Here is a 57,671-nt window from a genome sequence, read left to right on the forward strand (position 1 = left end):
CGCCGTGCGCCCGTTAGGGCGCACAAAGGTCGCTCTAATTTTCAGATAGATGCGTCGATCTATCCAAAAATCGAAAACGATTTTTGGGCCGATGCGTCGGCCAGAGTCAGAATTTCATCAGATTTTGCAGTGCCCTTCGATTGAAGAAAATAAAGGGGCGTTTCTTGCGCCCCTTTCATGCATAGAGCTTTATTCGTGTGAAACGTAGCGCACGAAAAGATCGCCAAACGCCGATTGAATTTATGTTTTGTGCGTTGTTCAGCCAAAACAATTCAGAATATCTTTATTCCGTCTGAGCATGGAAGAAAGTGTTCTCGTTAGCAAAAAATTGCGCTATCGCTAGAACTTTATCTGGCGAGTTTGAGGAGGCTTTGCCTCCATCATATTGAGGAGATTTCCGGTGCTGGACTGGGAAACTGTATTTGCAACGCGCTCGAAGCGTATGCGCGCTTCGGAAATCCGTGAACTTCTGAAATTGCTGGAGCGTCCGGATATTATTTCTTTTGCTGGCGGTATTCCGGACCCGGCATTGTTTCCGCATGCTGAATTTCAGAGCGCTTATCAGGATATTTTTGGTGGCCCTGAAGCCAATGCAGCTCTACAATATTCGGTATCTGAAGGCTATAAGCCGTTGCGCTCATGGCTTGTAGGCGAACTTGCTAAAATCGGCATTCCCTGCACGGAAGATAATGTCTTCATTACGTCCGGTTCGCAGCAGGCGCTCGATTATCTCGGCAAGCTTTTCATTTCGCCTAATGATACGGCACTCGTGACAGCGCCTACCTATCTTGGTGCGTTGCAGGCATTTAATGCCTATGAGCCGACCTATGACATTCTCTCGCTCAATGGAAACCGCACACCGGCTTCCTATAAGCAGCATGCGGAAGATGCTGGCGGTCAGGTAAAGTTTGCTTATCTCTCGGCAGATTTCAGCAATCCAACTGGCGAAACCGTTGATCTCGCAGGCCGCAAGAAGCTTATGGCTGATGCGGATGAGCTCGATATTCCGATCATCGAAGACGCTGCTTATCAGTATCTGCGTTACAATGGCGAAGCCATTGCGCCGATCCTGTCGCTCGATATTGAGCGCAACGGCGGTGATATTGAAAAGACCCGCACGATCTATTGCGGCTCGTTCTCGAAGACCCTCGCACCAGGTCTGCGTGTTGGCTATGTGGTTGCGTCGCAGGCGGTTATCCGCAAGCTCGTTCTGATGAAACAGGCGGCTGATCTTCATTCTTCGACGATCAACCAGATTGTTGTTCATCGCGTAGCCTCAAAAGGTTTCGATGCACAAGTCGCAAAGCTGCATGGTGTTTATAAGCACCGCCGCGACAAGATGCTGGAAGCGTTGGCCAAGTATATGCCGGAAGGCACAGACTGGACCAAGCCTGAAGGCGGCATGTTCATCTGGGTTACGCTGCCAAAGGGCATGGATGGTGCATCACTGCTTGCAGCTTCTATCGAAAGCGAGAAGGTGGCTTTCGTACCAGGTAAGGCATTCTTTGCTGATGGTACGGGCGCGAATACGCTGCGCCTGAGCTATTCATGTGCCAATGATGAAATGATTGATGAAGGTATCATGCGACTTGGTCGCTTGATCCGCACGCATTCCAAATCGGAAGCTGCATAAATTCAGAAGCCGGGCATTGCCCGGCTTTTTTGTTTCATTGGAATGGCGAATTGCAGCCCGTGCGCGGCCCTGCCAAGGGTTGGTATGTGTTATCCGAAGTACGATAGCTGCGGTACTGGTTCGAGCACCATGAAATATGGTTGCTGCTTGGGCCGACTGTTTTCACTGCTCTGCGATCAGCTGGTCGCACCTGAAGCGGATCACCATTCTTGTAGATCGGTATGCCTTCGCGCGAGATGTAATTGCCGCTGTCCCGGCATCCCGCGCCATAGCATTTGGGCGATCCGGCCTTTGGCTGATAGGAGCGTGGCAATGCGCCAGCAACAGGCGGTGTGCTTGGGCGCAAAGACGGCACGTAAGGCGTATTCAAATCAACAGCCGCAGCGCTGCCGACGAGGCTTGCCGCAAACAGACCTGTGCAAATTGTAATGCGTCCTATCTTTCCAAGCATTTCGTTATCCTGATTAAAAATATTATATGGTGACGTTTTCGAACAAAGCCAATGTGGCTGTAAAATCCTGAAAAGAACCACTTGCTAATTATAGCGCAAGTCGCGAAATTGCGCAGGCATGTTTACAATAGCCACATTTAATGTCGAAAATCTGATGCGCCGGTTTGATTTTTCCGGTTTTCGCAATGAATTGCATCAGGACCGCTCGCTTAAGCTCTTTGAGATCAGCGATGAAAAGCAATACCGTCTGCTTGAGCAGGCGCGGGCGGTTGCCCATACCGACGATACGCGGCAGATGACGGCTTTGGCTATTGCTGAAACGCGCGCCGATGTGCTTTGCCTGCAAGAAGTCGATAATCTCGCTGCACTCAATGCCTTTGAATATGGCTATCTTTTCAAGATGGTCGGGCAGGGCTATCGCAACAAATATCTAATCGATGGTAACGATAGTCGTGGCATCGACGTTGCCGTCATGGCGCGGGATACGACGCGGGATGGTCAGCGGATTGAAGTGCTGGAAGTCACCAGCCATGCGCATGTAACCTATAAAGAACTCGACCTTTATCAGCCGGTGCTGGCTGAACTGGGATTAGAGCCGCATGACCGCATTTTCAAACGCGATTGTCTTTGTCTTGATATGCGTATCGACGGCAAGCCTTTGACATTGTTTGTCGTACATCTGAAATCGATGGGCGGTTCCCGCAACGGGATGGATGGTCGCACCGCGTCATTACCTGTCAGACACGCCGAAACGCGTGCAATTCGCCATATCATTGAAGAGAAGTTTGGCTCGGGCAATACAGCAGACAAGCGCTGGCTCATTTGCGGTGATTTCAATGATTATCGTGAGCGGATTATCATCGAGGGTGATGAGTGGAACGGTTATCAGTTCACGCCGGTTAAAGAAGCGGCCAGTGCGCTCGATACTTTGTTGAATGATGGCTTTACTATCAATCTCGTGGAACGTCGCCTAGAGATGGATCGTTGGACGCTTTATCATACGCGTGGGCCGCAGGAGCGCCATCTTTGCCAGCTTGATTACATCCTCGCGTCGCCAGCGCTGGCAGACAAAAACGGTGGTGCGATCCCGCAGATTATCCGCCGTGGTCAGCCATGGCGCACGGTTTTTCCGCCGGGACAGGAGGTGGATCGCTATCCACGCACTGGATGGGATCGCCCGAAAGCCAGCGACCATTGCCCTGTGGCCGTGACGCTGAACATCGTTTGAGATTGAGGTCGCGCATGCAGAATGTAAAAGAAAACACGATCTATGAAATTGACCGTGTTGATGTGCAGGTTTTGCCCGGCCCACTTGATTACACGCAGGCGAACAACCTAGCCATTGCCGAAAACTGGCAGGGTGAATGTCAGGCCAATCCGACATTGTTTGATGGTGAAATTTATCTGGCACCTCAAGCGAGACTTGAAGGGTGTTCATTCACCGCCGGTTTTCATCGCACAAGCTTTGCAACGCTCATGTATTGGCGCAAAGACAAGCAAACGGTGCGGCCATGGCACATCTTTGGCGTGGGCGTCATAGTTTCGGCAGAGGGACATCTGATGGCTGCGCGCATGAGTTCACACAATGCTGTGGCCGGCCGCGTTTATTTTCCCGCAGGCTCGATTGATGACAATGATGTTGTCGACGGACATGCGGATTATGAAACCAATATGGCTCGTGAAGTCTTTGAGGAAACGGGCATAAAGCTTGGTGATGCCAAGGTGGAAGCAAAGACGCATCTGGTGACAGCTGACGGGAGCGTTGCGCTTTTTCGTCGTTATTATTTTGATCTTTCAACCGCTGAATTGCTGAAGCAGATTGAGACCAATCTGGCGCAACAGGCGGAGCCGGAGCTGTCAGAAATCATTCCGGTCACACAGGCTGGGGCAATGGGACCGGCGACGCCGCCTTATGTGCGGGCGTTTGCTGACTGGCATTTTGATAATCAACAGTAACGATTGGTTCTTACAGATGACAGCGCCGATAAATTGGCTATGCTCGCAGCTCAAGGCTATTCGCCGACTGTGATCTGAGGGAGACGTGAACGATGACCGAAGCTGCCAGTGCCGGCCGGTATTATGAGGTTTTTGATGTTTTTGCCGATAAGGCATTGGCAGGAAACCCACTGGCTGTCGTTCATGACTGCGAAGGTCTGACCGATGCGCGCATGCAGGCAATAGCGCGCGAGTTTAACCTGTCTGAGACGGTCTTCATTTTCCCGCCTGAAAATCCCATGCACGAAGCGGCGGTCCGTATTTTTACACCTGATTACGAACTGCCTTTTGCAGGGCACCCGACTGTTGGTGCCGCTGTATCTCTGGCACGACATCGCAGGACAGGTGATGAGTCCGACCGGATTGTTACGCTGGAAGAAAAAGTCGGCGTTGTTCGTTGCGGGGTTATTCTCGGTGAGAACAGTGCCTTTGCCGAATTTGATCTGCCACGCTTGCCAGAAAAGATCGATATTAAAATCGAGAAAGAAGAAGCCGCTGCCGCTATCGGACTTGGTACGCATGAAATTGGTTTTGAAAATCATATTCCAGCGATATGGAGCGCTGGCACTCCCTATCTGCTCGTGCCGGTTCATAACCTGATTGCGGCTGCAAAAGTCTCTATTGATCCCGTTTATGTCAGCGAAAGCCTGCCGCATGTCGGCGACCGGCCCTTGCCGATCTATGTCTATTGCCGTGAGACAATCTTGTTCGATAGCAACTATCACGCACGTATGTTTGTGACAGGATCGAATGTCTATGAAGACCCAGCGACAGGGTCTGCTGCTGCTGCTTTTGCGGGCATGATCCTTGCCAAAGACAAGCCCATGGATGGCAGTTCGCAATGGTGGATTGAGCAGGGCATGGAGATGGGCCGCCCTTCGCGTATTCGTCTTGAGCTTGATGTTTCTAAACAAGTGCTGACCGGCGCGCGTATTGGTGGGACGGCTGTGAAGATTGCAGAAGGGCGCTTGTTCGTTTGATTTTCATGTTTTGATTGCAGTCAAAGCGCAATCGCTGCTCCATAGTAATCTATCGATAGGTTCGATGAATAAGGGACGCTGGATATGCTGATCAAAGAAATGTCTGAAATTGATGTCCGCGATATGATCCAGCATACCGAGATTGGTCGGCTGGGTTATGTGCTTGATAATCGGCCCTATGTCGTACCGCTTGGGTTTAAGTTCAGCGGCGGCGCGCTCTATTCTTTCACTACAGACGGTCAGAAAACTGAGGCCATGCGAAAGAACAGTGCTGTCTGTATTTTATTCGATCAGATTGTCTCAAAAACGCAATGGCGCAGCGTTGTCGTGAATGGTCATTATCGCGAAATTACGCGGGATCAGGAAAAGGCCGCCATCGTGAATATGCTCTCAAATGAGCCAACGTGGTGGGAACCAGCTTACACCAAGACGATTACCAGTGGCGGCACACAACGCAAACTGGATCCAGTTTTCTTCCGCGTTGATATTGAAAGCGCCACTGGGCATCAGACGGCCTAATTGTCTCTTTTGCGCATTATCCCGCACAAAACTGCTTCGCACTTTTGTTGGGAATGCTTTAGCGGACTACCAGCACCGGAACCTTGCTGTGCGTCACGACTTCATAAGTCTGACTGCCAAGCAACATGCCTTTGAGGCCACGGCGACCATGTGACGCCATAACAATCAGGTCGTTGCGTAGTTCTTTGGCGGTTTCGATAATCGATGTCGCAGGATGCTGTGCCACGACATGCAATGTATGAATTTCAACACCTGCTTCATTTGCTAGTTCATGGGCGCGTGCGAGAGCCGCGTCAGCAAAGTCGTTCCACTCTTCTTCATAACGTTCGATGAAGGTAGGGCTGTCGGTAAATCCACCCGGGAGGCCGGAAAGCGAATAGGGTGCAGTCACAGTGAGGACAGTCACTTTGCTGCCCATGGCTTTTGCCGTGTCAAATCCATGAACAAGACCGCGTTCCGCAAACTCTGAACCATCGGTAGTGACCAGTATATTCTTATACATCGTGCCCTCGCTTTGACTTTATGCAACTTTAAAGTAGTTACTCAGACGATCATAACAAACCGTATATGTCGTTGATATAAAATAGAATAGGGCTTCGATAATCCATGCCACTTGATTGCGATACATTTCATGCGAGCTGGGTTGCGACTGTTCTTAATCTGGATTGGCCATCGAGAGCTTCTACACAGATTGAAAATGATTCCGAACGCGTGAAGCGCCAGAAGCAAGAGCTGGTGCGCATGTTTGATGAGGCAACCGAACATGGCATCAATGCTGTTATTTTTCAGGTTTCGCCTGCTGCGGACGCCTTTTATAAATCAGATTATCTGCCGTGGTCGTCTTATCTGACAGGCACGCTTGGAAAAGATCCGGGCTTTGACCCGTTGCGCTTTGCGATTTCGGAAGCACATAAGCGCGGTATTGAGCTTCATGCATGGCTTAATCCCTACCGGGTTTCGATGGATGTGCGGCCTGCGACACGCAAAGAGCTGAAGGGCTCTTCCAATGATTCCCCGCCGAGCGTCTATAAGACCAATCCGGAATGGGTGGGTATTTCAGCGGATCGTTATGTCCTTGATCCAGGCATTCCGGCTGTGCGCCAATGGGTGAGTAATATCACTGCCGAAGTGGTTCAGAAATACGATGTCGATGGTATCCAGTTCGACGATTATTTCTATTATGAAACCCAAGGCTCGCCGCTCAAGGATGACAAAACCTATAAGCGTTTTGGGACAAAGTTCTCCAGTAAGTATGACTGGCGACGCTACAATACTTATACGCTGGTGCAGGAAATTTCAGACCGGATCAAGGCGATCAAACCGCATGTTCAGTTTGGCATTAGCCCGGGCGGTGTCTGGCGCAATCAGGCGGATGATCCGCGTGGCTCTGCGACGCGTGCGGGCAAAACTAATTATGATGGCGACTTCGCTGATACGCGCGCTTGGGTGAAGGATGGTCTCATCGACTATATAGCGCCGCAGGTTTACTGGTCGTCCGGGCGCAAAGATGTGCCCTATGGTCCGATTGTCAGATGGTGGGCGGATACTGTGCGCGGTTCGAAGACCGATCTCTATATCGGTATGGCGCTATATCGGGCTGGTAGTTCTTCGAAGTCTGAACCCGAGTGGCTTGAGGGAAATGGCGTCGATGAAATTAAGCGCCAGCTTGATCTCAACAACGCAATACCAGAGGTAAAAGGCAGCATTCTTTTCCGCCAAGGATTTCTGTCTGATCCCAAACTTAAAAGCGTTTCTGCATATTTGAAAAAAAGATGGGGCAAGTGCAGCCCGCAAAAATAGCGGGTGAGATCGCATATATTTATTATCTAATTGATTTAAATCAAAGAAAGCATCTGCCTGCTGGTGCTAGTGATTGATCGTTGTCAGGTTCCACCAGAACTGACGGCCCGGGATGTCGAGGCCCAACCTAAAGCGACATCCCGGCTAAGAATTTCTCATTCAAGGATCTGTCGAGCGCACCAGCGCGATCTTTTTTTGCAGTGTTGCCCTGATCGACAGTCAGCGGGTGCTGTCAACATTGCCCTCCATCTCTCTCAATCAGCACCCGCGAAAACTCCTTTTCAAAATACCTTGTGCTTCAATAGCTTCTGAATGTTTGCTGCCAATGTGATTCAGAGGGGCATTATGTTGCAGTTGATAATCTGCGATCCGCTTGCTATCGCTCGCCCTAGGATACGGTTCTGCCCGCAAGGGTGGATGAAAAGGGAACACGGTGAGGCTTATTTGAAGAGCTGAGACCGAGACTGCCCCCGCAACTGTGACCGGAGAGTCGTCCTCCCATGATCGTTATCGCGATCATAGCCACTGAACATTCGCGTTCGGGAAGGCGGAGGATTGATGAAGACCCGGAAGTCAGGAGACCTGCCGCATCCAGTCACCCATGGCTGACACGAGGGGTGTCCAGTCGCGGCCGTCCGTAGCGGTGACATTGTGAAATGTTGCCGTGGGACAAAGACGGGGCGTTTACGCCCTGATTTCTGACACCTGCGGTGAAGCAACGCTTGCGCGCAGGAAGTAGACTAATGCATATTCTCCGACTATCGGCCTATCTCGCATCCACTATTTTGGTGGTTATGCCGCTTGATGCCTTTTCCCAGACGAACACTAACGCTCAGGATGGCCTTGTGCTCGATACGATTGTCGTCACGCCGCTTCGTCGCGCGACGTCGTTGCAGCGCTCCACATCGTCCGTCACGGTGATTGACAGCCAAGAGATAGGTCGTTCAGCAGCGCCTGATCTGCAATCACTGCTTCAATATTACCCCGGTATCTCGATCACCACCAATGGCGGGCAGGGGTCCTCTTCCAATCTCCATATTCGCGGTATGTCGTCGAAACAGACCGTTGTTTTAGTCAATGGCGTACGAACTGCATCAGCGACGACTGGCGCAACATCGCTTGCCAATATTCCACTCAGTTCAATTGATCGTATTGAAATCGCCAAAGGTGCACATTCCTCGCAATATGGTGCGGATGCGATGGGCGGTGTGATCAATATCATCACCAAGCAGGGCGGTGCCTGCGGTGAGCGTTCTTTCTGTGGCAGCGTTACAACGGGCGTCACGCATCCATGGGGTGGCTATGCGTCTGCGTCTCTGCAAGGCCAGAGCAAAGACGGCATTGATTATGCGTTTGGTGCGGCGGTAACAGGTACGCAAGGTTATAATTTCAAACAGCCGGGAACATTCGGTTATGAACCGGATCGTGATGGATTTCTGCAAGGCTCGTTCAATTTCTCCCTTGCAAAGGATTTCGACTGGGGCCGCATTTATACGGATGGTCTGTTGAGCCGCGGGCGCAACCAATATGACGCAACAGCACCGTCTTTTAACGAAGCTTACACGACCGCTTTCAATGGAAAAATTGGCACGCGTATTGATCATACGGACGACTGGTCTTCGACGATTGAACTCAGTTCAGGGCTGGATCACAGTCGGAACTTCCGTAAGAACGTTAGTGGTTCTGATCTGTTTGAAACCAAGCGCTACGGACTCTTTGCTTCGACTGAAAAGCAATTTGAAACAGGCAGCGTCTCTCATGTGGTGACGGGTGGGGTTGAGGCCTATCGTGAGGAGGTGAATGCCACGACGGTCTATGCGGAAACCAGTCGCGATTTGGCGGCAGTGTTCGGACAATATTCGCTGGAATATGATGCGCTGCGCTTTGATGGCGGCGTGCGTTATGATCACAACGAGCAGTTTGGCGACGTTGTGACTTATAATGCCGGAGCGAGCTATGAGATATTGCCTGATTTGGTGCTGCGCTCGTCATTTGGCACAGGCTTTCGTGCGCCGACCTTCAATGAGCTTTATTATCCCGGTTATGCAAATCCTGATCTGCAACCAGAAAAATCCCGTTCTTATGAAGTGGGTCTTAACTGGCAGGCAACAGATAAAACCAGCCTCGATATGGCTTTTTACCAGACGTGGTTGCGCGATGCGATCATGAGCACAGCGCCTTCTTATCTGCCCTATAATGTTGCGCGAGCAAAGATCACCGGCTTTGAAGCCACGCTGTCTCATCGCTTTAACGAGAGGTGGGGTGTGAAAGGCTCTATTGATCTGAAGCGTCCGATTGATGAAGACAGTGATAATGATCTGGCTTATCGCGAACGGGTCAAAGCAACGGCAGAAGTTAGCTACAAGCCGGTCGACAAACTCGATCTGACTGCGCGGCTGCTTTATGGCGGTTCACGTTTCACAAATGCTGCCAACACCAATAAGCTTGATCCCTATGTAACGGCAGATTTCATTGCGCTTTATGACATCGATGCGCAGTCTCAACTTAAGCTGTCGGTCGAGAATATTTTCAACAAGGATTATCAGACAACGTCTGGCTATATTGCGCCCGGGCGCACCATAAATATTGGGCTAACGCGGAATTTCTGATTGCAGATGATGTGGGCGCGTAGACAGACAGTTATGAAGAATCTGAGGCTTTGTCTTCTGGCAGGCCTGTTTCTCGCTGGCTTTCATTCTGCATTCGCAGAAGAACGCCCTCAACGTGTCGTGTCGATGAATGTCTGCACGGATCAGCTTGCAATATTGCTGTCTGATCCCGCGCAATTGCAATCGGTGTCCTATCTCTCGCGTGATCCTCTTTTGTCAGTGATGAGTGAGAAGGCAAAGGGATTGCCCGTTAATCATGGGCAGGCGGAGGAAGTTTTTCTCATGAAGCCCGATCTGGTGTTGGCAGGTACATTCTCTTCGCGTGCAACAGTTGGGCTTTTGCGTGATTTGGGCGTGCGGGTTGAGGAGTTCGCGCCTGCACGATCATTTCAGGATATCAAAACGCATATGAAGCGGCTGGGGGAATTGTTGGGACGCCAAGAAGAAGCTGCACGTCAGATTGCTGCAATGGATGCGGATTTATTGTCGATCAGAAGGCCTGATCGCAAGCCAACTGTGGCGCTTTATTATGCCAATAGCTATACGGCGGGGCGCGGGACGTTGATTGATGAAGCGATCCGTCTGGCGGGGCTTGATAATATCGCCGACAAGGCAGGCGTTCGTGGTTCCGCGATGTTGCCATTGGAAATGCTGGTCATGGAGAAGCCTGATATTCTGGTTCGAGGGTCACGCGGGCGACCGCCGGCACTGGCTTTTGAGAATTTCGAGCATCCGGCATTGCGTGCTCTTGAAGGCCATACGCGGACGGTGGCACTCAACGATAATCTGACAGTATGTGGTGGGCCATTCAGTGTTGAGGCTGTTGCAAAGCTCGCGGAGGCCGCGCGTGACTGAAACCGGGCGTTTTTATCTCCTGCTTGTTGCTCTGGGTTTGCTGGTTCTCGCGCTCTTTGCACTTTCTCTGCTGGTTGGTCCTGCATCGATCAGTGTGGGTGAGAGTATTCGGGCACTTTTTACCGGGCAGGGCGATGTGATTGTGTTGGTCATGCGTGAGATACGTCTTCCACGTGCAATCCTTGCCTTGTTGATCGGTGCGTCGCTTGGGCTTTCAGGCGCGGCCCTTCAGGGCTATTTGCGCAATCCTTTGGCTGAACCGGGACTTCTTGGGGTGAGCTCCTCCGCATCCCTTGGTGCAGTGATCGCAATCTATACCGGGCTTTCGCAGGTTTTCCCGCTGGCTCTGCCATTGCTGGCGCTGGTCGGTGCGTTTTTGTCAGTCTTTCTGGTAAAGGCTCTCGCAGGGCGTCACGCCGGAACGCTGACGGTTATCCTCGCAGGTGTTGCCGTCACCAGTCTTGCAGGGGCCATGACGGCACTTGCGCTTAATCTGTCGCCCAATCCATTTGCGGCGATGGAAATCGTGTTCTGGATGCTGGGTTCTCTGGCTGATCGCTCAATGACGCATGTGTGGCTTGCAGCGCCATTTATCTTGATTGGCTGGGTGATGTTGTTTTCGCTCGGACGCGCGCTCGATAGTCTCACACTGGGGTCGGATGCTGCCGCCAGTATGGGCGTTAATCTTTCCCGCGTTCAGGTTTTGGCAGTTCTTGGCACTGCGGCCAGTGTCGGGGCCTCGACCGCAGTAGCTGGTGCAATCGGTTTCGTCGGCCTTGTGGTGCCGCATTTGTTGCGTCCGCTGGTTGGTGCAAGACCATCGCGGCTGCTCGTTTCCAGTGCCTTTGGTGGGGCGGCACTATTGCTGGCTGCCGATGTTCTGGTGAGAGTGATCATGCCTGGGCGCGAATTGAAGCTTGGTGTGCTGACCGCAATCATCGGCGCTCCGTTCTTCTTGTGGCTTGTGTTTAAATATCGGAGGCGGCTGGTATGACTATGCTCTCCGTTAAAAACCTTGATGTGTCGCTCGGTCACAAAGCCGTTCTTGAAACTGTCAGCTTTGAAGTGGGTGAAGGCGAATTTATCGGCCTGATCGGGCCGAACGGTGCCGGTAAGACAACGCTTTTGCGCGCAATACTTGGGCTTACGCCTTCAAATGGCAATCTTTTACTCAATCGTTCGGACTTGCGACGCATGCACGTCGCCGACCGTGCCAAGGCGATCTCTTATCTGCCGCAGGAACGCGATGTTGCATGGCCCGTCACGGTTCGTATGCTTGTGTCGCTCGGGCGTTCAGCGTTGAAGCCGGTTTTTGCCGGTTTGGACAGCGGCGATGAAGCCGCCATTGAAACAGCAATGCAGCGTATGAGTGTGGCTGAGTTTGCGTTGCGTCCTGCCAATGAATTATCGGGCGGTGAAAGAGCGCGCGCTTTGATTGCGCGTGTTTTGGCGCAGGATACACCTATCATCATGGCAGACGAACCAGTGGCCGGACTGGACCCTGCGCATCAGCTTGAACTGATGGAAGTGTTTACTGCGCTTGCAGCAGAGAAAAAGACGGTGATCGCCTCGCTGCATGATCTTGGCTTGGCTGCAAAATACTGCACGCGGCTGATTGTTCTTGATCAGGGCAAACTCGTTGCCGATGGCATGTCGGAAGAGGTTCTTACTCCTCATTTGCTCAACGAGGTTTATGGAATCGATGGGCATTTGTTAAAAATCGATGATGATTTCGTCCTGCACACGCGCAAACGACTACGGTAGATTTTTGCAGTTTCCATTGAATAAATTTGCAAAATTGCGAGCATTTTTCCACCGGATGGTCAAAAATCCCAAATTTCGGCCAATCCTGCTTGCTCTTACAATTTCTTGTGATTAACCAATCATCTATCAGATACCGTTGAAATTGCGCTGAAAGGATGAGAAATCGTGGAGCAGGCAACGAGCGGAAAACGCAAAGGCGGACGCAAGGCGCTTTGGGCAGCAGTAGCAGTCATCGCCATCGCCGCTGCAGGTGCAGTCGGATACAAGATTACACTCGAAAAGACGATCAATGCTCAGCTTGAACGGCGCGGCGGTAAAGCTGCCTCCGTTTCAGCTGACTTCCTTGGTCATATCAAGCTGACCGATGTGGTCCTGCCTCTTAAAGACGGCACGGACATTACGATTGGTTCGATTGAAGGTCGTCCAAAAATCCTGTTCCTGAATGGCATGCTGGACGCCAAGGACATCAAAACAGAAGTTGCGCAGTTCAAAATTGCGCTGCCAAGTGTTCTTATTGACGACGCCAATTTCGACATTGGCATGTTGCGCGACACTTTTGGGAATGGTGAGCTGAGCCTTGCCGAGCGCGTTGGTCGTTTTTCTGCAAAGAGCATGTCTATTCCAGAAATCAATGTCGTTCAGATGCTGAACGATAAGGAACAAAAGACGTCCTACAAGGATGTTACACTTGAAGATATCGTGCATGGTCACGTGGCGCGCTATACTTCTTCTGGAGCGACCTTTGATCTCGATCTGACATTGCCAAATGAGTCAGGCACGATTGAAGAAGAACGCATGGCCGGCACGATCGGCGTATCAGAAGGTAAAGACATTGACGGTGTTTTCATCGCGCGTCTTTACACCGAAGCTGCGGGTCCAAATGACACCGAAGCCAAGCCAGTTTATGGGCCATTCTCTGCAAAAGACATCGTGATTAAAAGCACGAAATCGAATTTCAGCTATGCTGAAATCCGCAGCAATGGTTTCACCATGCGCCTGCCAGCGGAGCCAATTACGGAAACCTTGCAAAAGCTGGAAGCAGCTCAGGATATTGATGCGCTTCCGCCGGAAGAGCGTAAAGAGTTCTTTGTTCGTCTGATCGGTCTTTTTGATACGATTGGTAAGGGCGACGTTGAACTGCTTGGCATGAAGATTCAGCCAGGCGATGCTGAAAAGGGCGAAGGCAGCATCGAGAAAATGTCGATGGCGTTCGACAATAAGAAGCTTGATATGTCGCTCAATGGCTTCAATGCTGGCAATGGCAAGGATTACGTTAAGCTGGATGAGTTCTCGCTTAAAGGCTTCAATTGGGCACCTTCAGCGGAAGCGATAACAAAGTTTGCCGCTTTGAATGAAGAGGAAATGGAAAATTTCCCATTCACGACGATGCTGCCAGAGTTTGGGACAATTGTTGTCAAAGGCATCGAAGCCGATGTTCCTTATGATAACAACGTCAATGATGATATTGATATTGAGGATGAAGACGGCAATCCAGCTCCAAAGCCGGACGGTCTGCCACATCGCATGAAAATTGGCGTTAAAAGCTATGAAGTCGCGCTGAATAAGCCTGTAAACGGCATTCCGTCTGATATTCGTATTACGTATGAAGATATGTCTTTGCCAGTGCCTGCGGATAGCGGCGAAGAGATGTATCAGCAGCTTCGTAAGCTTGGTTATGACCGCGTCACGATTTCTTCAAACGTCGAAGCAAACTGGGATGAGCCAACACAGAACCTTATCATTAAGGACATTTCTGTGAGCGGCAAGGATATGGGCAAGATTTCAATGTCCGGCTTGATGGGCGGCTTTTCCAAGGAGTTTTTCTCTGGCGATAAGGTTCTTGCTCAGGTTGCACTTCTCGGGCTTAAGGCGCGTGAAGTGAAGCTGAAGGTTGAGAATGAAGGTCTCGCTGAAAAGGGACTGAAGCTCTATGCAGACGAAAACGACATGTCTGTTGAAGAAGCACGCAGCACACTTACACTTATCGCGAGTGCAGTTCTGCAGGAACTTGCTGCCGATCAGCCACAGCTTGAGGGCGTAATCTCGGCGTTCAATACGTTTTTGGCTAAGCCGAAGACCTTTGAAGTGACTGCGAAATCGAAGTCTGAACGCGGTATCGGTGCATTGGAAATGATTGCTGTTTCGCAAGATCCGATGTCGATCCTCGACAAGATCAATATTGAAGCAACTGCCGACTAATACGAGCATTCTTTAATGGATGAACAAAAGCGCCGGCTCATGTAGCCGGCGTTTGCTTTTTCAGCCGAATTTCAGATAGGGTGCGCAAATTAAAATTCACCATTCGGAACTCATCAATGCTCAAAAATATAAACCCACTGCTGACTGGTTCTCTTCTCGAAGTGCTTGCGGATATGGGCCATGGCGACGATCTGGTTATCGTTGACGCCAATTATCCTGCACAGGCTTCTGGCGTTCAGGTTATCGATTTGCCGGGCATCAGCGCAACTGACGTTGCAGAGGCTGTTCTGTCGCTTTTGCCGCTTGATGACTTTGTCGATCTGCCTGCGGCTGTCATGGAAGCGCCGAATGATACGCCAGCGATTTTTGGTGAGTTTGAAGCGATCATCGAAAAGGCTGAAGGCCGCAAGATCGCAGTTGAGCCAATTGAACGTTTTGCTTTTTATGATCGTGCAAGCGCTGCTTATGCTGTCATCCGTTCGGGTGAAAAGCGCCTTTATGGTAATATCATTTTCAAGAAGGGCGTTATTCGCTCGTAATTGAAACGGAAAAAGCCCCGCGATGCGGGGCTTTTTTTATTGATGCAGTTTTACTGCTGAGGCTTTGGGTGATGATGTTCCATCTTGCCCTTGCCGCCATGATGCGGACCCTTTGGACCGTGGTGGAGTTTCTTGGCCGCGCGCAGTTCATGACGATCAAGCTGGCCGTCTTCGTTGCGATCAAGCGCTGCGAATTCCTTCTGGCGCTGCTTCTCAATCGCTTCGAGCGTGATTTTGCCATCGCCCTTAACGTCAAGGCGGCGTTCTAAGCGATCTGCTGCACGGCTTACCATGCGCTTAAGGGCAAGCGCTTCGATTTCATCGCGAGACAGAACACCGTCACCATTGGTATCTGCGGCTTTTAGTTCTTCCATGCGGGAGAACTTTTCCAGATCAATTGGTCCGCGCTTGCCTTTGGTTCCATCAGTTTGTGTAATGGAAGTATCCGTCGCCGATTTTCCTGTATTTTCGGTTGCTTTTTCCTGCGCAAAGGCAGCGGTAGAAAGCAATGCTGACGCGATAACTGCAACATACAAGGTCTTCGATTTCATGGTTCTATGACTCCATCACTCTATACAAGGGCGCCATTGATTGGCGTGTGAGTAATGTCGGTCATTTTAGGTGAACCTGATATGAACAAGCCAATTAATAATTGGTAATGTTATGATGCTCGTTTTGCGCGCAATCTTTCTCTGAACATTGAGAAGAGGCCAGCTGCCACAACAATGCTTGCGCCTGTCAGAACGTTCCAGGTTAGCTGTTCGTGGAAGACCAATACGGCAATCAAAGCGCCTACGACCAACTGTAGATATGTCAGCGGCTGCACTTCAACGGCTTCAAGAATGTCGTAAGCGCGAATGAGGCAATAGTGGCTGGCGATGCCTGTTACGCAGAGCGCTGCCATCCATGGCCAATCGTGCAGAGCGATAGACTCGACATGGAATAGGCCGATCATGGTGAGAACAACTGCGCCGCCAATGCCAGTATAGAAAAAGCTGGTCATTGAGGTGTCAGTTTTGCTGACTGCGCGTGTGGCAATCGCATAAAATGCAAAAATGACTGTGGCGGTAATCGGAAACATGAGCGCCCAGTCAAACTGCACATGTGTCGGGTCGATAATCAGTAGGACGCCAAATAAGCCCACGAAAATCGCGACCCAGCGACGCCAGCCGACCTTTTCGCCAAGGAGCGGCACTGAGAGCATTGTGATTAGCAGCGGGGCTGCCTGAAAGATTGACTGCGTCATGGCCATACCGACGCGGCTGAGGCCGTAAACGAGTATAACGATTTCGGCTGCGAGCAGTATTCCGCGAAGAATCTGCAAGACTGGGCGCTTTGTCGAAGCCGCGCGTGCGATTCCCCCTGAACGCGTAGCAACAAGAATCACGAAGGCTGCAAAAACCCAATAACGCACCATCGTAATAAAGATGGGCGAATAGTGTGAGCCGAGATACTTCGAAATACCGTCTTGTGTTGCGAAGATGGTGACGGCGAGAAGTGTGAAGGTGTAGCCAAGGCTTTTGGGGGTCATGTGGCACTCATAGTACCACTGTGCCAGTTTCGCCATTTCTATTTGTAAGGAATCGTTCTTTTCAGCGAACTAAAAGTTAGGCGATAGCGGTTTGGAATTTTTCGAAAGAGTTTTCCCGTTGCCCTTGCCCGGGCATTCGGTAATCAGCGGTAACTCTTTGTAAGAAAGGAGAAAATGGTGGGTGATGTAGGGATCGAACCTACGACCCGCTGATTAAGAGTCAGCTGCTCTACCAACTGAGCTAATCACCCACTCGCTACTCCGAGGCAGCGGCCCCGGTGCAGTGAGCGGTTCTATAAAGGCCACTTTTCTTTGTGTCTAGCCTCCAATTGAAAAAAAACGAAAAAAAGTGGAATGAATTTTAAAAGTCCCGGAAATACTGGGTTTTTCTAAGTTACCAATTGCGCGCATATCGTGCACATCTCTGGTATGCGTCTTTTGATTGCTGATGTGTGGTCGAATTTATGGAATCAAATCATTCATGATTCTGTTTTTGAAACATTTTTTCAGTGTGTGGTTGCAACGAAGCGCCTGAATTTCCATATGCATGAAGCTCAAATCACATGCTTTTGTGTATTGTGATAATGATTGCTTCCGGCTTTTTATGAGCGCGCCGCAAATGTCGCAGTCATGTCATCAATTTTTGATGCTTGTCTGAGATGCTTCGGCATATAAAAGACTTGATAGGCGAATATGATTTTTGCCATTGAGAAGATGCTGCAAGCGTTTGTTACGCGCAGGCAGGCGAGGGGTTCACGCACCGGATTGTCCTCGTTTAAGAAAACCCGAAGCCGCACCCAAGGTTGGGACGCGTTTTCATAATCCGGTTCGCGGCATTTTGAGGACGGAATGGAAAGCATAATCAGCGACCTCGGACAGTTCATCTCCGATCATCGGGCATGGGCCGCTCCTATCGTGGGCGTCATCGCCTTCGGCGAGTCACTCGCTATTATTGGAATGCTTATTCCCGCTACGCCGATCATGCTCGCGATTGGTGGTCTCGTCGGTGCTGGTATCGTTGAGCCATGGCCTATTATCATTGGTGCGGTCATTGGTGCCGTAATCGGTGATATCGTTTCCTATTTGCTTGGCTGGTGGCTTGGTCGCAGCATTATTCACAAATGGCCGCTCAATAAGCATCGTACTGGTATAGCGCGCGCGCGCTTGCTTTTTCGCCGTTATGGTTTTTCCGCGGTATTCCTCGGTCGCTTCTTTGGTCCGGTGCGCTGCACGGTGCCGATGGTTGCAGGCATGATGTCGATGGATCAGAAGCGGTTCCAGACGGCAAACGTTCTTTCTGCTATGGTCTGGGCACCTGTCATGTTCTTGCCGGGCTGGCTCGCGGGTCGTGGAATCGGTATTTTTGCGAAGATGGATGGCGATCACATGTTCTGGGCCGTTGTCGGGGTCACGCTCGTGACGATCGTTGCAACCTTGTTTGGTATGCGCTTTTTCAAGGGCCGTCCGCGTCGTGAGCGTAAGCGCGGCGTTCATGTTTCTCCAGCAGAATAGCATATGGTCTTGCGCGTGAGCCGCGCGTCTGCATAATGCAGCAATCTTATGCTTATTTAACAACATGGCATTTGAGGGTGAGCAAGCAGCTCCTTTCATGTCTTTTTAAAAGGTTCATCGCGCTTTATGCCCGACGACAGTTCTGACGACCCGTCTTCACGAAGTCCCGCTCCCTTTCAGGGAGCGTCGGACTTAAAAGGCTTTGAGCTTACTCACGCCGTTTGCAGTTTCTTCTCGCCGATCCGTTTTTCTACGGTTCGGGAAGAAAACGCATGCGGCGTTTTTTCTGTTTCCCCTTCTTTTTGATTTTATAGGAGCCGACACATCATGGATTGGTCCATGGACTGGATTGCCGACCCCAATGCCTGGATAGGTCTGGTAACATTGGTGGTGCTGGAGATTGTTCTCGGCATCGACAATCTCGTTTTTATCGCAATTCTCGCCGATAAACTTCCGCCGCATCAGCGTAATCGTGCGCGTATAATTGGTCTCACATTGGCCTTGGTCATGCGCCTTGCGCTTCTGGCATCGATCTCGTGGATCGTGACGCTGCGCGAACCGCTGATTACCGTGATGGAGCTTTCATTCTCCGGTCGCGACCTTATCATGCTGGTCGGTGGTCTCTTCTTGCTCGCCAAGGGTACAATGGAGTTGCATGAGCGCCTTGAAGGTGCCCATGGGCCAAAGAACTCGCGTGTCGTTCATGCAGTTTTCTGGCAGGTCATTGTTCAGATCGTTGTGCTCGATGCGGTGTTCTCGCTCGATAGCGTGATTACAGCTGTCGGCATGGTGCAGCATCTTCCTGTGATGATGATAGCGGTCGTTATCGCTGTGGGCGTTATGATGCTCGCAGCGCGTCCGCTCATGGATTTTGTGAATAAACATCCGACGGTTGTTATTCTCTGCCTTGGCTTCCTGATGATGATCGGCTTCAGTCTGGTCGTTGAAGGCTTTGGCTTCCATATTCCAAAGGGCTATCTCTATGCCGCTATCGGCTTCTCGGTATTGATTGAGGCAGCCAACCAGATGGCGCGTAAGAATCGTGAGAAGCTGGTGACAACCAACGATCTGCGCGAGCGCACCGCGGGAGCCGTCTTGCGGCTCCTCGGTGGTCAGCGCGATGACAATCCGCTCTCCGATACAGTTGATGTGATTGCGCAGCAAACGGCATCCAACGACATCTTCCTGCCGGAAGAAAAAGAGATGATCCGCGGCGTTCTCGATCTTGCAGATCGCCCTGTACGCACCATCATGTCGCCGCGTAATGAGATCGAATGGCTTGATCTGGATGAAGACGAAGCGGAATTGCATCAGGCAATTCGCGAGCTTTCGCATTCGCGGGTCGTCGTGGCCCGCCGTCAGGTCGATGAATTTGTCGGTGTGGCGCTGGTCAAAGACTTGTTGCTCGATATGAGCGACAAGAAGCCGATTGACTGGAATAATGTCGTTAAGCAGCCGCTCGTGGTTCATGAAAATGCGAATGTTTTGCGCGTTATGGAGCAGTTGCGTGTTTCACCGGTACAGCTTGCTGTAGTGATTGATGAGCACGGCTCGTTTGAAGGTGTGGTTACACCGACCGACGTGCTTGAGGCCATCGCGGGCGAATTCCCGGATGAAGACGAAGAGGCATCTGTTGCAGAATCGGATGGGCAGGGTGGTTATCTGGTCGATGGCTTCACCGACATTCGTCGTATGAGCAGCATTCTTCAACGCGATCTTGTGGATGACAGTGATCGTTACACGACACTGGCCGGTTATGTCATTTGGCACCTTGGGCATTTGCCGCTGGGTGGTGAGAGCTTCGTTTCCGACGGGTTCGAGTTTACGATCCATTCGATGAATGGTCGACATGTCGAAAAGGTTCGTATTCGGCCGGTTGACGATTACGAGGTGTAAAACGGAATAATTTTGCGAGCAGCTGCGCGGTTGCTCGCAAAATATTTCATCCTGTTAATTCCTATAGAATAAGTAGGATATTGACTTTCTCGTAGAAGCCTTCAAAATTAACACATCGTTCAATGTTGTGGCGAAAACGCGGCTTTGAAGTGTTGATGCTAACGGGAGGCTGTTATGAACCGCAAATTTTTATTGCTGATTAAAAGCCTGAAAAGTGGCGCACTGGCAGTCATGGCATCTCTGGAACAGCCGTGGCGCGGCATGAAGCTGAATGCTGATGAAATTGCCCGGCGACGCCGTAATCGCGTTGAACGCGGCGAGCAAAATTTTCTCTGGTGCTGGCAGCATCGCGGGTTCTGGTAAGCTCTAACAAGCGGATTAAGTTTCGAAAGCCGGAAGCAAAAGCTTCCGGCTTTCTGGTTTTTATTGCGTGCTTTAAAGGCTATTTAGAAAATTATTCTCCACCGGATTTTGCTGCTAGGTACGGTTTCCAATAATGGTTATGATAGTAGTTTATATATTTAAATCAATGATTTAGATTGATTCTTGTCTATCTCTCTGTAGATTTGTTTCCCAATGAAAGTCGATTTATGGGCGCTTTGCGCAAGCAAAGTGAGAAGGGTGCGATCTATGAAGAAAATTATTCTATATGCGGCGGTGGCTCTTGGTTTGGGTGCCGTCCCTGTGCAGGCTCAGCAGCCGACAGAAATCCTTAACGTTTCCTACGATATTGCGCGTGAGCTTTACGAGCAGGTCAACAAGGCATTCGTCGCTGATTGGAAAGCCAAGAACGGCGAAGATCTTACCGTTAATCAGTCTCACGCCGGTTCTTCCAAGCAGGCTCGTTCCATTCTCGAGGGCTTAGAAGCTGATGTTGTTACCTTCAATCAGGTGACTGACGTTCAGGTTCTGCATGACAAGGGCGATCTGATCCCGGCTGATTGGCAGAAGCGTCTGCCGAACAATTCATCCCCTTATTATTCGTTCCCGGCATTCCTGGTGCGTGAAGGCAATCCAAAGGGTATCAAGAACTGGGACGATCTGGCGCGTGAAGATGTAAAGGTTGTCTTCCCGAACCCTAAGACTTCCGGCAATGCGCGCTATACCTATCTTGCTGCAACTGCCTATGCGAATGAAGCCTTCAAGGGCGATCAGGACAAGGTTCACGAATTCATCGGCAAGATTTTCAAGAACGTCCCTGTGTTTGATACTGGCGGCCGTGGTGCGACAACAACTTTTGCTGAGCGCGGCATCGGCGATGTTCTTGTAACGTTTGAGGCCGAAACCCGTGGAACTGAAAAGGTTCTTGGTGCTGACAAATACGACGTCGTTGTTCCTGAAGTGAGCCTGCTTGCAGAATTCCCGGTGACGGTGGTTGATAAGGTTGTCGACAAGCGTGGATCGCGCAAGATTGCTGAAGCTTATCTCGATTATCTCTATTCCCCTGAAGGTCAGGAAATTCTCGCCCAGAATTTCAACCGCGTCCACGATAAGGATGTCATTGCCAAGCACAAAGACATTTATCCTGACGTACGTCTTGTGACTGTTGAAGATGCTTTTGGCGGCTGGGACAAGGTGCAGAAAGATCACTTCGCCGAAGGTGGCGTGCTTGATAAGCTCTTTACTGCCAAGTAAACAAAACTACCCGGCGGGGGCATTCGATCCCCGCCTTTCTTTTGGAAGAATCCAAAGCGCATTCCGAAAAGTGTGAAACGGTTTTCGGATTAAGATGCGTGTAAAACCAGATAGAGCATTTCAAATGCCTCAAACTATATTGGAAATGCTCTCGTGTCGCTTTTGAGCATGAAACGCAATTCGGTGCTGCCGGGGTTCGGGCTGACCCTCGGCTGCACTTTGCTTTATCTGGCGGTGATTGTTGCCTTGCCGCTTTTGGCGATGATCCTGAAAACTGCAAGCCTCGGCTGGAGCGATTTCTGGAGGATCGTCACTTCAGAACGCGCTTTGGCGACATTTCGCATTACAATCAGTGCGGCAGCGGTGGCCACCGTCTTCAATGGGTTGTTTGGCTTGCTGCTTGCTTGGGTTTTGTCGCGTTATCAGTTTCCGGGCAAGCGATTGATCGATGCGGCTGTTGATCTGCCATTTGCACTGCCGACAGCAATTGCGGGTCTGGCATTGGTCACGCTGTTTGCGCCCAATGGCTGGTTTGGAAGATACCTTGAGCCGATTGGCATCAAGGTTGCCTATGCGCCGATGGGCATCATGGTTGCGATGTTTTTCACGAGTATTCCCTTTGTCATCCGCACCGTGCAACCGGTGCTGGAAGACATGAGTGCTGATGTTGAAGAGGCCGCACGGAGCCTTGGTGCAAAGCCGTGGCAGATTTTTTCGCATATTATCTGGCCGACTATCTTTCCGGCCTTTCTTGCAGGTGCCTCGCTATCTTTTGCACGTAGCCTTGGCGAGTTTGGATCCATTGTTTTCATTTCCGGCAATCTGCCTTTTGAAACAGAAGTGACCTCGCTTTTGGTCTTCATCAGGCTCGATGAATATGATTATCCGGCCGCTGCTGCTTTGGCGTTCGTCATGCTGTTGATGGCTTTCTTCATGCTTCTTGTGACCAATCTTATTCAGGCAAGGCAGCTTCGCTATGCAGAGCGCTAGTGTTCAGGCGCGCAATGCGCCCGGTCCGGTCCGTAACCTGCTGATTGGCCTTGCAGCTGTTCTTTCTGCGATCTGCATTGGCGCGCCGCTGGCAATTATCTTTTCCTATGCCTTCAGCAAGGGTGTCGGTGTTTTTTTCAGTGAAATCCTGAAGCCTGATACCTTGCATGCGGTCTGGCTAACCATCCTGACGGCGATTGTCGTTGTGCCAATCAATATGGCCTTTGGCGTTTGCGTTGCATGGCTTGTCACGAAGTTTCGGTTTCCAGGGCGGAGGCTGCTGATTACCTTTGTCGAAATCCCGTTTTCCGTGTCGCCGATTGTAGCGGGTGTTACCTATCTCTTCTTATATGGCTCACAGGGACTGCTCGGCCCGTTGCTCGAGAGCTACGATATCAAGATCATGTTCACGGTTCCCGCGATCTTCCTCGTGAGCCTGTTTGTGACATCGCCCTTTGTCGCGCGTGAGCTTATTCCGCTGATGGAAGTTCAGGGCAGTGATGAAGAAGAGGCCGCTCTGACGCTTGGAGCCAACGCCTGCCAGACATTTTTCTATGTCACACTGCCCAACATCAAATGGGCGCTGCTTTACGGTGCTGTGCTTTGTAATGCGCGTGTGATGGGTGAGTTCGGAGCTGTATCTGTTGTATCGGGCGCTATTCGCGGTAAAACCAATACACTGCCTTTGCAGGTCGAACTGCTGTTTAATGATTATAACGTAGCAGGGGCATTTGCTGCCGCTTCAACATTGGCGTTGATAGCGCTTGTGACGCTGGTTTTCAAAATCTGGCTTGAGCGCAAACAACATAGCTAGAGCGCATCCCGAAAAATGTTGAGCGGTTTTCGGCGAAGATGCGCTTATGAAAAAATGGAACCGCCCGGCTTATTGAAGCGGGCGGTTCGCGGTCACGCTGCTTGGGAGAGCGTGTGTGTTATTGGTTCTCTTTGAAGAGACGACGCGAGAATTGGGCCTTCTGGCCAATGCGTGAAGCCACTGGCCACATTGATATGTCCTGCATGGCCGACATCGACGAAGCCTGAACCCCAGACATTGGCGATAGCTTCGGCTTTAGCGAAACTCATATATTCGTCATCGCGGCTGGCAACGACAATCGACGGGAATGCCAGTTCATGACGCGGTAAAGGTGCGAAGCTCGCAAAGCGGCTGTCTCGGCGCGACATGGTTTCAACGTCTGCCGGGGCGACGAGAAGTGCACCCGCAACATGTGCCGCAGCCGGGCGGCTTGCGAGATGAGAAACAAGAATACAACCAAGACTATGGGCAACCAGAACTGCGCCGGGATTTTCGGCGAGTTTGGCTTCAAGCGCGTGCATCCAGTCGGATAGCACCGGATAGTGCCAGTCGTCTTGTTCGACGAGCACTGCTGACGGATCGTCATGCAACCATTGGCGCTGCCAGTGGCCTGCTTCCGATCCCTTATAACCGGGGATGATCAATGTCGCAGGCATGCGTTAGTTCCTCTTGGAAAATGCCTTGGGAGGCTGTTTTTGCTCTGCATTGGGAGGTTATGCGAAGCAATTTCCAAGATAAGGGCTATTTCATATCATTTTAAGGAAAATAAATTCAATTAGAGGCGGGAGTGTAAAAAATAATCCCGCCTCTGCAATGCTATTTCTTTTGTTTATCGTTCCAGCGAAGCACGAATTGCGATTTCTCGAAAACGAGAACAACAATGAGCGACATTGCAAATGGAATGAGAAGATAGAGCAGACGGAACACGATCAGAGCAGCTAGAACGTCAGCGGGGTTCATATCTGGTAAGCCAGTGAGGAACACCAGTTCAAGCACACCAAGGCCGCCCGGAGCGTGTGAAATGAGCGCTGCTGAGAATGATACCAGAAAGATGCCAAGGATGATCAGGAAACCAGGATTTCCAGCTTCCGGCAGTGCGAAATAGATGATGCCAGCTGCACCAATAAGCTCCAGCGGAGCGACGATAAGCTGCTGTGTGACCACAGGCAGACGCGGATATTCCAGGCGAAACTTGCCGATCTGCAAAGGGCGAAGCTGGAGCCAGCTTCCGAAAATATAAAGCAGAACAAACGCCAGCATCACCAATGCGATAATGACGGAGATTGTCGGGGTCAGTTCCTCATTGAAGCGCATCAGAATATGCGGCTCCAGTAGCAGAACGACACTCGAAGTGATGATCACTCCGAGAATGAATGTGAAGGAGCAGAAGGCAATCAGGACAGCAATTTCACTACCCGGCATGCCTTGCGAAGAATAGGCGCGGTAACGAACCACAGCACCCGATACGACCGATGCGCCGATATTGTGCGAAAGAGCGTAGGTTGTGAACGAGCAAAGGGCGATGAAGAGCCAGGAAATTTTGCGACGCAGGTGAAGAAGCGCGATGCGATCATATCCGGCAAGCGAGCTATAGGCGAGAAGTGCAGCTGCGGCAGATAGAAGCCAGTGATGCGCGCGAATTGCGTAAAGACTATCCAGAACGTCATCGAGAGAAATACTACGCAGCTCCCGATATAGAAGCCAAACAGATATAGCGACTGCACAAAGGCCAATGATCGGCCAGATATAATCCTTGAACTTCATTAACTGGCCACCGCACGTTCAATTCGCATTAAATTCCCCTTTGTCATCCGCCCCGGACTTTGCGTGTATCGTGGAAACGCTCGTAATCCGTTCTTCCTTATTCATCGCCTTTTCCATTGCTGCGGCGATTTCTGCTTCGCCGAGAATGACAGAGTCTGCACCAAGATCGTGCAGATATTGAGCTTCGGCTTGCGAACAGGCACGCACAACAATGCGCACATCTGGATTCGCCTGCCTTGCAAGACTTGTGATGCGTCCTGCCTCAAAAGCATTCGGAATTGCAATCACAACATTTTGGGCAAAAGATGGATTCGCCGTATCCCATATTTCAGCATCCGAGCCATTGCCCGCAATAGCTTCAATGCCGATTTCTTTCAATCTGAAATAAATCTTTGGCGAATCTTCGACAACGAGGAAAGGAATATGATTTTCCTGAAGATTTGCCGCCACGCGACGGCCAATCTGACCATATCCGACAATCACCGTATGATCCCTGAGCTTGCTCTGAGGAAGTCGTGCAGGTTCAGAAATACTGATGTCAGCGTCCGCGCTACCGATATCGGACGGTTGAACGCCGAGGCGCGTTTCGATCCATGGTCGCAGACGCTCTGCGACAATGAACATCACTGGATTGAGAAAGATCGACAGGATAGCGCCTGCAAGGATTAGGTCGCGCCCCTCTGGTGGCAGAAGATTAAGCCCAACGCCGAGCCCTGCAAGAATGAACGAAAATTCGCCGATCTGCGCTAAGCTTGCGGAAATAGTGAGCGCTGTCCCAACAGGACGTTTGAATGCGCGAACGATAAAGAATGCGGCAACCGACTTGCCCACGAGAATAATGGCAAGCGTTGCAATGAGGGGCAGGGGATCACGGATGAGGCTCATCGGATCAAACAACATGCCCACGGAAATGAAGAAGAGGACTGCGAAAGCATCACGTAGCGGCAGAGATTCTTCAGCTGCGCGATGGCTGAGTTCCGATTCACTCATCACCATGCCAGCGAAGAACGCACCGAGCGCGAAGGAGACGCCAAACAAATGCGCCGCACCAAAGGCTACCCCAAGCGCAATTGCTAAAACGCCTAAGCGGAACAATTCGCGCGAGCCGGTTTGAACGATGACGTTCAAAAGCCATGGGATCACTTTGCGTCCCACAACCAGCATGAGCGCTATGAAGACAACGACTTTGGCAATCGTCAGTAGAATGATGCCGCCAATGCCAAGGCCCAGCCATTGAGCGATGGGGTCGCTTGTCGCGGCATGGCCAGCTTCGCTGCCAATGCTGGCAAGGGCTGGAAGAAGTACCAGCGCCATGACCATGGCGAGATCTTCCACAATCAGCCAGCCGATCGCAATACGACCGCGCTCCGTATCAATGAGGCGCATATCCTGCATTGCACGCAGGAGTACGACGGTACTTGCCGTTGAAAGAGCGAGACCGAAAACCAAACCGGCTTTTACATCCCAGCCGAGCGCTAAGCCAAGCGCTGTGCCGAGTGCTGCAGCTGTCGCAATCTGCGCCAGTGCGCCGGGAACGGCGATAGCTTTAACGGAGAGAAGGTCTTTGAGAGAGAAGTGCAGGCCGACGCCGAACATCAGCAGAATAACGCCGATTTCGGCTAGCTGAAGGATCAAGTCCTGATCGGCAACGAAGCCCGGTGTGTGCGGGCCAGCAATGACACCTGCGAGAAGATAGCCAACGAGGGGAGAGATTTTTAGTCGGGTGGCGATAGTGCCGAAGATGAATGCAAGACACAGACCAATGACGATTGTCGCAATCAGAGGCGTGTCATGGGGCATAGCGGGGCCTTCCCGATTTCAGTCATGCGAACATTTATGGAAGAAGCCGGGCATGGCGAAAACCATGCCCGGCAATGAGCTTACTTCTGTGTTGTCGTACCGTTTTCAAGAACAGCCTGATGCGCTTCCTGACGGTGTTGCCACCAGTTTCCAAGCAGAAGCAGGATCGGTGCTGCAATGAAGATCGACGAGGTTGTTGCGATAAAGATACCGAACAGCATTGGCACGGCAAAGTTATGAACCGCACTTCCGCCCCAGATTGCCATTGGCAGCAAGCAGAGGAACGTCGTCACAGAGGTATAGATACAGCGGATGAGCACCTGATTGATACTCATGTCCACGATCTCACGCAGCGGCTTTGATTTATAAAGGCGCATGTTTTCACGCATGCGATCATAAACCACGACCTTATCGTTTACCGAGTAACCGATAGCGGTCAGAAGCGCTGCAATGGCCGTCAGGTTGAAGTCGAGCTGTAGCAGCGCGAAGAAGCCAACCATCTTGGTTGTATCGAGAATGAGCGTGATGATCGCGCCAACCGCGAAGAACCACTCAAATCGCCACCAAAGATAGATGAGCATTCCGAGCGCTGAAAGCACGACCGCAATGAAGCCAGAGCGAGCGAGTTCGCCAGAGACTTTTGGTCCTACAACTTCAACGCGTTCGATCTTTGCGCCAGCGTCGATTGCGGCAATCGTTTCACGCATCTTGTTGACGGCAACCGTCTGCGCTTCTTCGCCGCCATCCTGACGCTGAATGCGGATCAGAACATCGTTCGGGCTACCAGCTGATTGAAGGGCAACTTCACCAAGACCAAGTTCGCTGAGCTTTTCACGCAATTGCGCGAGATCGGCTGGTTTTGATGTGCTGATTTCAGCCTGAATACCGCCCTTGAAGTCGATGCCGTAATTGAGGCCCGGCTTGAAGAACAGACCAATCGAAGCAAGCGACAACACGATGGACACGGCAATACCGACAAAGCGTGCATTCATGAAGCGGAAAGTTGGATTTTCCGGAGCAATCTTCATCAGTGGCTTGATATCAAGCACCTTGAGCTTGCGCTTGCGAACATACCAGGCCATCGCCATACGCACGAGCGTAACGTCAGTAAACATCGAAATGACGATACCGAGCATCATTGCAACAGCAAAGCCGCGTACCGGGCCTGTGCCGAACATGAACAGCAGCAAGGTCGAGATTAGCGAGGTGACGTTCGAGTCAACAATCGTTGCAAAGGCTGCATGGAAGCCCTTATCGAGCGCAGCCATAGCGCCGAGGCCTTTGCGCGTTTCTTCTCGAATACGTTCGTTGATCAGAATATTCGCGTCAACCGCGATACCGATACCCAGAATAATACCCGCAATACCCGGCAATGTCAGCGTTGCGCCAATAAGGCTCAATGCTGCGAAGGTGAGCAGCGTGTGAAGCAAAAGCGCGACGTTGGCGATCAGACCCCAGACGCCGTAAAGCAGCTGAATGAATACCGCGACAAGAATAAAGCCCGCGATACCCGTAACCAGACCCATCTTGATGGCATCGCCACCAAGGTCAGGACCGACGGTGCGTTCTTCGATTACGGTCAGCGGAGCAGGCAATGCGCCGGCGCGAAGCAGTGCAGAAAGAACAACACTGTCCTGAACCGTGAAGCTGCCGGTGATCTGACCGGAGCCGCCCGTGATCGGTTCATTGATACGTGGAGCGGTCAGAACTTTGCCGTCGAGGACGATGGCGAAGGGACGGCCAGTATTTTTGGTTGTAATATCTGCGAACTGACGCGCGCCAAGGCTATCGAAGCGGAACGAAACGATTGGCTCATTGGTGCGCTGATCAAATCCCGCACGGGCATCGGTCAGGCGTTCGCCTGAAAGAGCGATCTGATCTTCAACCGGATATTTGATGTTTGGATCTTTAGAATCCGGCAAGATGCTGATGCCCGGAGGTGGTGCGTCATTTGGATTGGCATCAGCTACCATGTGGAAGCTCATCTTCGCGGTACTGCCAAGAAGCTGGCGAAGATGTGCTGGGTCTTGAAGACCTGGAAGCTGAACAACAATGCGGTCAGAGCCAACACGCTGGATTGATGGTTCGGCAACACCGACCTGATCTACACGCTGACGGATGATTTCAAGGCTCTGCTGGAGAGCTGCATCGAGGCGGTATGTAAAGCCAGCCTGTGTCAGTGTCAGACGAATCTGATTGTCGCTGCTGGTTACATCAATGTCGTTGATCGCGGTGCCGAAGCCAGTCGTGTTAACCTGAGAGATCAGAGTCTTAAGCGCTGTATCGGCTTTCGCGCGCTGATCGGCATCCGGGATCGTCACGATGACGGAATCGCCAACTGCACGGATCGACTGTGGCTGAATGCGTTCAGCACGCAGCTTCCCACGCGCATCATCAAGCAGTGCGCGCATGCGGTCACTTTTGAGGCTTGCTGCATCCACCTCGAGAACGAGGTAGGAGCCGCCACTCAGATCAAGACCGAGTGTAACCTGTCGTTTTGGGAACCACGACGGCATCGCCTCGAGGTGCTGCTTTGTAAAGAAATTGGGCAAGGCAATAATGACACCGATCAAAACGATCAGTCCATAAAGCACAGCGACCCATTTAGAAGTACGCATGAGTTGAAATTCCGGATATTGAGTGCTTATAAGTTTGCAATAAAAACAAAGGCTTATGGCACATTTTTTCGTAATTGATTCAAGGTTAGCCGAAGCCACCTTCAAAAGAAGGATTTACACCATCGCTGGTGGTGCGCGAGCAGAAGCATAGCTGCTTTGCGAAAGCCTCAAAAAATGAGGGCTTGTCGCTGCTTCGACAGGTTGCCCGTCATAAAGGACAATGTCGCTGGAGAATGTTGCGATTCCGTCGCCATTTCCGTGAGGATAAGCTGCCTTGATTTTTGCTGCTATCGCATCTGTCAGGACAGCACGCATCGGCTGGGTTGCCGGTGTGGATTGCTGGCGTGGGGGAAGTGCAGGTGCGCTATCTATCTGCTGCGCAGCCATTTTTCCGGGAAGTGCACGGCTCGTTTCGCCGCCAAGAGCAGAAAGGTCTATTGCGAACAGAAAGGCGGCAAACGACAGAACGCACGTCACAACCAGCATGAAACCATGCTGATAATAACGATCAGTGCGCTGATCTGCGTTGTTCATGCCTTTAATCAAAACGCCCGAACTTTCTTCGACAGTCTTTCCGTAGAAATAAGCCAGTTTAAGAATGATTTTGCTTGTCGCTAAACCGTTCTGTTTATTCGATTTTATGCATTGCCCGATTCAAAAACATCGTATTCTTACCGAGGCTTAGCGATGACACCTACAGCATCGATTCAAAAAAGGGAATCGTTTTCTGTATGGGGTACTGGTGATGTCTTGAAATCACTGAATAAAATCAAAAGCCCATTTTGGTATCGAGCTTGCCATAGTATTGCTTCTGTTATCATGCGCTTTATGTTCAAAAGCAGATCGAGAAACCGGCAGAGTTGAAATTGACATATTTATCGACGTTCCGCGCAGTTGCATTCGCAATGACAACTTTGGCTTTTTCGCTGTGCGCGATTGGGCAATCAAATGCGCAAGATCCCAAGGCGTCGAAGCCGCAGGCTCCTGTAGCCGCTGAACAGTCGGTGCCGGAAGAAAAAGCTGTTGTTGAAAATAGCGCACCCGTCTCCGGCGTCGTGCAACAGCAGAAGCCGGTTATCAACGATCTTAAGCAGCAGACGAAAACGATCAGTGACCAGTTACAGAAATCTGTCACGAACGACGAATCTCTGGCGAATTTCAAGTTGCAGCTCGATGGTCTTTCCAAAAAGCTACTCGATGCTGGTGTCGCCTTTCGTCCGCGACTGACGGAAATCAATACGCGGCTCGAACAGTTGGGCGCAGCGCCTTCTGGTGATCAGGCAGCGGAACCGACAATCGTTGCCGAAGAGCGTGCGAGGTTAGTCGCTGAGAAAGCCGAGATTAATGCGGTTATCGGTGAAACTGAAGACGCTTCACTTGCTGTCAATCAGATGTCGGCAAAAATCGGCAATATGCGCCGTGATCTGTTCGCACAGACATTGTCGCAACGTGTGAACCTTGATCTCACGCTTGGTTCAGAAGTAACAGCCGCCGCTGGAAATCAGATGGTTTCCCTGTGGAGCATCGTGAAATCATGGTGGCGCTTTGTTTCTACCTTTAAGCTCAACTCATTTCTGGCTGCGGCTTTCTTTGCCGTTATTGCTGCTTTGGTTATTCAGCTTGGTGCACGACGGGTTCTGGGATCGCTTTACGAGCGTGATATAACGAACGAAGCGCCTTCTTATCTCAGCCGCTTGTCGGTCGCCTTCTGGTCAACGGCGATTCCTTCGGGTGCTGTTGCTGTTTTCTTGGCTACAACTTACTTCTGTCTCGATTACTTCAATGTGCTCAGACCCGACATTGGGACGCTGCTGCAATCGCTGTTTATCGTTCTCGGCATTGTCTTCTTTATCAGCCGGTTAGCATTTGCTTGTATCAGCCCTTACACTCCCGCTTGGCGGTTGGTGCCTATAGCACCGCGTCCGGGCAGGGCATTGGTTTGGCTCATAACTGGTATGGCACTGATTAACGGGCTGGATTCGTTTTTCAGCAAGGTTAATCAGGTTTTGTCGTCGCCATTGTCTTTGACGATGGCCAAAAGCTTGTTGTCGACGGTTGTAATCGGCGTGCTCATCCTCATCATAGCGCTGGTAAAACCAATCGAGAGAAACGTTGGAGAAGCTATTCGCCCTTGGCCAAAAGCGTTCCGTGTATTTCTGATTCTGCTTGGCCTTATTCCGATTGTTACAGCCTGCTTCGGCTTTATTGGTCTTGCGCGCTTTATGGCGCAGCAGATCGTTGTCACTGGCGCATTTCTCGTGACGATGTATCTCGGCTTTTTGACGGGACGTGCGATTTCTGAAGAACAGGCCTTTGCGTCCAGCCCAATTGGGCGGGTAATGCGTGACCGCTTCCATTTCGATGAAGCGAAACTGGACCAGCTGGGACTTGTTGTCGGCATTCTTATCAATCTTGCGGTTGCCCTGGTCGGCATACCGCTGGTGTTGATGCAGTTCGGCTTCCAATGGGTCGAACTCAAAAACACGTTCTATCATTTGATGACAGGCTTCCAGGTTGGCAGCATTTCCATATCGCTGATGGGAATTCTGACCGGCGTGGGCCTGTTTATCATCGTCTATCTGATGACGCATTGGTTCCAAAACTGGCTTGATAGCAAGGTTCTTGCGCGCGGTCGCGTCGATTCAGGTGTTCGCAATTCTATCCGCACTGTTATCGGCTATGTTGGGCTGGTGCTTGCCGGGCTGGTTGCGGTATCCGCCGCTGGCTTCAATCTATCCAGTCTGGCGCTGATCGCTGGTGGCCTGTCGCTTGGTATCGGTTTTGGTCTTCAGAATATCGTTCAGAACTTTGTTTCTGGTCTTATTTTGCTGGCAGAACGCCCGTTCAAAGTCGGTGACTGGGTGGAAGCTGGAACGGTCAGCGGCATTGTTAAAAAGATCAGTGTTCGCGCGACTGAGGTTGAAACTTTCCAAAAACAATCGATTGTCGTTCCGAACTCGACGCTGATTAACGGCAATGTCGGTAACTGGACGTTGCGGAATAAGCTGGGCCGTATCGATATCAATGTGCAGGCCGCTTATACGGATGAGCCGCGCCGTGTTCACGGCCTGCTGTTAGAAATCATTCGTGGTCATCCATCGATTTTGAAAAATCCTGAGCCATTCGTGGCACTACAAAGCATGACGGATTCATTACTGGTTTTCGATGCCTATGCGCATGTCGCAGATATTACATCGACGGGTGGTATCAAGAATGAGCTGCGCTTCCAGATTGTTGAACGGTTCCATGCTGAAGGGATCCAATTGGCCTCGTCTTCGACGGATTTGGTGCTTGGCGTGCCTGAAATCGAAAAGCTGTCAGACTTGATGAATAGGGAAGTTCCACGCGCTGCAAAGCCGCGTAAGGAAAAGCCTGTGGAAGCTGACAAACCAGAACATGATGACAAGGTATGAACGGCCTGTTCAGTTGCGGTTCAGTTTTGAAGTCTTATAAGTAATAAAGAATGAGAGCAGGGGACTGCTTAAACGAGTGGGGCCGGTTTTCGGCTTGTAGCGGGAGCGGCGGAAACGCCGAAAAAGATATGAATAAAGTTCAGGTCCATTTTGCTGGCAAAGTCGTACTCGGCGCAGTGCTTGCACTCTCTTTTTCTGTGCCAAGCCTCTATGCTGCCAGTGTTTCCAATAACGATGCAGCTGAACAGACAATCGTTGTGACCGAAGGCGCATCAAAACGCGAGATGCTGATTGCTGCGGGTGAGACCGTCGAATTCTGTGATGGTGGTTGCTTCGTGACGTTTCCGAATGGTGATCGTGAAGCGCTGAAAGGCGATGAAAAGATTGTCATTTCCGGCGGCAAGGCATCTTTTCAATAGTCACAGATTTTAAATGAAGAAAGCCGGGGTTATGCCCCGGCTTTCTTTTTGCACATATCGTTATCGGAAAACCGGTTCCCACTTTTCCGCGACATGCTTCAGCTCCGTGGTTTAAGATTTTCCGGGTCGTAAAGTGGTTTATAGCCAATGGATACGACTTCGACCGGATAGGTCTCGCCAAAGTATTCCACATTCAGCTTGCGGCCCTCCTGACAATAAGACCATGGCAGATAGGCAAGTGCGATATTCTTGCCGATGGTTGGACCATAGGCAATGGACGACGTGAATGATCTGCGTCCGAGTTCATCAACGAGTGTTTCGCCTGTTTCTGGATCGAGCACCGGCAAAATGCCGACCGGATAGCGAGCAACACCTTTTGAATCGATATTTTCGCTCATGACCAGAGTGCAAAGCATTGCTGGCTGATGGTCACGGGCTTTATATTCGAGGTGCTTTGCCTTACCGCAGAAGTCAGCTTCTTTCACCTTCGGGCGAGCGAGATCAGCTTCCAGCAGGTTATATTCGGTGAGCAGATCAGCATTTTGAAGGCGCAGACTCTTTTCCATGCGGCGTGTATTGGCGTAGGTTTCGACGCCAACGGCAATAGCACCCGTTGAGCGCAGCGCATCCCAGACGGCAAGCCCGTCTTCATATTTCATGTGCAATTCCCAGCCCTGTTCGCCGACATAGGAAATACGGAAGGCGGTTACGTCTTTGCCTGCAACGCGGATTGGCTTGATCGCTGCAAAAGCGAAGTTTTCGGCATCAAGACCATCCGGGTCTTCGACAACCTTTTTGAGATTGGCGCGGGCATTCGGTCCCCAAATGCCGATGGTTACATATTTCTCCGTCACATCGGTGATGGTAACGTCAAAGCCTTTATCTTCGGCCACACGGCGCATGTAATGGAAATCACGCGGACCGGCATCTGCACCGTTGATCATAAGAATGCGGTCGGCCATGCGGATTGCTGTGAAATCTGCACGTACCATGCCTTCATTGTCGAGAAAGTGCGTGTAAATGCCTTTGCCTATATTCGCATCGCCGCCGATTTTGGCGGCACAAAGCCACTCCATTAGCGCGACATGATCCGGGCCTTCAATGTCATACATGGCGAAATGCGAGAGATTGATAATGCCGCAATCTTCGCTCAATGCGAGATGCTCGGCATTGGAAACGCGCCAGAAATGGCGGTTATCCCATTCGTTCTCGCGGACCGGAATGCGGTCGCCATATTTTTCCAGCAGATGCTCATTGGCCGCATAGCCATGCGCACGCTCCCAGCCGCCCAGCTCCATGAAGTAGCCGCCGAGTTCTTTTTCACGCTCATAGAAAGGCGAGCGGCGAATATTGCGGCCTTTGGAGAATGGCTCACGCGGATGCACTGCTGGATTATAGACCTTCATGGCCGTTTCGGTGCAGCGATCCCAGATGAACTGCTCCGTCATCTGATGCGGATAGAAGCGCGAATAGTCGATAGCGTGATGATCAATTGATGTCCGCCCATCGGTCATCCAGTCCGCAATGAGCTTACCCATGCCGGGGCCGTCCTTGACCCATATTGCAACCGCATACCAGAGGCCGCGCACCTTTTGGCTTTCGCCCATCGAAGGGCCGCCATCGGTTGTCACCTGCAGAAAGCCGTTGAAGGAATGGCTTTCATTATAGCCAAGTTCACCCAAGATAGGGGTCAATTCAATGGCGCGTTCGAGCGGTTCGAGCACCTGTTCCATATCGAGATCGCGCTGCGAGGGCGACAGGCGTGCTTCATGCTTTTCAAGCAGATCGCGAGGGTGGCACAGGCGCGGATTGGTTTCCTCGTAATAGCCCCATTCGATCTGGCCGCCTTCGGCAGTCTTCGGGTCGCCTGTATCACGCATATAGGCAGAGTTGCCCTGATCGCGCAGAAGTGGCCAGCCGATTTCTTTGCCGGTGCCAGCAAATTCATTATAGGGACCGAAGAAGGTAAGCGGATGGTCGATCGGCATCACGGGCAGGTCTTCGCCAACCATTTCTGCAATCAGACGTCCCCAAAGTCCGGCACAAATAACAACATAATCGGCTTCAATTGTACCGCGATGGGTGACAACACCCTTGATGCGGCCGTTCTCGATAACAAGCGACTGAGCGGGTGTATTCGCAAAGCTTTGCAGCTTGCCAGCGGCTTCGGCTTGGTCGATCAGCTTGCCTGCGACGGTTTGCGAACGTGGAATAACGAGACCAGCATCCGGATCCCAAAGACCACCCTGAACAAGGCTTTCTTCAATAAGTGGGAACTTCTCTTTGACTTCGGAAGGCTCCATTAGGCGGGCACGTGTGCCGAAAGCTTTGCCGGATGCAACCTTGCGCTTTAGTTCTTCCATACGGGAATCGTCGTCGACGCGGGCAACTTCGATGCCGCCAACGCGCGCGTAATGCCCCATCTTTTCATAGAAATCGATGGAGTAAAGCGTGGTCCAACACGATAGGAAATCGTGACTGGTCGCATAGCAGAAATCGGAAGCGTGGGCTGTGGAGCCAATATCGGTCGGGATGCCGGACTTATCAATGCCGACAATGTCGTCCCAACCGCGCTCAATCAGGTGGTGGACGACCGATGCACCGACGATGCCGCCAAGTCCGACAATGACGACTTTTGCCTTCTTAGGAAACTCTGCCATTTTATGCGATCCCATTTATAATTTGATGGAATCATAGTGATTGGTGTGAGCCAACAATAGTCATTCTACGACATAATCAGAGCGTCCGGCGACCGAAGTTAAATGTGTATTTGATTGAGCCGAAATGTTGATTTTCATATGCGTGCGATATTGAGATTTTGATTCATGGTGCGTGGCTATCACACTGATTTAAAATAAGAAGCCACGCTTTGTAGCATGGCTTTTGATGTAATCAGGCTGCTATCAGCATTTTGCGATCTGCTCGTTCCTGTTGGGGTGAACGACCATAAAGTTCGCGATAACACTTGGAAAAATGCGACGCGGAAACAAAGCCACATGCAACGGCGACTTCCACCACCGGCATAGAGGATTGCAACAGAAGATGTCGCGCCCGATCAAGGCGGATTTCAAGATAATATCTCGCTGGTGAGCGGCCCATTTCCTGCCGGAAGAGCCGTTCGACCTGACGGCGCGACAGGCCAATGCTATGTGCGACATCAATGAGAGTTTCTGGCTCGGAAAGATTGGCTTCCATCATTTCGATTATGGTCAGAATTTTTGAGTTCTGAATGCCAAGCCGCGCCCGCAGTGGCAGGCGCTGACGATCATGCGGATTGCGAACGCGGTCGGTTAGTGCTTGTTCGCAGATACGGTTGACCAGATTGTCATCGAAGTCATCACCAATCAGTTTCAGCATCATATCGAGCGCTGCTGTACCGCCAGCGCAGGTGTAAATATTGCCGTCCACCTCAAAGAGATCAGCATAGACTTCCGCTTTTGGAAAAGCTTCGGAAAACCCCGGCAAGTTTTCCCAGTGGATTGCGCAGCGTTTGCCGGAGAGAAGTCCGGCGGCTGCTAGAATATGCGCGCCGGTGCAGAGGCCACCTACTGCCACCCCACGGTTATATTCCTCACGCAGCCAGGCAAAGACAGACTTGTTGCGGAACTCTTCGACATAAACGCCAGAGCAAACGAACACCATGGATGGACGTTGCTCGCGTTGAAGGAAACGACGTTCGTCTTCCAGCGAAGCATTGACGGCGCATTCCACGCCGTTCGATGCTTTGACTGGCTTGCCATCGGTCGAGGTGAGCCGCCAGCGATAGGCTTCATAGCCCAGCATTCGATTGGCAATGCGCAACGGTTCAATCGCTGTCGCAAATGCGATCATCGAAAAGTCCGGCACCAGAAAAAAAACAATAGATCGCTTAATCGATGAAGCTTCAATCATAGCCTGACCGTTCCCATTCTCAAAAGCCTTGTTGCGGTTCCCGACGCAATTCAGACCTTGTGCCTCCGTCATGACACCGGAATTTTCACCGGTCTTGTCATCCGGTCGTTTTTTGACCGGTCATCCTGTTGCTACAGCCTTGTTTTATAGGGGGTGGCTATGGCGCAAACAGGACAGGCATATTGAGACATAGAACGCTCAGATTGAATAGTGCGGCTAAATGCCTGCCGTAAATTGGTTTCTCCGTGTCGCTAAATTGAAGGCATGGAATATCCTGCCCTCAATTTGCAATATTACTTAAGTGTTCCGGTTTTTCAGGGTTTGAGCGGGTAGTCGATCATCGACGCATGGCCAGCCGATATCGTGCAGAATGTGCTCGGGCAAGGCCTCCAATGCCCTACGACTTTTTTTGATGCGTCGCTGGTATTTCCAGTTGGAATAAAATCCGCTGAATGTTGCTACGTTCGCCTTGAGCCAGCTTGGGATCAAAGACGAGCGTGACCCACATTCGTTTTGCAGTGCTTCACATTGAATGCTCATTTTCGTTCTCCAGACAAAATTGAGATCATGTGTTTGGGAGTGGCTTGATCTCTATGCCCAAAGCTTGCGACCATCTTGACGTTCAATCAAACGAAATATACAAAGCCATAAGATCAGAAAAATTGAACTAGCGAAAGCTATGGAGTTCATCATGACAGCGCCGGTTCAGCATCCAATGCCAATGCTCGATATTGATGTATTGCGCACATTCGCGGCTATCGCAGACACTGGCAGTTTTTCTGCCGCGGCCAATGTCGTGTTTCGCACGCCCTCTGCCGTCTCAATGCAAATTAAGAAGCTTGAAGAGCAAATAGGCGTTGTGGTGTTTGATCGTGACGCGCGGTCGGTGACATTGACGAGCGATGGTGAGATGCTTCTCGGCTATGCGCGGCGGTTGCTTGCCCTTAACCGCGAAGCTGTTGCGAAGTTTCTGGCGCCCACTATCACTGGCGTTGTTCGTTTGGGGTCGCCCGACGATATTGGCGAATGTGTTCTGCCGCTGGTGTTGAAGCGATTTGCCGAGACACATCCCGGCGTTACAGTCGATGTGGTGATAGATCAAAGTTCCAATCTTCGTAAGCGTTTAGACGAGCGGCGTCTGGACGTTACGCTCGTTAACCTTTCCCATACCGTACCGAGCAAGGGCGACATCGAAGTTCTGCTTGATGAGGAACTCGTTTGGGCGGGTGCGAAATGTGGAACGGCTTATCGGCGTGACCCGCTGCCACTCTCAATATGGGAAGAAGGCTGTGCATGGCGCGGCAATGCGCTGGAAGCACTCGAGAGTTCGGGGCGGCAGTATCGCATCGCCTATATGAGTTCGCACTCAACAGGTCAGCGTGCAGCAATCCAAGCGGATCTCGCGATTGCACCTTTTGGTAAGACCTTGCTTGGTGAAGGCATTGTCGCACTTGGTCCTGAGCATGGACTACCGGAATTGGGACGCTATCAGCTCGGAATGATTATTCGGCCCGATGCGCGGCAACATATTCAGGTTGTGGCGGATCATCTGCGCAATGTCTTTGAATCCTATCGCCGCAGTGGTCGCTTTGAAACGCTGCGTTCGGGTTGGGGTAGCGTTGCAGTTGCGTGCGGTTGATCTGCGCTCTTGTCGAGAATAAATCCTGCACTAAATGGCTAAAATGACAGCTGTAAGAACAGCTTCACCACCAGGATTCCGGGCAGGGCGGGCCGGTCGTTCGGGAGGTTTATTTGTTAGACTGTGACCTCAGTGGAGAGACCCTATGAAGCTATCTCGTATCGTTCCTGTTGCTATTGTCCTTTGCGCTTTCACGTTAGCTTCCTGTGCCAACACGGTTCGCGGTGTGGGGCGCGACGTAAAAGGCACTGCGCATGCTGTTCAAGAAACGGTTGAGTGAATCAAAAAGGTCCGGGTTTTCCCGGACCTTTTTTTATTTCTGCAAAAAATAGCTGACTGTCAGATGTTTGTCTGGGCGTGTTCGATAAACGACAGTTGTCGTGTTTACGCCGTTCTCTGGTATTGTGATTTTTGCTTGATTCATGAGGTTCGTTACGCGCTCATTTGGTGATGCACCCCCGAACCACATTATAAGCGCAGGCCTTTCAGCATTAAACGCTCCATTTGGTGTTTCCGGATGGATCACTTGAATGGACGGTTCAAAAATTCTGAAATTTCCGGCGATTTGCGCATTGTCGGTCAGGATTGTTTTGAAATCTCCGTCTTGACGCATTTCCTGATAAAGACTCTGGTAATCCAGCTGACCATATGGCGGATTGCCCGACCCATAGATGAGATAATACGCAAGTACCGGCGGTACGATCAGTGCGAAGACAATACTAACGGCTGAAAATTGTAATAGTGCGCGTGAGTGGCGACGGTATTCTGAAAATAGGCAGGCTATCACTGCTGGTGTGAGAAAAAGTACGGGTTGCAGCCAGCGATCTTTGATGTTGCTGACACCGGCTACTATCACTCCAAACAATACGATAATAATTCCCACAACGAGAATACGCCGCATGAATGTCTCACCCGCCGTAATCGGTTGGTTTGGTGACGTGCGTTTGGCAGAATGAATAAGTGATATGATGAAAGCTATACCGATCACCAGAACGGAAAAAAGAAATGTAGCTTCAATGAAGCTACCGACGCCGTGCAGTCGATCAAAAAATAAGTTACCGGTTGCACCAATCTGAAGCTTTTCTGAACGTGCAACAACACTTGCTTTATGCGCGATCATCCAATTAGCGGTTGGAGCAAAGCAGATAGCAAATGCACCCACCGTCAAAAAAGTTATCTTTGATAGTAGTACTTTTCTGTATTCTGCTACTGAAAGCCCGGTAACAATCAGCATTATTATAAATATAGATGCGTTAAATTTACCCAGTACAGCGGCAGCCATTGCAATGCCGAGGGCAACTGCGGCTAACATGCTTTTATCTCGCATGTACCAGGCGAAGGTGAGAAAAGCCCAGCCGCATCCTGCTGTCCCGGCAATAGAATGTGTTAGTGCTCTCTGAGATTCCCAGCCTATTTGCGGAACGAGAAATAGTCCCAGCATTGATGCCGAAGCGACAATTCGCGAGAAGCCTAAAAGTCGCATTGCGCCAAATACGCTTAAAAATAAGCTGGCGAGCATACTAAACTTGACGATTTGAAGCGTCAGCATTGATGTGCCCAGAACGGACGCGGCAATATTCGTTATCCAGGTATAGAGAGGCGGCTGTGAGCCGCCATACCCCCAATCGAGATAGCCTATATTTGCGAGTTGCTCTGCATCGTCCAAGCCTGCGCCGTTAGAGACGAATGTCACAAGGATAGCCTGAAAGGCAAAATAGCAAAGTACGAAGACAACCGCCATTGGGAAGCCAAAGAAGGATTTATCTGCGCTTTCCGCAGTTGTCGCTTTCAGGGTGGTCAAATTACTATTCCAAGATTTGATCGTACTCAAAAAAATACGATGCTTAATTCGCTTTTAACTGGCGCGTTCGTTTATTTCGCTCGGCGAAACGCTGCTCCAATAAAATATCTGTCACAGGATTATGGCTTGATTTCAATCTTATAACTAAAAACTGAAAGTATCATCACGGATAATTTATAAGCGGGAAAAAATAGCAAAAAACCGCGCTGCCTCGTCAGGTGCACGGTCTTGCCAAATACGCATGGCGCTTCCACCAAACAATACACAGGTGGAAGAGACTGAAGCTCCGGTACGCAGTACCAAATCCGGAGCCAGAGAAGAACTCAATCGTCTCTGGCCCCTTTTTAGCGCAACATCGTTACCGGACAGTTATCAGATACTTAAGCAAATCTAAACAACGGCAGTTTTTTGCTTTTTATAGAAGAATTTATCGAGTTTAGGCTTTTGCTGAACGTAAAAAATTGATGATGCCGGAAAAATCGTCTCCGCCGTGCCCTTCATTGTCAAAGCGCTTGTAAAGTTCTTCCGCATGAGCGCCCAGGGGGGTGGCCGCGCCTGCGCTTTTTGCAGCTTCTTGTGAAAGCTTGAGGTCTTTGAGCATGAGTGCTGCTGCAAATCCTGGCGTATAATCACGGTTTGCCGGGGATGTTGGCACTGGGCCGGGCACCGGGCAATAGGTGGTCAGCGACCAGCACTGACCTGATGAAGTTGAGGCCACATCAAATAGAGCCTGATGTGATAGGCCGAGTTTTTCTGCCAGCACAAAAGCTTCGCTGACGCCAATCATCGAAATGCCGAGAATCATATTGTTGCAGATTTTCGCAGCCTGTCCTGCACCATCGCCACCGCAATGCACAATCTTACCAGCCATTGGCTGAAGCAGCGGTTCAGCCTTGGCGAAAGCATTGTCGCTGCCACCTGCCATGAAAGTGAGGGTGCCAGCTGTTGCACCACCTGTGCCGCCTGAGACTGGCGCATCGACGGAGAGTTGCCCATGACTGGCTGCGATCTCGTGAGCTTTGCGTGCAGAATCCACATCAATGGTTGAGCTATCAATGAAAAGTGAGTCTTTACGAGCCTTAGGAGCGATGTCTTCATAAACAGAAAGAACATGTTTGCCCGCAGGCAACATGGTAATGATCGCATCGACATTGCTTGCTGCCTCTGCAGCGCTTGCCGCGATCTCAAGCCCATTGGCTTTAGCTTCTTCCAAATGAGCGGGCAGCAAATCAAAGCCTATGACTTTGTGCCCGGCCTTTACCAGATTGGCGGCCATCGGTCCGCCCATATTGCCGAGGCCGATAAAAGCGATAGTGGCCATGGTTTCCTCCTATTCAATAAATGTATCAGCGTCCGATCATCTGGCGCGCGATGATGACGCGCATGATCTCGTTGGTGCCTTCAAGAATCTGATGAACGCGCAGATCGCGGACCAGTTTCTCGATGCCGTAATCATGGAGATAGCCATAGCCACCCAGAAGCTGTAGCGCGTCATTGGCGACGTTAAAGCCTGTGTCGGTTACAAAGCGTTTGGCCATGGCAGACCATTTGCCGGCATCATGTGTTTTGCGGTCAAGCTTGCTCGCAGCAGTGTAAAGAAGCTGTCGTGATGCGGAGAGGTCTGTTTCCATATCGGCAAGGCGGAACTGCAAAGCCTGAAACTGATCGATTGTCTTGCCGAAAGCTTTGCGTTGTCCCGTGTAATCTATAGCTTTATTGAGTGCAGATTGTGCGCCACCGAGCGAGCAGGCGGCAATATTCAGTCGGCCACCGTCAAGACCTGCCATAGCTATTTTGAAGCCTGTGCCTTCTTCACCCAAACGATTAGCAACTGGCACGCGGCAATTGTCGAAAATTACCGTTCGTGTGGGCTGCATATTCCAGCCCATCTTGTGTTCGTTGGCGCCGAAAGATAGACCGGGCGCATCTTTTGGCACAATAAGCGTAGAAATTCCCTTGGGGCCGTCCTCGCCGGTACGTACCATTGTTACGTAAAGATCGGTCGCACCTGCACCGGAAATAAACTGCTTTGTTCCGTTGAGAATGTAATGATCGCCATCTCGCTCTGCACGCGTCCGTAGTGCAGCCGCATCCGAGCCTGAGCCAGGTTCGGTCAAGCAATAGCTTGCAAGCCAATCCATCGATGTGAGTTTGGGCAAAAATGTCTGGCGATGGTTCTCGTCGCCAAACGTATCGATCATCCATGCTGCCATATTGTGAATGGATATAAAGGCTGAAAAGGCAGGGCAAGCCTCGGCCAGTGCCTCAAATATCAGGACGGCATCAGAACGCTTAAGTGCTGATCCACCGACGTCGTCGTGAACATAAATTCCGCCCATACCAAGCGGTCCGGTTTGTTTAATCACCTCTATGGGGAAATGCTTGTCGCGATCCCATTGCAGCGCATGGGGCGCAACAAAATCAGTTGCAAAACCGCGTGCCATGTCCTGAATGGCTAATTGATCTTCATTGAGTTCAAACTGGCTCTGGTTGGCAGTATCCATGGTTTCCTCCCTATGAGCACCGCGCCTCCTGATGGGACTAGATCACAATGGCTCGTGGCTGCCAACGCTCCATTGGAATAATCTTGCTCACTTTTGTAATAAACTGATGCGCATTTTTGCATATAAGGTCGCTGGAACTGCTGGCGATTGCCAGTCGCATAAACTTGGGATAGGCAAGCGCGCATGACACGCGCAATCATGTTTCAGGGAACGGGTTCGGATGTCGGCAAAAGTGTTCTTGTTGCCGGTCTATGCCGCGTTGCCCGCAATCGCGGACTGATAGTTCGGCCATTCAAGCCGCAAAACATGTCTAATAATGCGGCCGTCAGCGATGACGGTGGCGAGATTGGACGGGCGCAATGGCTTCAAGCTCTGGCGTGTGGCGTTTCGTCATCGGTGCACATGAATCCGGTTTTGCTGAAACCACAGACCGATATGGGCAGTCAGGTCGTTGTTCAGGGAAAAGTGCGTGGTGAGGCGCGTGGCCGATATTATCAGCAGTTAAAACCGCAATTGATGGCGGCAGTTATGGAATCTTACGCCATCATTAGCGAAGGCGCTGATTTGGTGCTCATCGAAGGTGCGGGATCGCCTGCCGAAATCAATCTGCGCGCTGGCGATATTGCTAATATGGGCTTTGCTACACAGGCCAACGTGCCGGTGGTTCTGGTGGGCGATATTGACCGCGGTGGGGTAATTGCCTCGCTGGTCGGTACGCACACAATCCTGTCCGACGAGGACCGTGCAATGGTGCACGGCTTTTTGATCAATAAGTTTCGCGGCGATATTACGCTGTTTGATGACGGTCTGGAGGCGATAACGCGTTTTACCGGTTGGCGCTCCTTCGGTGTTGTGCCTTGGCTGAAAGCCGTGTCGCGCTTGCCTGCCGAAGATTCGGTTGTCTTGGAACGTGCTACGCGCGGCGATGCCAAAGCATTGAAAGTAGCGGTTCCGATGCTACCACGCATCGCAAATTTTGATGATCTCGATCCATTGAAGGCCGAAGATCAGGTGGAGGTTGTTATGGTTCCCCCTGGACAGCCTCTGCCGAACGATGCCGGTCTTGTAGTTATACCGGGAACCAAATCCACAATTGCTGACTTGATTGCCTTTCGTGAAAATGGTTGGGAGCGCGATTTGCACGCGCATGTGCGACGTGGGGGGCATGTGCTTGGGATATGCGGCGGGTTTCAGATGCTTGGAAACCGCATTAGTGATCCTCATGGCATTGAAGGGTCGGTGCGCGAGATTGATGGCTTGGGCTTACTTGATGTTGAGACAATCATGGAGCCAGAAAAAGTTGTTCGCAATGTTCAGGCTCAATCAATGCTTTATGATGTAGCCCTCGAGGGCTACGAAATACATATCGGTCGCACGCATGGCGCTGATGCGATACGCCCATTTTCAAAAATTGATGGTCATGACGACGGAGCCGTATCAATAAACGGCCGTGTCATGGGGACGTATCTGCATGGCGTTTTTTGTGCTGATGAGTTTAGGCGAAATGTCCTTTTTGCTCTCGGAGTGCGTAGCTCAGTTGAGCATTACAGAGAAAGTATAGAGGGCGCGCTGGATCAGCTCGCGAAAGGGTTGGAAGATTCTCTCGATATTGATGCAATTTTTTCAATTTGATAATTTATAATATTAAAGAATAATAAAATACAATTACTTTAAATAGATAGTAATATATAATTAAATACTTAATTATTTAAAAATGCATGAACAATATTTTGACTATATTAAATTCTAAAATTTTTTTTATTTATTTTTAGAGGTTGATCGTGCGTATTGCGTCTTATTTTGGCGCTGACTATGAACGTTATTCTCTCCGCTTGGAGAAGAATTTTTTATATTTTTTTATTCTGGTCAGCGGTTTTTTTATTGTGTTTCCTCAGGTGGATATTGATGTGTCTCGATATTTTTATCGTGCTGGCGATTTCGTTATCTCTCAACATCCCTATTGGGTCGCTTTGAGAGATTATCACAGGCTCAGTCAGTTCTATATTATTGGTCTGCTGCTGATGTTGCTTGTAGTCTATGCAATATCGCAACGCCCCTTAAACGCTATATCTCCACATAAAATTGTCTATGCTGTTTTAACTTTTGCCTTTGGTCCTGGCGTGTTGGTGCAGACACTGAAGTTTATTATTGGTCGTGCACGTCCAAGACATCTGATGGAATTTGGTGGAACGGCCGATTTTACCCCAGCTTGGCAGTTTGCGAACGCTTGTCGTCACAGTTGTTCGTTTCCATCAGGTGAGTCGGCAGCGGCAGCTGCAATGCTTTCATTGCTCATTCTCGTGCCACGGCCTTATCGTGTTTGGGCAGCAGGGGTTCTCGTCCCTTTACTTGTTTCCATTTCGCTCAACCGTGTTTTTATGGGGGCACACTTTTTGTCTGATGTCGTTATTGCATGGGTTTTGATAATTGGATTGATGATATGGCTGTGGCCTCGAGTTGCTCGCAACGCCGATACCATTGACGATTGGGTTCGACAAAAAGGCTCAGGGCTGCGTAAGCGCCTTTATAAGTAGATTGATTGACGCCGCATTGGTGAAAGCCTAGTGTCGATCTACACAACAGGTTTTGCCGGGACGAATCCCGGCGATACCAAAAGGGAATGCGACGGACGGACCCAATCCGGGCGTCTTTATCGCAGCCGACCCCGCGACTGTAGAGCGGAGAGGGATGAGGCAAGCCGGTTAACCGGCAGCCACTGGAAACACAACGTTTCTGGGAAGGCGCTCCAAACCCTACGACCCGTGAGCCAGGAGACCTGCCTGTAGTGTGAAGGGCATTTTGTCCGCACCCCATGGGAGGTTTTCCCTGCTGCCTACACGGAGGTTGTCATGGCTGCGCGTACCCAAAATTCTATTCCCAATACTATAGCTATGCCGCTTGCAACGCGTCTTGCGACAGCTGTCGTTTCGCTGCTTCTTGGCGCGTTTCTGATATACGGCGTGGGTCTCGCCCATTCGGATACGCTGCACGATTCAGCGCACGATACGCGTCATTCATACGGGTTTCCCTGCCACTAAGCCGATTAGCTTTTTGAAACAGGAAATGAGCAACGCTTGATGGTGGACGGCCATCGGCGAATAATTGCTGTTGAGGGAATAAAATGTTGATCCGTTATCTTTTGGCCACGCTTGTTGCTGGTCTTCTTGCCGGGCTCCTCGTGACGCCTGCTATGTATTTGAAAACCGTTCCGCTGATTATTCAGGCGGAAACCTATGAAGACGCTGGCGGCGGTCATAGCCATGGCGAAGCCGAAGCGTCTGCACCGCACGACCATGCCGCAGCTGCGGCGAGTGAAGGCGAAGAAGAGGAGGGCGCTGAACTTCCGTTTGGTCGCCTTGGCAACACATTGCTTGCCAACCTCGTAGCCGGTGCAGGCTTTGCTTTGCTTTTGGGTGGTATTGCTTTGCTGCTTGGTCGTCGGATCACACCGCAGAACGGTATCCTTTGGGGGATGGCAGGTTTCTTTGCGGTCGCCTTCCTGCCCGCTCTGGGACTTTCGCCGGAACTGCCTGCCATGCCTGCGGCCGACCTCGCACAGCGTCAGCTTTGGTGGATTTCGACCGTCGTCTTGAGTGGCGTCGGCATTTATCTACTGGTTTTGCGTGGCGAGATTATTTCCAAAATCCTGGGACTTGTGCTGATTATCGCACCGCATCTCTATGGCGCGCCGCACCCTGAAGATATTGCATCGCCAATCCCGTCACTGCTTGCTTCGCAATATGCCGTCGCATCGCTTGCAACAAACCTGTTCATGTGGGCTGTCATTGGGCTTGCGCTGGGCTGGTTCATTCAGGCTTATGCGAAGTCAGATATTGAAGGCTGATAGATATGGCTCTGCTCCGAAATGAAAATGCAAAAACCACGTTCGTTCTTGGCGGAGCCCGGTCTGGTAAGTCGTCTTATGCGGAAAAACTGGTTGAAGGGACAGGCCTTCAACCAGTCTATCTCGCGACGGGACGTGCATTCGACACGGAAATGGAGAGCCGCATCTCCATTCATCGCAACAGTCGCGGGGACGAATGGCAGACGGTTGAAGAACCGCTCGACCTTGTGGGGGCACTTCAAAAACACGCGGGACATGACCGTTTCGTGCTTGTCGATTGTCTGACGCTCTGGATCACCAATCTGATGATGGCAGAGCGGGATATTGCTGCTGAAACCGAGACGCTGGTTACAGCATTGCCTCAGCTTTCAGGTCAGGTTGTTTTTGTTTCCAACGAGGTCGGCTTGAGTATTGTGCCGGAAAATCGCATGGCGCGTGAATTTCGCGATCATGCCGGTTTTCTGCATCAGGCCGTGGCGTCGGTGGCGGATGAAGTTTATTTCATAGCGGCAGGATTGCCGCTCAAAATGAAGGGTTAATTTGATGCAGGGACAAAAGATTCCAGCGACCGTGATCACCGGATTTCTTGGTTCGGGTAAAACAACGCTTATTCGCAATCTGCTGGAAAACGCCAATGGCAAGCGCATTGCGCTCATTATCAATGAGTTTGGCGATCTCGGTGTCGATGGCGGAATTCTTAAAGGTTGCGGTATCGAAAGCTGCCGTGAAGAAGATATTATTGAACTGAACAATGGCTGCATCTGCTGCACCGTTGCTGATGATTTCATTCCGACCATGACCAAGCTTCTTGATCGTGCGGATCGTCCTGATCACATCGTGATTGAGACTTCGGGTCTGGCGCTGCCGCAGCCGCTGGTTGCTGCTTTCAACTGGCCCGAAATCAAAACGCAGGTGACGGTCGACGGCGTGGTGACTGTGATCGATGCTGCCGCTGTTGCTGAAGGCCGTTTTGCGGACGATCACGACAAGGTGGATGCACAGCGCGCAGCGGACGATTCTCTTGATCATGAAAGCCCTTTAGAGGAACTTTTTGAGGATCAGATACATGCGGCTGACCTCATTGTTCTCAACAAGGCCGACCTCATTGATCCGTCGAAACTTGATAGCGTGAAGGCCGATGTGGCGGAACGTTCAACACGTCGCGTCAACATGGTGCCAGCAAGCTTCGGCAAGATTGGTGCGGACGTACTGCTCGGCCTCGGCGTTGGTACGGAAGACGATATCGCCAACCGCAAATCGCATCATGAAATCCATCATGCTGATGGTCATGAGCATGATCACGACGAGTTTGAAAGCTTTGTGGTTGAAGCAGGTTCGGTTGTTGATCCAAAGGCATTTACCGAAAAGCTCAAGGGCATAATTGCGGAACATGATGTTCTGCGTCTCAAAGGCTTTGTCGATGTGCCGGGCAAGCCGATGCGTCTGGTTGTGCAGGCTGTTGGTCCGCGTATTGAGCACTATTTCGATCGCCCGTGGGGCAAGGATGAACTGCGCAATACGCGTCTTGTCGTCATTGGCCTGCATGAGATCGATGAACAGGCTATCACCAAAGCCGTGAAAGACGCTGTTACTTCGTGAGGAACAATTGTGAAGTGACTAAACATCGCGCTTGCGTCGCTTTTCTGAGCATAATCTGTTCCGAAAACCGGTTCCCACTTTTCGGGATTATGCTCTGATGCACTTATTACTTGCCCAGAAAGGAACGATCAGCGATGGCAATGAGGCTGTCGACCTCGGCCAGACGCCGGGCGATATATTGTTCCTTTCCGCTGCCGATACGGAGCTGGCAAGCCTTGCTCAAGCACATAAGCTTGGGCAAAGCGGGCCAAGTCTCCGGCTCGCTAATTTTCTAAGCCTCACACATCCCATGTCAGTCGACGCTTATATCGAGCGCACGGCACAACATTCGAAACTTATTGTTGTGCGGATTATTGGTGGCGAGACCTATTGGCCTTATGGGCTTGAGGCGCTTCATGCCTGTGCGGTTTCGCACGGCATCAAGATCGCCGTGCTGCCGGGTGATGATAAGCCAGATTACGGACTTGAACGGTTCTCAACCGTTTCATCGCAGGAGCGGGATGCTCTCTGGCAATATCTGATTGAGGGCGGGGCCGCCAATACGTCCCGATTTCTCGATTATTGTTGCGCACTGATTGATGAAAGCGAAAAGCCGGAGGAGGCTGCACCGCTTCTGAAAGCTGGGCTGTGGTGGCCAGATATGGCCACGCCTTCGCTCGATCTCATCCGCCGACAATGGAAAGACGCCGAAGCGCCTGCTGCGGCAATCATTTTTTATCGTGCGCTGGTTCAAAGCGGACAGACACAGCCGGTCGAAGCACTGATCAATGCGTTGCTGGCCAAGGGCCTCAACCCTGTTCCGATCTTTGTTTCCAGCCTTAAGGACCGGCTTTCTGCTGCAGTTGTCGATGGCCTGTTTGAAGATTGTCAGCCGGATATTGTGCTCAATGCAACCGGCTTTGCAATTTCTTCGCCGGGTGCTGAGCGTAAGCCGACCGTGCTGGATAAGCGCGGCAATATGGTTCTGCAGGTGATCTTTTCCGGTACGCCAAAAGCAACATGGCAAGCATCTCAGCAGGGTTTGCTGGCGCGTGATCTTGCAATGAATGTGGCGCTGCCGGAAATTGATGGGCGTGTGCTGTCGCGTGCGGTGTCGTTTAAATCGGCAAAGCAATTTGATAGCACTGTTGAAGCTAATATTGTCACCCATGAGCCGGATGCCGGACGTGTGGCTTTTGTCGCGCGATTGGCGGCAAATTGGGTGTGGCTCAAGCGAAAAAAGCCGGAAGAGCGACGCGTTGCGCTGATCCTTGCCAATTATCCGAATCGCGATGGCAGGCTGGGCAATGGCGTTGGGCTTGATACGCCTGCGGGAACGGTGGAAGTGCTGCGCGCTATGGCGAGCGAGGGCTATCAGGTGGGTGATGTGCCGGCCAATAGTGATGCCTTTATGCAGCTTTTAATGGCTGGTCCGACCAATGCTGCACGTGATGGACGAGTCATCCGCGAGGTCATTTCTCTGAGTCAATACAGGGCTTTCTTTGCAAAGCTTCCGAATGTGATTCAGAATGAAATTGAGACCCGCTGGGGTGGCCCAGAGAATGATCCATTCTATGATAGCGAGCTTGAAGGTTTTGCGCTGCCGCTGATGAAACTTGGCGAAACCATTGCCGGTATTCAGCCTGCACGTGGTTATAATATCGATCCAAAAGAGACCTATCACTCCCCTGATCTTGTGCCGCCGCATGGCTATATCGCGTTCTACGCTTATTTGCGCGACGTGGCGAAGATCGATGCCATCGTGCATGTGGGCAAGCATGGCAATCTGGAATGGCTGCCCGGTAAGGCGCTGGCTTTGTCGGAAAACTGTTATCCTGAAGCGGTCTTTGGCCCCACGCCGCATGTCTATCCGTTCATTGTCAATGATCCGGGTGAAGGCACGCAAGCCAAACGTCGCGCGGGTGCCGTGATCATCGATCATCTGACCCCACCGTTAACGCGCGCCGAAAGCTATGGTCCGCTTAAAGATCTGGAAGCGCTGGTTGATGAATATTACGAGGCATCGGGCGTTGATCCGCGCCGTCTGTTGCGACTGAAGGCGCAGATTCTTGATCTGGTACGCGACATTGGTCTCGACCGCGATGCGGGTATTCATGACCATGACGATGAAGATATGGCGCTGCAAAAGCTTGATGCCTATCTCTGCGATCTCAAGGAAATGCAGATCCGCGATGGGCTGCATATTTTTGGTCTCGCCCCTGAAGGGCGTTTATTGACCGATTTGCTGGTTGCTCTGGCGCGCGTGCCGCGCGGCATTCCTGTTTCGCTGGGTGGCTTGCTGGGCGAACAGAGCTTGCAGCGGGCTATCGCAAAAGACGCAGGTCTTGGCGAAGAATTTGATCCGCTCGATTGTGCTATGGCTGATCCGTGGACCGGGCCGAAGCCTGAGTTGTTGGCGGCGGCAAGTCCTGCAAGCTGGCGTATTAAAGGTGATACGGTTGAACGTATCGAATTGCTTGCCGCGCAGTTTGTGGATGGTGAAGTTGACTGCCCGGCAAATTGGGCACAGACCAATGCCGTGCTGCAGTCGATCAATGAACATTTGCGCCCGATGGTGACATCGTGTGGGCCATCAGAGATTGAAGGCTTTCTCTCCGCTATTTCAGGACGGTTCGTGCCGCCGGGACCCTCCGGTGCGCCAACGCGCGGGCGACCAGATGTTTTGCCGACCGGACGCAACTTCTATTCCACCGATAGCCGTGCCGTGCCGACGCCAGCGGCATGGGAGCTTGGTCGCAAATCAGCTGAACTGTTGATTACGCGTTATACGCAGGATCATGGCGAGTGGCCGACTTCGTTTGGTTTGACCGCATGGGGAACCTCCAACATGCGCACGGGTGGCGATGATATTGCGCAGGCCTTGGCGTTAATTGGCGTGAAGCCGGTCTGGGATATGGCGTCGCGGCGTGTCACTGGCTACGAGATCGTGCCGATTGCCAAGCTTGGTCGCCCGCGCGTTGATGTGACTTTGCGCATTTCGGGCTTTTTCCGTGATGCATTTCCTGAACAGATAGCGCTGTTTGATAAAGCAGTACGCGCTGTAGGCGCACTTGATGAAGAGGCGGAGGACAATCCGATCGCTAGCCGCATCAAGGCTGAACAAGCGCGGCTTATCGAAACGGGTGTAGATGCGAAGACTGCCGAACGCCGCGCGGGCTATCGTGTGTTTGGATCAAAGCCGGGTTCGTATGGTGCTGGCTTGCAGGCGCTGATTGATGAAAATGGCTGGGCTGATCGCAAAGATCTCGCCGAAGCCTGGCTCGTCTGGGGTGGCTATGCCTATGGCGCTGGTGAAGAGGGGCAGGCGGAACGCGGTCTTCTCGAAGAACGGCTCCGCTCTGTGCAGGCGGTTGTGCAAAATCAGGATAACCGCGAGCATGATCTGCTCGACAGTGATGATTATTATCAGTTTGAAGGTGGCATGGCCGCGACGGTTGAAAATCTGACTGGTGCGATGCCGACTGTTTACCACAATGATCATTCAAAGCCTGAGAAGCCGGTGATCCGCACGCTCGAAGAAGAACTTGCGCGCGTCGTGCGTGGACGTGCGGCGAACCCTAAGTGGATCGCGGGCGTGATGCGCCACGGCTATAAGGGTGCTGCGGAAATTGCAGCCACTGTCGATTATCTTTTCGCTTTCGCGGCTACGACCGGCAAAGTTGGCAACCATCACTTCGAGGCTGTTTATCAGGCTTATATCGCTGACAGAGCCGTGCATGATTTCATGCTTGATAAGAACCCGGCTGCTCTGAGTGAGACCGCTTCAAAGCTCAATGACGCAATAGAGCGTGGCTTCTGGGTGCCGCGTTCTAACTCAGCACGGTTTGAGCTGGAAAATCTTATGGAGTATCGCACGAAAACGGCGATGTGACGTGCCACTCTTTGTTTGCAAGCAAAGTCTGATGTGGAAGATCTGCCATCTTCACCTGACCTTGCTAAACTTAAAAAAATGATTCCGGAAAGGGCATTAAATGGCTGAGAAATCTGCGAAACTTCTTTCGATGACGGAAGAGGAATTGAATGCCCGTCATGCGGATAAGATGCGCAAGAAGAAAGCAGCGCGCGACAAAATTCAGGCGACCAAGACTGATGAAAAAGGTCTTGTGATTGTCCACACCGGCAAGGGCAAGGGTAAGTCGAGCGCAGGCTTCGGCATGGTTTTTCGCGCGCTTGGCCATGGCATGAAAATTGGTGTTGTGCAGTTTGTTAAAGGCTCGTGGGATACTGGCGAGCGCTGGGTTCTGGAGAAATTTCCGGAGCAGGTGACAATCTCCGCACTTGGCGAAGGCTTTACATGGGAAACGCAGGATCGTGCCCGCGATATCGCCATGGCACGCGATGCGTGGGAGCAGGCGAAGGCGCTTATTCTTGATGAGAGCTATGACATGGTTCTATGCGATGAACTCAACATCGTGCTGCGCTATGATTATCTGCCGGTTGAGGAAATCATCGAAGTGCTTGCAGCCAAGCCCGAGATGAAGCACGTCATCATCACTGGCCGCAATGCCAAGGATGAGCTGATTGAGTTTGCTGATCTTGTCACCGAGATGGAAATGATCAAGCATCCGTTCCGTTCTGGCGTAAAAGCACAAAAAGGTATTGAATTTTAATGGCGGATAGCTGGCAATTCTGGGCGTTGATGTCGGCGATTTTCGCAGCGCTGACCGCGGTATTCGCCAAGGTCGGAATTCAGGGCATCAATTCAGATTTTGCTACGCTGGTTCGTACGCTGGTGATTATAGGTGCTTTGTGTCTGTTTTTGACTGTAACAGGCCAATGGCAAAAGCCGGGCGAGATTTCAGGCAAGTCGTGGGTGTTTCTCGTGCTTTCCGGCCTTGCAACCGGCGCGTCATGGCTTGCCTATTTTCGGGCGCTGCAAATTGGTGACGCGTCACGCGTCGCCCCTGTCGATAAATTGTCGGTCGTATTGGTTGCGCTGTTTGGTGCAGCATTTCTTGGCGAACGCATGTCGACGATCAACTGGCTAGGCATTGCTTTGATCGGTTGCGGTGTCGTGTTGGTAGCGCTTCGGGTTTAAAATCCGAGCATCTGGCGGATAGGATTGCTCGGCTCCATGAGAAGACGCATGGCAAGTGCAAGGCTCACGACGATCAGCAATGGCTTGATGATGCGTGAGCCAACCTTCATCGCAAGGCTTGCGCCAATCTGAGCGCCGATAAACTGTGCAATACCCATGCAGATGCCGATTTTCCAGTTGATCACACCGATAAGAGCAAAGGTGGCAAAGCCACCGACGTTCGATGCGCAATTGAGCAGCTTGGTATGGGCAGTGGCTTTGAGTACGCCAAAGCCTGCAAGCGCCACGAATGCGATCATGAAAAATGATCCTGTGCCGGGTCCAAACAAGCCGTCATAAAAGCCGATCAGTGGAATAATCGTCATTCCGAAGAGGAATGGTCCAATACGACGCGTACGATCCAGATCGCCGAGGCTGGGTTTGAGCGCAAAGTAAACGGCGATTGCAATCAGCAAAATTGGAAGTGCTGCCCGCATGATGTCGACAGGAAGAACGGTTGCGAGAAATGCACCGAGAACCGACCCAACAAGTGACGCAATTGCTTCTGGCCATTGTTCACGGATGTTCACATGACCTTTGCGTGCATAGGCGATGGTTGCGGAGGATGAGCCAAACAGTCCCTGTAGCTTGTTGGTGCCCAATGCTTCGACAGGCGGAATTCCGGCTAGGAGTAGCGCGGGAATCGTGATCATGCCGCCGCCGCCCGCGATAGAATCGATAATGCCCGCAATAAAAGCGGCCATGGTTAGCAGAAGCGTCAACGTATCGAAGAATTCAAGCATGGGTGGGTCCGGAAAAAGTTGATGCAACATAGAGCAGACAATCTCGTTGCGCCAGACAAGTTATGTGCGGAACCAACTGGTACTTGCGTTGTTTTTTTGTTCAGGCATCATTACTGATAAACGTCAGGTTGGTCACAGGAGAAAGTCCCCCATGAGCGAAAGCATTTTCGAACGCATTACTGCGTTTCTCAGCAAAAAGAGTGCTGTGCAGCGCGTTGCCGAAGATCCGGCGCTCGCTTCGGAACTGCTTCTTCTGCTTCATGTCGTTTTTGCCGATGGTGATCGTCATCCGGCAGAAATCGCAGCTTTCAGACAGATCGTTTCCGAGAATTTTGGAATTTCGGCTGAAGAGTTGCCGGAAGTGACCGAATATCTCAAAGACTTCGGCTATGAAACGACAACGAAACAGGCAGCTTCCATGCTGGCTGAAATGGCGCCGGAACGCCGTGCGTCGTTGTTGCGTGATCTTGTTCGTGTTGCGCGTGCCGATAATCATGTCGATCAGTCGGAAACTGCGATGATCAAGCGTATTGCAGATATTCTTGGTGTTACATCGGAAGACATCAGAGAAGCGCAGCAACCGGCTCCACGTGCCGTCTAACGGAAATCTTATTGCTCTTGGAATGGGCTGCTCCTCAGTCGTAGGTTTTGAGGAGCTTGTTTCATTGGCAAATAGAGTTTTGCGCGGTGCCGGATTGAAGCGGCCGGATATGATCGCAACAATTGCCACTAAGCAAAGTGATCCTGTATGGGCAAAACTCGCACAACATTATGGCTGTGCGCTACGCTTCTTTGATGCTGCTCGTCTTGAGCAGGAAACACCGCGGCTTAAAAACCCATCAGAATTGGTTTTTGCGTCTGTTGGTTGCCATGGCGTTGCAGAATCTGCTGCACTTGCAGCGGCTGGAGAAAATGCTGTTTTGCTGGTCGAAAAGACTTCAGTTGAGCGTGCCACCGCAGCAATTGCGGTGGCACATTTTGATTAAAGCACCTTGCGGCGCTGCACGATGTAGGTCGCAGCAGTAGCAGTGATGAGCAACGCAGCTGTTGCGACGATCACTGCGACATAGGCATTCTCAAACGCTTGAGATGCAAGTGCGGTGAGGCTCGCTGCATCTGCTGCTTGCATTGATTGTGCAGCAAGAAGAGCTTCATCAAGGCTATCACGGACAATCGGCGGAATGCTTGAGCCTGCTGGCAGAACAAGGCTTGCAGTATAGAACGCTGACAGGATGCTACCGAAGATCGTAACACCCAGCGCGTTGCCGAGTTCAAATGATACTTCTTCGACGGATGCCGCCATGCCGGCTTTTTCAACGGGTGCATTGCCCATGATGGATGACGATGCACCAGTCATCGCGCAGCCGACGCCGAAGCCAAGAACGGCTAACCCTGCCAGATAGAAGTGCGTCGAGAGCTTGTAGGTCAGGATATAAATCACGATCCCAAGCGCTGTGATGCCGAGCGATCCCCAAAGCACTTTGCCTGCTCCAAGGCGCGGCAACATCATCCCAGCCAGTGGCCCTGCTACGAAAGCCGCAAGCGGAATAGGCAAGATCATCAGGCCAGCCTGCAATGGCGACATACCTTCGATAAGCTGCATGCGCTGGCTGAATACCAGTTCCATGCCGGTCATCGACCCTGATGCGACCAGAGCTGCAAACACGCCGGTTGAGAACAGTCTGTTGTTAAACAGCGAGAAGTCGATGAGTGGCTCCTTGCTCGCAAATTGTCTGCGCACAAAGATGGTCGTGGCGATCAGGCCGATGAGCAGTGCGCCCGCAAAGACAGTCATCGATGCATCGCGTTTGGCAAGTTCCTTGACGGCATAGGTCAACGCTATCAGGCCGATCATGATCTGGATCGAGCCGACGAGATCCCATTTGCGCTTCGAGCCAAGCGGGCGGTTTTCAAGGTTAAAGGCTGAAAGTGCCAGCGCTACGATAACGACAGGCACATTGATCAGGAATACCGATCCCCACCAGAAATATTCGAGCAATACACCACCCGCAACGGGGCCGATGGCAGCGCCACCCGAGGCAATGGCCGCCCAGATGCCAATAGCAAGCGAGCGCTCTTTTTCATCGGTGAAGGTTAGTCGAATGATCGACAGCGTGGCAGGCATCATCATCGCTGCACCGCAGGCGAGAAATGCGCGGGATGCTATCAGAACTTCCGGGTTTGGCGAATAGGCAGCACATAGCGAAGCAAGACCAAACACCACCAGGCCATTCATGAACATGCGCTTATGGCCGAGCTTGTCGCCCAGTGTGCCAAGACCCGGTAACAGACCTGCCACCACCAGCGGGTAAATGTTCATGATCCAGAGCTTCTCGGAAGCACTTGCCGCCAGATCATGGGTGAGGCGTGGCAGTGCTGTGTAAAGCACTGTCATATCCACAACGATCAGAAACAACGCGCTGGAAACAATTGCGAGAACGAGCCAGCGATTTTGCGGCAACATCGGATTATACCTTTTCAATACGGCCGTATTCAAACTTGTCAGGGTGGCTGACATAATATAAATCCGTCCGTATGGAAAGTAAGAAATTGCAAAAAACTGGCCGCCCGCGCTCAATCGATCGTGACCATGTGCTCGACATGGCTGAGAAGCTCGTTGCTGAAGGTGGTATCGTTGCGCTGACCATGGATGCAGTGGCGCAAGCCTCCGGCGTGACCAAAGGCGGTGTGCAATATTGCTTTGGGAATAAAGATGGATTGATGAAAGCCATGATCGAGCGGTGGGGCGACCGCTTCGACGATCTTGTGACGGCACGCAAGCAGCATAGGCAAGATACAATTTCGCATATCGCAGCACACATAGCTGTAACCCGTGA

At 51.3% G+C, this 57,671-nt stretch carries 51 protein-coding genes, 1 tRNA gene and 2 riboswitches (1 of these 54 running past the window's edge); of the genes, 34 read left to right on the top strand and 18 right to left on the bottom strand.

Annotation, left to right across the window (positions count from 1 at the left end; all coding sequences use genetic code 11):
* Positions 1 to 400: 400 nt before the first annotated feature.
* Positions 401 to 1,633: an aminotransferase-like domain-containing protein gene (locus WH356_RS19165; protein WP_339513668.1), complete on the top strand. Its 1,233-nt coding sequence runs from the start codon at positions 401 to 403 to the stop codon at positions 1,631 to 1,633.
* A gap of 34 nt (positions 1,634 to 1,667) precedes the next feature.
* Here WH356_RS19165 and WH356_RS19170 read toward each other — a convergent pair whose 3' ends face one another.
* Positions 1,668 to 2,084, bottom strand: a complete 417-nt coding sequence (locus WH356_RS19170; RefSeq protein ID WP_339513670.1) for a BA14K family protein — start codon at positions 2,082 to 2,084, stop codon at positions 1,668 to 1,670.
* Between the two features lie 118 nt (positions 2,085 to 2,202).
* On the opposite strand from WH356_RS19170, the gene WH356_RS19175 reads away from it, so the two are divergent.
* The 4 genes from WH356_RS19175 (at position 2,203) to WH356_RS19190 (ending at position 5,578) form a co-directional block, all read left to right on the top strand.
* On the top strand, positions 2,203 to 3,312 hold the full coding sequence (locus tag WH356_RS19175) for an endonuclease/exonuclease/phosphatase family protein (RefSeq protein WP_339513672.1): 1,110 nt from the start codon (positions 2,203 to 2,205) through the stop codon (positions 3,310 to 3,312).
* Between the two features lie 14 nt (positions 3,313 to 3,326).
* On the top strand, positions 3,327 to 4,040 hold the full coding sequence (locus tag WH356_RS19180) for an NUDIX domain-containing protein (RefSeq protein ID WP_339513674.1): 714 nt from the start codon (positions 3,327 to 3,329) through the stop codon (positions 4,038 to 4,040).
* Positions 4,041 to 4,132: 92 nt separating this feature from the next.
* A complete protein-coding gene (locus WH356_RS19185; protein ID WP_339513675.1) occupies positions 4,133 to 5,059 on the top strand; it encodes a PhzF family phenazine biosynthesis protein in 927 nt (308 codons plus the stop codon).
* Between the two features lie 84 nt (positions 5,060 to 5,143).
* Entirely contained in the window at positions 5,144 to 5,578 is a 435-nt protein-coding gene (locus WH356_RS19190; RefSeq protein WP_339513677.1) for a pyridoxamine 5'-phosphate oxidase family protein, read from the top strand.
* 58 nt (positions 5,579 to 5,636) lie between these two features.
* On the opposite strand, the gene WH356_RS19195 is transcribed toward WH356_RS19190, so the two are convergent.
* Positions 5,637 to 6,080, bottom strand: coding sequence for a universal stress protein (locus WH356_RS19195; RefSeq protein ID WP_339513679.1), 444 nt, complete (start codon positions 6,078 to 6,080; stop codon positions 5,637 to 5,639).
* Positions 6,081 to 6,184: 104 nt separating this feature from the next.
* Between WH356_RS19195 and WH356_RS19200 the strand changes: the two genes are divergently transcribed.
* The 7 genes from WH356_RS19200 (at position 6,185) to WH356_RS19230 (ending at position 15,344) form a co-directional block, all read left to right on the top strand.
* Entirely contained in the window at positions 6,185 to 7,378 is a 1,194-nt protein-coding gene (locus WH356_RS19200) for a glycoside hydrolase family 10 protein (protein ID WP_339513681.1), read from the top strand.
* A 379-nt stretch (positions 7,379 to 7,757) separates the two neighbouring features.
* Positions 7,758 to 7,982: riboswitch (cobalamin riboswitch) on the top strand.
* Between the two features lie 139 nt (positions 7,983 to 8,121).
* Complete coding sequence (locus tag WH356_RS19205) at positions 8,122 to 9,987, top strand: TonB-dependent receptor domain-containing protein (protein WP_339513683.1); 1,866 nt, start codon at positions 8,122 to 8,124, stop codon at positions 9,985 to 9,987.
* Positions 9,988 to 10,020: 33 nt separating this feature from the next.
* Positions 10,021 to 10,842, top strand: a complete 822-nt coding sequence (locus tag WH356_RS19210) for an ABC transporter substrate-binding protein (RefSeq protein ID WP_339513685.1) — start codon at positions 10,021 to 10,023, stop codon at positions 10,840 to 10,842.
* On the top strand, positions 10,835 to 11,836 hold the full coding sequence (locus tag WH356_RS19215) for a FecCD family ABC transporter permease (protein WP_339513687.1): 1,002 nt from the start codon (positions 10,835 to 10,837) through the stop codon (positions 11,834 to 11,836). Before WH356_RS19210 ends, WH356_RS19215 begins: the two co-directional genes overlap by 8 nt.
* Entirely contained in the window at positions 11,833 to 12,606 is a 774-nt protein-coding gene (locus WH356_RS19220; RefSeq protein ID WP_339513689.1) for an ABC transporter ATP-binding protein, read from the top strand. Before WH356_RS19215 ends, WH356_RS19220 begins: the two co-directional genes overlap by 4 nt.
* A gap of 165 nt (positions 12,607 to 12,771) precedes the next feature.
* Positions 12,772 to 14,805 (top strand): hypothetical protein, encoded by a 2,034-nt coding sequence (locus WH356_RS19225; protein WP_339513690.1) that lies wholly within the window; start codon positions 12,772 to 12,774, stop codon positions 14,803 to 14,805.
* Positions 14,806 to 14,921: 116 nt separating this feature from the next.
* Complete coding sequence (locus tag WH356_RS19230; RefSeq protein ID WP_339513692.1) at positions 14,922 to 15,344, top strand: RbsD/FucU family protein; 423 nt, start codon at positions 14,922 to 14,924, stop codon at positions 15,342 to 15,344.
* Between the two features lie 50 nt (positions 15,345 to 15,394).
* Here WH356_RS19230 and WH356_RS19235 read toward each other — a convergent pair whose 3' ends face one another.
* From WH356_RS19235 to WH356_RS19250, 4 genes are all read right to left on the bottom strand, one after another.
* Complete coding sequence (locus tag WH356_RS19235) at positions 15,395 to 15,895, bottom strand: EF-hand domain-containing protein (RefSeq protein ID WP_339513694.1); 501 nt, start codon at positions 15,893 to 15,895, stop codon at positions 15,395 to 15,397.
* Positions 15,896 to 16,005: 110 nt separating this feature from the next.
* Positions 16,006 to 16,875 carry a DMT family transporter gene (locus WH356_RS19240; protein WP_339513696.1) on the bottom strand — a complete coding sequence of 290 codons (870 nt, stop codon included), beginning with the start codon at positions 16,873 to 16,875 and terminating at the stop codon, positions 16,006 to 16,008.
* A 175-nt stretch (positions 16,876 to 17,050) separates the two neighbouring features.
* Positions 17,051 to 17,126, bottom strand: a tRNA-Lys gene (locus tag WH356_RS19245).
* 351 nt (positions 17,127 to 17,477) lie between these two features.
* On the bottom strand, positions 17,478 to 17,735 hold the full coding sequence (locus tag WH356_RS19250; protein ID WP_339513698.1) for a hypothetical protein: 258 nt from the start codon (positions 17,733 to 17,735) through the stop codon (positions 17,478 to 17,480).
* Between WH356_RS19250 and WH356_RS19255 the strand changes: the two genes are divergently transcribed.
* The 6 genes from WH356_RS19255 (at position 17,725) to cysW (ending at position 23,722) form a co-directional block, all read left to right on the top strand.
* Positions 17,725 to 18,387, top strand: coding sequence for a DedA family protein (locus WH356_RS19255; protein WP_339513700.1), 663 nt, complete (start codon positions 17,725 to 17,727; stop codon positions 18,385 to 18,387). The genes WH356_RS19250 and WH356_RS19255 overlap by 11 nt on opposite strands.
* 327 nt (positions 18,388 to 18,714) lie before the next feature.
* On the top strand, positions 18,715 to 20,283 hold the full coding sequence (locus tag WH356_RS19260) for a TerC family protein (protein ID WP_339513703.1): 1,569 nt from the start codon (positions 18,715 to 18,717) through the stop codon (positions 20,281 to 20,283).
* 174 nt (positions 20,284 to 20,457) lie between these two features.
* Entirely contained in the window at positions 20,458 to 20,646 is a 189-nt protein-coding gene (locus tag WH356_RS19265) for a hypothetical protein (protein ID WP_339513844.1), read from the top strand.
* Between the two features lie 267 nt (positions 20,647 to 20,913).
* Complete coding sequence (gene cysP, locus WH356_RS19270) at positions 20,914 to 21,918, top strand: thiosulfate ABC transporter substrate-binding protein CysP (RefSeq protein WP_250038915.1); 1,005 nt, start codon at positions 20,914 to 20,916, stop codon at positions 21,916 to 21,918.
* Positions 21,919 to 22,086: 168 nt separating this feature from the next.
* On the top strand, positions 22,087 to 22,908 hold the full coding sequence (cysT, locus tag WH356_RS19275; protein WP_339513838.1) for a sulfate ABC transporter permease subunit CysT: 822 nt from the start codon (positions 22,087 to 22,089) through the stop codon (positions 22,906 to 22,908).
* Positions 22,895 to 23,722, top strand: coding sequence for a sulfate ABC transporter permease subunit CysW (cysW, locus tag WH356_RS19280; RefSeq protein ID WP_339513705.1), 828 nt, complete (start codon positions 22,895 to 22,897; stop codon positions 23,720 to 23,722). Before cysT ends, cysW begins: the two co-directional genes overlap by 14 nt.
* A gap of 92 nt (positions 23,723 to 23,814) precedes the next feature.
* Here cysW and WH356_RS19285 read toward each other — a convergent pair whose 3' ends face one another.
* The 5 genes from WH356_RS19285 to WH356_RS19305 all read right to left on the bottom strand — a co-directional run bounded on the left by WH356_RS19285 (position 23,815) and on the right by WH356_RS19305 (position 30,438).
* Positions 23,815 to 24,378, bottom strand: a complete 564-nt coding sequence (locus WH356_RS19285) for an alpha/beta hydrolase (protein WP_339513707.1) — start codon at positions 24,376 to 24,378, stop codon at positions 23,815 to 23,817.
* A gap of 160 nt (positions 24,379 to 24,538) precedes the next feature.
* Positions 24,539 to 25,486, bottom strand: coding sequence for a lysylphosphatidylglycerol synthase domain-containing protein (locus WH356_RS19290; RefSeq protein WP_339513709.1), 948 nt, complete (start codon positions 25,484 to 25,486; stop codon positions 24,539 to 24,541).
* An 18-nt stretch (positions 25,487 to 25,504) separates the two neighbouring features.
* Positions 25,505 to 27,286 carry a YbaL family putative K(+) efflux transporter gene (gene ybaL, locus WH356_RS19295; RefSeq protein ID WP_421565808.1) on the bottom strand — a complete coding sequence of 594 codons (1,782 nt, stop codon included), beginning with the start codon at positions 27,284 to 27,286 and terminating at the stop codon, positions 25,505 to 25,507.
* A gap of 80 nt (positions 27,287 to 27,366) precedes the next feature.
* Complete coding sequence (gene secD, locus WH356_RS19300; protein WP_339513711.1) at positions 27,367 to 29,904, bottom strand: protein translocase subunit SecD; 2,538 nt, start codon at positions 29,902 to 29,904, stop codon at positions 27,367 to 27,369.
* A gap of 114 nt (positions 29,905 to 30,018) precedes the next feature.
* Positions 30,019 to 30,438, bottom strand: coding sequence for a hypothetical protein (locus tag WH356_RS19305; RefSeq protein WP_339513713.1), 420 nt, complete (start codon positions 30,436 to 30,438; stop codon positions 30,019 to 30,021).
* Positions 30,439 to 30,770: 332 nt separating this feature from the next.
* Here WH356_RS19305 and WH356_RS19310 point away from each other — a divergent pair, with 332 nt between their 5' ends.
* Positions 30,771 to 33,317, top strand: a complete 2,547-nt coding sequence (locus tag WH356_RS19310) for a mechanosensitive ion channel family protein (RefSeq protein WP_339513715.1) — start codon at positions 30,771 to 30,773, stop codon at positions 33,315 to 33,317.
* 128 nt (positions 33,318 to 33,445) lie between these two features.
* Positions 33,446 to 33,736, top strand: coding sequence for a hypothetical protein (locus tag WH356_RS19315; RefSeq protein WP_339513717.1), 291 nt, complete (start codon positions 33,446 to 33,448; stop codon positions 33,734 to 33,736).
* A 98-nt stretch (positions 33,737 to 33,834) separates the two neighbouring features.
* On the opposite strand, the gene WH356_RS19320 is transcribed toward WH356_RS19315, so the two are convergent.
* Both WH356_RS19320 and WH356_RS19325 read right to left on the bottom strand, forming a co-directional pair.
* Positions 33,835 to 36,396 (bottom strand): GcvT family protein, encoded by a 2,562-nt coding sequence (locus WH356_RS19320; RefSeq protein ID WP_339513719.1) that lies wholly within the window; start codon positions 36,394 to 36,396, stop codon positions 33,835 to 33,837.
* A 232-nt stretch (positions 36,397 to 36,628) separates the two neighbouring features.
* Positions 36,629 to 37,627 (bottom strand): GlxA family transcriptional regulator, encoded by a 999-nt coding sequence (locus tag WH356_RS19325; protein ID WP_339513721.1) that lies wholly within the window; start codon positions 37,625 to 37,627, stop codon positions 36,629 to 36,631.
* Positions 37,628 to 38,318: 691 nt separating this feature from the next.
* Here WH356_RS19325 and WH356_RS19330 point away from each other — a divergent pair.
* Both WH356_RS19330 and WH356_RS19335 read left to right on the top strand, forming a co-directional pair.
* The gene (locus tag WH356_RS19330) at positions 38,319 to 39,266 is read left to right on the top strand and encodes a LysR substrate-binding domain-containing protein (protein ID WP_339513723.1); all 948 of its coding nucleotides are present in this window, start codon (positions 38,319 to 38,321) and stop codon (positions 39,264 to 39,266) included.
* 145 nt (positions 39,267 to 39,411) lie between these two features.
* Complete coding sequence (locus WH356_RS19335) at positions 39,412 to 39,546, top strand: entericidin A/B family lipoprotein (protein ID WP_007875604.1); 135 nt, start codon at positions 39,412 to 39,414, stop codon at positions 39,544 to 39,546.
* Between the two features lie 33 nt (positions 39,547 to 39,579).
* Here the strand turns inward: WH356_RS19335 and WH356_RS19340 are convergent, their stop codons facing one another.
* The 3 genes from WH356_RS19340 to WH356_RS19350 all read right to left on the bottom strand — a co-directional run bounded on the left by WH356_RS19340 (position 39,580) and on the right by WH356_RS19350 (position 43,571).
* Positions 39,580 to 41,067 (bottom strand): ArnT family glycosyltransferase, encoded by a 1,488-nt coding sequence (locus tag WH356_RS19340; RefSeq protein ID WP_339513725.1) that lies wholly within the window; start codon positions 41,065 to 41,067, stop codon positions 39,580 to 39,582.
* Between the two features lie 436 nt (positions 41,068 to 41,503).
* Positions 41,504 to 42,388: a 3-hydroxyisobutyrate dehydrogenase gene (gene mmsB / locus WH356_RS19345; protein ID WP_339513727.1), complete on the bottom strand. Its 885-nt coding sequence runs from the start codon at positions 42,386 to 42,388 to the stop codon at positions 41,504 to 41,506.
* 25 nt (positions 42,389 to 42,413) lie between these two features.
* On the bottom strand, positions 42,414 to 43,571 hold the full coding sequence (locus WH356_RS19350; protein ID WP_339513729.1) for an isobutyryl-CoA dehydrogenase: 1,158 nt from the start codon (positions 43,569 to 43,571) through the stop codon (positions 42,414 to 42,416).
* Positions 43,572 to 43,754: 183 nt separating this feature from the next.
* On the opposite strand from WH356_RS19350, the gene WH356_RS19355 reads away from it, so the two are divergent.
* The 9 genes from WH356_RS19355 (at position 43,755) to WH356_RS19395 (ending at position 54,052) form a co-directional block, all read left to right on the top strand.
* On the top strand, positions 43,755 to 45,203 hold the full coding sequence (locus WH356_RS19355; protein ID WP_339513731.1) for a cobyric acid synthase: 1,449 nt from the start codon (positions 43,755 to 43,757) through the stop codon (positions 45,201 to 45,203).
* A gap of 149 nt (positions 45,204 to 45,352) precedes the next feature.
* Positions 45,353 to 46,105 carry a phosphatase PAP2 family protein gene (locus tag WH356_RS19360; RefSeq protein WP_339513733.1) on the top strand — a complete coding sequence of 251 codons (753 nt, stop codon included), beginning with the start codon at positions 45,353 to 45,355 and terminating at the stop codon, positions 46,103 to 46,105.
* A gap of 30 nt (positions 46,106 to 46,135) precedes the next feature.
* Positions 46,136 to 46,369, top strand: a riboswitch (cobalamin riboswitch).
* A 51-nt stretch (positions 46,370 to 46,420) separates the two neighbouring features.
* A complete protein-coding gene (locus WH356_RS19365) occupies positions 46,421 to 46,609 on the top strand; it encodes a CbtB domain-containing protein (protein WP_339513735.1) in 189 nt (62 codons plus the stop codon).
* 83 nt (positions 46,610 to 46,692) lie between these two features.
* Positions 46,693 to 47,415, top strand: coding sequence for a CbtA family protein (locus WH356_RS19370; protein ID WP_339513737.1), 723 nt, complete (start codon positions 46,693 to 46,695; stop codon positions 47,413 to 47,415).
* A gap of 5 nt (positions 47,416 to 47,420) precedes the next feature.
* On the top strand, positions 47,421 to 47,954 hold the full coding sequence (cobU, locus tag WH356_RS19375) for a bifunctional adenosylcobinamide kinase/adenosylcobinamide-phosphate guanylyltransferase (RefSeq protein ID WP_339513738.1): 534 nt from the start codon (positions 47,421 to 47,423) through the stop codon (positions 47,952 to 47,954).
* 4 nt (positions 47,955 to 47,958) lie between these two features.
* Complete coding sequence (cobW, locus tag WH356_RS19380; RefSeq protein ID WP_339513740.1) at positions 47,959 to 49,014, top strand: cobalamin biosynthesis protein CobW; 1,056 nt, start codon at positions 47,959 to 47,961, stop codon at positions 49,012 to 49,014.
* Between the two features lie 97 nt (positions 49,015 to 49,111).
* Positions 49,112 to 52,885 carry a cobaltochelatase subunit CobN gene (gene cobN, locus WH356_RS19385; RefSeq protein WP_339513741.1) on the top strand — a complete coding sequence of 1,258 codons (3,774 nt, stop codon included), beginning with the start codon at positions 49,112 to 49,114 and terminating at the stop codon, positions 52,883 to 52,885.
* Between the two features lie 100 nt (positions 52,886 to 52,985).
* Positions 52,986 to 53,624, top strand: a complete 639-nt coding sequence (gene cobO, locus WH356_RS19390) for a cob(I)yrinic acid a,c-diamide adenosyltransferase (protein ID WP_064320764.1) — start codon at positions 52,986 to 52,988, stop codon at positions 53,622 to 53,624.
* Complete coding sequence (locus WH356_RS19395) at positions 53,624 to 54,052, top strand: EamA family transporter (protein WP_339513743.1); 429 nt, start codon at positions 53,624 to 53,626, stop codon at positions 54,050 to 54,052. Before cobO ends, WH356_RS19395 begins: the two co-directional genes overlap by 1 nt.
* Here WH356_RS19395 and WH356_RS19400 read toward each other — a convergent pair.
* Positions 54,049 to 54,834, bottom strand: coding sequence for a TSUP family transporter (locus WH356_RS19400; protein ID WP_339513745.1), 786 nt, complete (start codon positions 54,832 to 54,834; stop codon positions 54,049 to 54,051). The genes WH356_RS19395 and WH356_RS19400 overlap by 4 nt on opposite strands.
* 151 nt (positions 54,835 to 54,985) lie before the next feature.
* Here WH356_RS19400 and WH356_RS19405 point away from each other — a divergent pair, with 151 nt between their 5' ends.
* Positions 54,986 to 55,435 carry a tellurite resistance TerB family protein gene (locus tag WH356_RS19405; protein WP_339513747.1) on the top strand — a complete coding sequence of 150 codons (450 nt, stop codon included), beginning with the start codon at positions 54,986 to 54,988 and terminating at the stop codon, positions 55,433 to 55,435.
* A gap of 22 nt (positions 55,436 to 55,457) precedes the next feature.
* A complete protein-coding gene (locus WH356_RS19410) occupies positions 55,458 to 55,820 on the top strand; it encodes a cobalamin biosynthesis protein (RefSeq protein WP_339513749.1) in 363 nt (120 codons plus the stop codon).
* Here the strand turns inward: WH356_RS19410 and WH356_RS19415 are convergent.
* The gene (locus tag WH356_RS19415; protein ID WP_339513751.1) at positions 55,817 to 57,298 is read right to left on the bottom strand and encodes an MFS transporter; all 1,482 of its coding nucleotides are present in this window, start codon (positions 57,296 to 57,298) and stop codon (positions 55,817 to 55,819) included. The two genes, WH356_RS19410 and WH356_RS19415, sit on opposite strands and share 4 nt — an antisense overlap.
* Before the next feature lie 86 nt (positions 57,299 to 57,384).
* Here WH356_RS19415 and WH356_RS19420 point away from each other — a divergent pair, with 86 nt between their 5' ends.
* A protein-coding gene (locus tag WH356_RS19420; RefSeq protein ID WP_339513753.1) for a TetR/AcrR family transcriptional regulator crosses the window boundary here: on the top strand, positions 57,385 to 57,671 show its 5' portion. It continues 268 nt past the right edge of the window; the window shows 287 of its 555 coding nt (coding positions 1-287); it begins with the start codon at positions 57,385 to 57,387; its stop codon lies off the right edge, out of view.

The sequence above is a fragment of the Ochrobactrum sp. MYb379 genome (assembly GCF_037479515.1).
Lineage (GTDB): Bacteria > Pseudomonadota > Alphaproteobacteria > Rhizobiales > Rhizobiaceae > Brucella.

Bases quoted from the DNA above. Each gene is read 5' to 3' on its own strand.
- WH356_RS19320 (WP_339513719.1), bottom strand. From the start codon at position 36,396: ATGGCAGAGTTTCCTAAGAAGGCAAAAGTCGTCATTGTCGGACTTGGC.
- WH356_RS19395 (WP_339513743.1), top strand. From the start codon at position 53,624: ATGGCGGATAGCTGGCAATTCTGGGCGTTGATGTCGGCGATTTTCGCA.
- cobO (WP_064320764.1), top strand. From the start codon at position 52,986: ATGGCTGAGAAATCTGCGAAACTTCTTTCGATGACGGAAGAGGAATTG.
- WH356_RS19185 (WP_339513675.1), top strand. From the start codon at position 4,133: ATGACCGAAGCTGCCAGTGCCGGCCGGTATTATGAGGTTTTTGATGTT.
- WH356_RS19410 (WP_339513749.1), top strand. From the start codon at position 55,458: ATGGGCTGCTCCTCAGTCGTAGGTTTTGAGGAGCTTGTTTCATTGGCA.
- WH356_RS19190 (WP_339513677.1), top strand. From the start codon at position 5,144: ATGCTGATCAAAGAAATGTCTGAAATTGATGTCCGCGATATGATCCAG.
- WH356_RS19210 (WP_339513685.1), top strand. From the start codon at position 10,021: ATGAAGAATCTGAGGCTTTGTCTTCTGGCAGGCCTGTTTCTCGCTGGC.
- WH356_RS19355 (WP_339513731.1), top strand. From the start codon at position 43,755: ATGACACGCGCAATCATGTTTCAGGGAACGGGTTCGGATGTCGGCAAA.
- WH356_RS19305 (WP_339513713.1), bottom strand. From the start codon at position 30,438: ATGAACAACGCAGATCAGCGCACTGATCGTTATTATCAGCATGGTTTC.
- WH356_RS19400 (WP_339513745.1), bottom strand. From the start codon at position 54,834: ATGCTTGAATTCTTCGATACGTTGACGCTTCTGCTAACCATGGCCGCT.
- WH356_RS19180 (WP_339513674.1), top strand. From the start codon at position 3,327: ATGCAGAATGTAAAAGAAAACACGATCTATGAAATTGACCGTGTTGAT.
- WH356_RS19170 (WP_339513670.1), bottom strand. From the start codon at position 2,084: ATGCTTGGAAAGATAGGACGCATTACAATTTGCACAGGTCTGTTTGCG.
- WH356_RS19250 (WP_339513698.1), bottom strand. From the start codon at position 17,735: ATGCTTTCCATTCCGTCCTCAAAATGCCGCGAACCGGATTATGAAAAC.
- cysW (WP_339513705.1), top strand. From the start codon at position 22,895: ATGCAGAGCGCTAGTGTTCAGGCGCGCAATGCGCCCGGTCCGGTCCGT.
- cobU (WP_339513738.1), top strand. From the start codon at position 47,421: ATGGCTCTGCTCCGAAATGAAAATGCAAAAACCACGTTCGTTCTTGGC.
- WH356_RS19370 (WP_339513737.1), top strand. From the start codon at position 46,693: ATGTTGATCCGTTATCTTTTGGCCACGCTTGTTGCTGGTCTTCTTGCC.
- WH356_RS19260 (WP_339513703.1), top strand. From the start codon at position 18,715: ATGGATTGGTCCATGGACTGGATTGCCGACCCCAATGCCTGGATAGGT.
- WH356_RS19285 (WP_339513707.1), bottom strand. From the start codon at position 24,378: ATGCCTGCGACATTGATCATCCCCGGTTATAAGGGATCGGAAGCAGGC.
- cysT (WP_339513838.1), top strand. From the start codon at position 22,087: ATGAAACGCAATTCGGTGCTGCCGGGGTTCGGGCTGACCCTCGGCTGC.
- WH356_RS19205 (WP_339513683.1), top strand. From the start codon at position 8,122: ATGCATATTCTCCGACTATCGGCCTATCTCGCATCCACTATTTTGGTG.
- WH356_RS19335 (WP_007875604.1), top strand. From the start codon at position 39,412: ATGAAGCTATCTCGTATCGTTCCTGTTGCTATTGTCCTTTGCGCTTTC.
- WH356_RS19325 (WP_339513721.1), bottom strand. From the start codon at position 37,627: ATGATTGAAGCTTCATCGATTAAGCGATCTATTGTTTTTTTTCTGGTG.
- WH356_RS19240 (WP_339513696.1), bottom strand. From the start codon at position 16,875: ATGACCCCCAAAAGCCTTGGCTACACCTTCACACTTCTCGCCGTCACC.
- WH356_RS19200 (WP_339513681.1), top strand. From the start codon at position 6,185: ATGCCACTTGATTGCGATACATTTCATGCGAGCTGGGTTGCGACTGTT.
- cobN (WP_339513741.1), top strand. From the start codon at position 49,112: ATGCACTTATTACTTGCCCAGAAAGGAACGATCAGCGATGGCAATGAG.
- WH356_RS19265 (WP_339513844.1), top strand. From the start codon at position 20,458: ATGAACCGCAAATTTTTATTGCTGATTAAAAGCCTGAAAAGTGGCGCA.
- secD (WP_339513711.1), bottom strand. From the start codon at position 29,904: ATGCGTACTTCTAAATGGGTCGCTGTGCTTTATGGACTGATCGTTTTG.
- cysP (WP_250038915.1), top strand. From the start codon at position 20,914: ATGAAGAAAATTATTCTATATGCGGCGGTGGCTCTTGGTTTGGGTGCC.
- WH356_RS19365 (WP_339513735.1), top strand. From the start codon at position 46,421: ATGGCTGCGCGTACCCAAAATTCTATTCCCAATACTATAGCTATGCCG.
- ybaL (WP_421565808.1), bottom strand. From the start codon at position 27,286: ATGCCCCATGACACGCCTCTGATTGCGACAATCGTCATTGGTCTGTGT.
- WH356_RS19415 (WP_339513751.1), bottom strand. From the start codon at position 57,298: ATGTTGCCGCAAAATCGCTGGCTCGTTCTCGCAATTGTTTCCAGCGCG.
- WH356_RS19315 (WP_339513717.1), top strand. From the start codon at position 33,446: ATGAATAAAGTTCAGGTCCATTTTGCTGGCAAAGTCGTACTCGGCGCA.
- WH356_RS19175 (WP_339513672.1), top strand. From the start codon at position 2,203: ATGTTTACAATAGCCACATTTAATGTCGAAAATCTGATGCGCCGGTTT.
- cobW (WP_339513740.1), top strand. From the start codon at position 47,959: ATGCAGGGACAAAAGATTCCAGCGACCGTGATCACCGGATTTCTTGGT.
- mmsB (WP_339513727.1), bottom strand. From the start codon at position 42,388: ATGGCCACTATCGCTTTTATCGGCCTCGGCAATATGGGCGGACCGATG.
- WH356_RS19235 (WP_339513694.1), bottom strand. From the start codon at position 15,895: ATGAAATCGAAGACCTTGTATGTTGCAGTTATCGCGTCAGCATTGCTT.
- WH356_RS19290 (WP_339513709.1), bottom strand. From the start codon at position 25,486: ATGAAGTTCAAGGATTATATCTGGCCGATCATTGGCCTTTGTGCAGTC.
- WH356_RS19230 (WP_339513692.1), top strand. From the start codon at position 14,922: ATGCTCAAAAATATAAACCCACTGCTGACTGGTTCTCTTCTCGAAGTG.
- WH356_RS19220 (WP_339513689.1), top strand. From the start codon at position 11,833: ATGACTATGCTCTCCGTTAAAAACCTTGATGTGTCGCTCGGTCACAAA.
- WH356_RS19350 (WP_339513729.1), bottom strand. From the start codon at position 43,571: ATGGATACTGCCAACCAGAGCCAGTTTGAACTCAATGAAGATCAATTA.
- WH356_RS19405 (WP_339513747.1), top strand. From the start codon at position 54,986: ATGAGCGAAAGCATTTTCGAACGCATTACTGCGTTTCTCAGCAAAAAG.
- WH356_RS19255 (WP_339513700.1), top strand. From the start codon at position 17,725: ATGGAAAGCATAATCAGCGACCTCGGACAGTTCATCTCCGATCATCGG.
- WH356_RS19330 (WP_339513723.1), top strand. From the start codon at position 38,319: ATGACAGCGCCGGTTCAGCATCCAATGCCAATGCTCGATATTGATGTA.
- WH356_RS19195 (WP_339513679.1), bottom strand. From the start codon at position 6,080: ATGTATAAGAATATACTGGTCACTACCGATGGTTCAGAGTTTGCGGAA.